This is a genomic window from Sphaerisporangium sp. NPDC049003, from assembly GCF_043197795.1.
GTDB lineage: Bacteria > Actinomycetota > Actinomycetes > Streptosporangiales > Streptosporangiaceae > Sphaerisporangium.
On the sequence record NZ_JBICTU010000046.1, the window covers coordinates 1 to 43,247 of the forward strand.

General features: G+C 69.2%; 43 protein-coding genes and 1 tRNA gene. 26 read left to right on the top strand and 18 right to left on the bottom strand.

All coding sequences use genetic code 11. From position 1 onward, the window contains the following. Window positions 1-170: 170 nt before the first annotated feature. The 3 genes from ACGFIV_RS33420 to pdhA are packed head-to-tail and all read right to left on the bottom strand — an operon-like array spanning window position 171 to window position 3,714. Window positions 171-1,637, bottom strand: coding sequence for a dihydrolipoamide acetyltransferase family protein (locus ACGFIV_RS33420; protein WP_358550426.1), 1,467 nt, complete (start codon window positions 1,635-1,637; stop codon window positions 171-173). Window positions 1,638-1,645: 8 nt separating this feature from the next. Next, entirely contained in the window at window positions 1,646-2,617 is a 972-nt protein-coding gene (locus ACGFIV_RS33425; protein WP_358550428.1) for an alpha-ketoacid dehydrogenase subunit beta, read from the bottom strand. Beyond that, window positions 2,614-3,714: a pyruvate dehydrogenase (acetyl-transferring) E1 component subunit alpha gene (pdhA, locus tag ACGFIV_RS33430; RefSeq protein ID WP_358550430.1), complete on the bottom strand. Its 1,101-nt coding sequence runs from the start codon at window positions 3,712-3,714 to the stop codon at window positions 2,614-2,616. Before pdhA ends, ACGFIV_RS33425 begins: the two co-directional genes overlap by 4 nt. Window positions 3,715-4,028: 314 nt before the next feature. Between pdhA and purS the strand changes: the two genes are divergently transcribed. From purS to ACGFIV_RS33455, 5 genes are all read left to right on the top strand, one after another. Next, complete coding sequence (gene purS, locus ACGFIV_RS33435; RefSeq protein ID WP_358550432.1) at window positions 4,029-4,277, top strand: phosphoribosylformylglycinamidine synthase subunit PurS; 249 nt, start codon at window positions 4,029-4,031, stop codon at window positions 4,275-4,277. A 171-nt stretch (window positions 4,278-4,448) separates the two neighbouring features. Then, on the top strand, window positions 4,449-4,889 hold the full coding sequence (locus tag ACGFIV_RS33440; RefSeq protein WP_358550434.1) for an ATP-binding protein: 441 nt from the start codon (window positions 4,449-4,451) through the stop codon (window positions 4,887-4,889). Window positions 4,890-5,105: 216 nt separating this feature from the next. After that, the gene (gene purQ, locus ACGFIV_RS33445) at window positions 5,106-5,789 is read left to right on the top strand and encodes a phosphoribosylformylglycinamidine synthase subunit PurQ (RefSeq protein ID WP_358550436.1); all 684 of its coding nucleotides are present in this window, start codon (window positions 5,106-5,108) and stop codon (window positions 5,787-5,789) included. A gap of 32 nt (window positions 5,790-5,821) precedes the next feature. After that, on the top strand, window positions 5,822-8,077 hold the full coding sequence (gene purL / locus ACGFIV_RS33450; RefSeq protein ID WP_358550438.1) for a phosphoribosylformylglycinamidine synthase subunit PurL: 2,256 nt from the start codon (window positions 5,822-5,824) through the stop codon (window positions 8,075-8,077). 266 nt (window positions 8,078-8,343) lie between these two features. Next, window positions 8,344-9,828 carry an MFS transporter gene (locus tag ACGFIV_RS33455; RefSeq protein WP_392838996.1) on the top strand — a complete coding sequence of 495 codons (1,485 nt, stop codon included), beginning with the start codon at window positions 8,344-8,346 and terminating at the stop codon, window positions 9,826-9,828. Window positions 9,829-10,029: 201 nt separating this feature from the next. Here the strand turns inward: ACGFIV_RS33455 and ACGFIV_RS33460 are convergent, their stop codons facing one another. Next, on the bottom strand, window positions 10,030-10,188 hold the full coding sequence (locus ACGFIV_RS33460; RefSeq protein ID WP_358550442.1) for a hypothetical protein: 159 nt from the start codon (window positions 10,186-10,188) through the stop codon (window positions 10,030-10,032). A gap of 76 nt (window positions 10,189-10,264) precedes the next feature. Here ACGFIV_RS33460 and ACGFIV_RS33465 point away from each other — a divergent pair, with 76 nt between their 5' ends. Together ACGFIV_RS33465 and ACGFIV_RS33470 are read left to right on the top strand one after the other, a co-directional pair. Further along, complete coding sequence (locus ACGFIV_RS33465; protein WP_358550444.1) at window positions 10,265-11,128, top strand: L,D-transpeptidase; 864 nt, start codon at window positions 10,265-10,267, stop codon at window positions 11,126-11,128. Window positions 11,129-11,207: 79 nt separating this feature from the next. After that, window positions 11,208-11,369 (top strand): hypothetical protein, encoded by a 162-nt coding sequence (locus ACGFIV_RS33470; RefSeq protein ID WP_358550446.1) that lies wholly within the window; start codon window positions 11,208-11,210, stop codon window positions 11,367-11,369. Between the two features lie 51 nt (window positions 11,370-11,420). On the opposite strand, the gene ACGFIV_RS33475 is transcribed toward ACGFIV_RS33470, so the two are convergent. Then, window positions 11,421-12,038 carry a hypothetical protein gene (locus ACGFIV_RS33475; protein WP_358550448.1) on the bottom strand — a complete coding sequence of 206 codons (618 nt, stop codon included), beginning with the start codon at window positions 12,036-12,038 and terminating at the stop codon, window positions 11,421-11,423. Window positions 12,039-12,229: 191 nt separating this feature from the next. Here ACGFIV_RS33475 and ACGFIV_RS33480 point away from each other — a divergent pair, with 191 nt between their 5' ends. Both ACGFIV_RS33480 and ACGFIV_RS33485 read left to right on the top strand, forming a co-directional pair. Continuing rightward, window positions 12,230-12,856, top strand: a complete 627-nt coding sequence (locus ACGFIV_RS33480; protein WP_358550450.1) for a DUF5753 domain-containing protein — start codon at window positions 12,230-12,232, stop codon at window positions 12,854-12,856. A 7-nt stretch (window positions 12,857-12,863) separates the two neighbouring features. Next, entirely contained in the window at window positions 12,864-13,064 is a 201-nt protein-coding gene (locus ACGFIV_RS33485) for a DUF397 domain-containing protein (protein WP_358550452.1), read from the top strand. Window positions 13,065-13,265: 201 nt separating this feature from the next. On the opposite strand, the gene ACGFIV_RS33490 is transcribed toward ACGFIV_RS33485, so the two are convergent. After that, a complete protein-coding gene (locus ACGFIV_RS33490) occupies window positions 13,266-15,344 on the bottom strand; it encodes a PhoX family protein (protein WP_392839000.1) in 2,079 nt (692 codons plus the stop codon). Between the two features lie 86 nt (window positions 15,345-15,430). Between ACGFIV_RS33490 and ACGFIV_RS33495 the strand changes: the two genes are divergently transcribed. Next, window positions 15,431-15,916: a sterol carrier family protein gene (locus tag ACGFIV_RS33495; RefSeq protein ID WP_392839002.1), complete on the top strand. Its 486-nt coding sequence runs from the start codon at window positions 15,431-15,433 to the stop codon at window positions 15,914-15,916. A 5-nt stretch (window positions 15,917-15,921) separates the two neighbouring features. Here ACGFIV_RS33495 and ACGFIV_RS33500 read toward each other — a convergent pair whose 3' ends face one another. Next, window positions 15,922-16,545 carry a DUF4190 domain-containing protein gene (locus ACGFIV_RS33500; RefSeq protein WP_358550458.1) on the bottom strand — a complete coding sequence of 208 codons (624 nt, stop codon included), beginning with the start codon at window positions 16,543-16,545 and terminating at the stop codon, window positions 15,922-15,924. Between the two features lie 200 nt (window positions 16,546-16,745). Here ACGFIV_RS33500 and purF point away from each other — a divergent pair, with 200 nt between their 5' ends. Next, a complete protein-coding gene (purF, locus tag ACGFIV_RS33505) occupies window positions 16,746-18,182 on the top strand; it encodes an amidophosphoribosyltransferase (RefSeq protein WP_358550460.1) in 1,437 nt (478 codons plus the stop codon). 52 nt (window positions 18,183-18,234) lie between these two features. Next, complete coding sequence (gene purM, locus ACGFIV_RS33510) at window positions 18,235-19,263, top strand: phosphoribosylformylglycinamidine cyclo-ligase (protein WP_358550462.1); 1,029 nt, start codon at window positions 18,235-18,237, stop codon at window positions 19,261-19,263. A gap of 305 nt (window positions 19,264-19,568) precedes the next feature. On the opposite strand, the gene ACGFIV_RS33515 is transcribed toward purM, so the two are convergent. Both ACGFIV_RS33515 and ACGFIV_RS33520 read right to left on the bottom strand, forming a co-directional pair. Continuing rightward, a complete protein-coding gene (locus tag ACGFIV_RS33515; protein WP_392839006.1) occupies window positions 19,569-19,796 on the bottom strand; it encodes a DUF3073 domain-containing protein in 228 nt (75 codons plus the stop codon). A gap of 150 nt (window positions 19,797-19,946) precedes the next feature. Continuing rightward, window positions 19,947-21,050, bottom strand: a complete 1,104-nt coding sequence (locus ACGFIV_RS33520; RefSeq protein WP_358550466.1) for a Glu/Leu/Phe/Val dehydrogenase dimerization domain-containing protein — start codon at window positions 21,048-21,050, stop codon at window positions 19,947-19,949. 181 nt (window positions 21,051-21,231) lie between these two features. Between ACGFIV_RS33520 and ACGFIV_RS33525 the strand changes: the two genes are divergently transcribed. Both ACGFIV_RS33525 and bldC read left to right on the top strand, forming a co-directional pair. Next, entirely contained in the window at window positions 21,232-22,110 is an 879-nt protein-coding gene (locus ACGFIV_RS33525; protein ID WP_358550468.1) for a hypothetical protein, read from the top strand. Window positions 22,111-22,430: 320 nt separating this feature from the next. Further along, window positions 22,431-22,634 carry a developmental transcriptional regulator BldC gene (bldC, locus tag ACGFIV_RS33530; protein WP_013133571.1) on the top strand — a complete coding sequence of 68 codons (204 nt, stop codon included), beginning with the start codon at window positions 22,431-22,433 and terminating at the stop codon, window positions 22,632-22,634. A 291-nt stretch (window positions 22,635-22,925) separates the two neighbouring features. Here the strand turns inward: bldC and ACGFIV_RS33535 are convergent, their stop codons facing one another. Beyond that, window positions 22,926-23,519 (bottom strand): TetR/AcrR family transcriptional regulator, encoded by a 594-nt coding sequence (locus ACGFIV_RS33535; RefSeq protein ID WP_358550470.1) that lies wholly within the window; start codon window positions 23,517-23,519, stop codon window positions 22,926-22,928. A 260-nt stretch (window positions 23,520-23,779) separates the two neighbouring features. On the opposite strand from ACGFIV_RS33535, the gene ACGFIV_RS33540 reads away from it, so the two are divergent. The 4 genes from ACGFIV_RS33540 to ACGFIV_RS33555 all read left to right on the top strand — a co-directional run bounded on the left by ACGFIV_RS33540 (window position 23,780) and on the right by ACGFIV_RS33555 (window position 28,024). Further along, on the top strand, window positions 23,780-24,868 hold the full coding sequence (locus ACGFIV_RS33540) for a LacI family DNA-binding transcriptional regulator (protein ID WP_392839014.1): 1,089 nt from the start codon (window positions 23,780-23,782) through the stop codon (window positions 24,866-24,868). Window positions 24,869-25,040: 172 nt separating this feature from the next. Continuing rightward, window positions 25,041-25,289, top strand: coding sequence for a hypothetical protein (locus tag ACGFIV_RS33545; protein ID WP_358550474.1), 249 nt, complete (start codon window positions 25,041-25,043; stop codon window positions 25,287-25,289). A gap of 92 nt (window positions 25,290-25,381) precedes the next feature. Continuing rightward, window positions 25,382-26,227 carry an N-acetylmuramoyl-L-alanine amidase gene (locus ACGFIV_RS33550; protein ID WP_392839016.1) on the top strand — a complete coding sequence of 282 codons (846 nt, stop codon included), beginning with the start codon at window positions 25,382-25,384 and terminating at the stop codon, window positions 26,225-26,227. A 54-nt stretch (window positions 26,228-26,281) separates the two neighbouring features. Further along, a complete protein-coding gene (locus tag ACGFIV_RS33555) occupies window positions 26,282-28,024 on the top strand; it encodes a beta-N-acetylhexosaminidase (protein WP_392839018.1) in 1,743 nt (580 codons plus the stop codon). Here ACGFIV_RS33555 and ACGFIV_RS33560 read toward each other — a convergent pair. From ACGFIV_RS33560 to ACGFIV_RS33575, 4 genes are read right to left on the bottom strand one after another with little or no spacing between them, the layout of a single operon-like run. Continuing rightward, complete coding sequence (locus tag ACGFIV_RS33560) at window positions 28,021-28,224, bottom strand: heavy-metal-associated domain-containing protein (protein WP_358550480.1); 204 nt, start codon at window positions 28,222-28,224, stop codon at window positions 28,021-28,023. The genes ACGFIV_RS33555 and ACGFIV_RS33560 overlap by 4 nt on opposite strands. A 51-nt stretch (window positions 28,225-28,275) precedes the next feature. Next, window positions 28,276-29,349, bottom strand: coding sequence for a quinone-dependent dihydroorotate dehydrogenase (locus ACGFIV_RS33565; protein ID WP_392839020.1), 1,074 nt, complete (start codon window positions 29,347-29,349; stop codon window positions 28,276-28,278). A gap of 21 nt (window positions 29,350-29,370) precedes the next feature. After that, the gene (locus tag ACGFIV_RS33570) at window positions 29,371-29,769 is read right to left on the bottom strand and encodes an STAS domain-containing protein (protein ID WP_358550484.1); all 399 of its coding nucleotides are present in this window, start codon (window positions 29,767-29,769) and stop codon (window positions 29,371-29,373) included. Window positions 29,770-29,789: 20 nt separating this feature from the next. Further along, on the bottom strand, window positions 29,790-30,494 hold the full coding sequence (locus tag ACGFIV_RS33575) for an ANTAR domain-containing protein (RefSeq protein ID WP_392839022.1): 705 nt from the start codon (window positions 30,492-30,494) through the stop codon (window positions 29,790-29,792). Window positions 30,495-31,230: 736 nt separating this feature from the next. On the opposite strand from ACGFIV_RS33575, the gene ACGFIV_RS33580 reads away from it, so the two are divergent. Continuing rightward, on the top strand, window positions 31,231-32,220 hold the full coding sequence (locus tag ACGFIV_RS33580) for a glutathione S-transferase family protein (RefSeq protein ID WP_358550488.1): 990 nt from the start codon (window positions 31,231-31,233) through the stop codon (window positions 32,218-32,220). On the opposite strand, the gene ACGFIV_RS33585 is transcribed toward ACGFIV_RS33580, so the two are convergent. Beyond that, window positions 32,141-34,273 (bottom strand): MMPL family transporter, encoded by a 2,133-nt coding sequence (locus ACGFIV_RS33585; protein ID WP_392839024.1) that lies wholly within the window; start codon window positions 34,271-34,273, stop codon window positions 32,141-32,143. The genes ACGFIV_RS33580 and ACGFIV_RS33585 overlap by 80 nt on opposite strands. 252 nt (window positions 34,274-34,525) lie before the next feature. Between ACGFIV_RS33585 and ACGFIV_RS33590 the strand changes: the two genes are divergently transcribed. From ACGFIV_RS33590 to ACGFIV_RS33600, 3 genes are all read left to right on the top strand, one after another. Next, window positions 34,526-34,996: a MarR family winged helix-turn-helix transcriptional regulator gene (locus tag ACGFIV_RS33590; RefSeq protein ID WP_392839026.1), complete on the top strand. Its 471-nt coding sequence runs from the start codon at window positions 34,526-34,528 to the stop codon at window positions 34,994-34,996. An 83-nt stretch (window positions 34,997-35,079) separates the two neighbouring features. Further along, window positions 35,080-35,583 carry a hypothetical protein gene (locus ACGFIV_RS33595; RefSeq protein ID WP_358550494.1) on the top strand — a complete coding sequence of 168 codons (504 nt, stop codon included), beginning with the start codon at window positions 35,080-35,082 and terminating at the stop codon, window positions 35,581-35,583. A 218-nt stretch (window positions 35,584-35,801) separates the two neighbouring features. Further along, window positions 35,802-37,670, top strand: a complete 1,869-nt coding sequence (locus tag ACGFIV_RS33600; protein WP_392839028.1) for a sigma-70 family RNA polymerase sigma factor — start codon at window positions 35,802-35,804, stop codon at window positions 37,668-37,670. A 265-nt stretch (window positions 37,671-37,935) separates the two neighbouring features. Here the strand turns inward: ACGFIV_RS33600 and ACGFIV_RS33605 are convergent, their stop codons facing one another. Continuing rightward, window positions 37,936-38,937 carry a hypothetical protein gene (locus ACGFIV_RS33605; protein ID WP_392839030.1) on the bottom strand — a complete coding sequence of 334 codons (1,002 nt, stop codon included), beginning with the start codon at window positions 38,935-38,937 and terminating at the stop codon, window positions 37,936-37,938. A gap of 236 nt (window positions 38,938-39,173) precedes the next feature. On the opposite strand from ACGFIV_RS33605, the gene ACGFIV_RS33610 reads away from it, so the two are divergent. After that, window positions 39,174-39,698: a hemerythrin domain-containing protein gene (locus ACGFIV_RS33610; protein ID WP_392839032.1), complete on the top strand. Its 525-nt coding sequence runs from the start codon at window positions 39,174-39,176 to the stop codon at window positions 39,696-39,698. On the opposite strand, the gene ACGFIV_RS33615 is transcribed toward ACGFIV_RS33610, so the two are convergent. Continuing rightward, window positions 39,695-41,230: an MDR family MFS transporter gene (locus ACGFIV_RS33615; protein WP_392839040.1), complete on the bottom strand. Its 1,536-nt coding sequence runs from the start codon at window positions 41,228-41,230 to the stop codon at window positions 39,695-39,697. The genes ACGFIV_RS33610 and ACGFIV_RS33615 overlap by 4 nt on opposite strands. Between ACGFIV_RS33615 and ACGFIV_RS33620 the strand changes: the two genes are divergently transcribed. From ACGFIV_RS33620 to ACGFIV_RS33630, 3 genes are all read left to right on the top strand, one after another. Continuing rightward, complete coding sequence (locus ACGFIV_RS33620; RefSeq protein WP_392839034.1) at window positions 41,205-41,387, top strand: hypothetical protein; 183 nt, start codon at window positions 41,205-41,207, stop codon at window positions 41,385-41,387. The genes ACGFIV_RS33615 and ACGFIV_RS33620 overlap by 26 nt on opposite strands. 402 nt (window positions 41,388-41,789) lie before the next feature. After that, entirely contained in the window at window positions 41,790-41,957 is a 168-nt protein-coding gene (locus tag ACGFIV_RS33625; RefSeq protein WP_392839036.1) for a tyrosine-type recombinase/integrase, read from the top strand. Window positions 41,958-42,109: 152 nt separating this feature from the next. Next, window positions 42,110-42,556, top strand: a complete 447-nt coding sequence (locus ACGFIV_RS33630; RefSeq protein WP_392839038.1) for a hypothetical protein — start codon at window positions 42,110-42,112, stop codon at window positions 42,554-42,556. Window positions 42,557-42,668: 112 nt separating this feature from the next. Here ACGFIV_RS33630 and ACGFIV_RS33635 read toward each other — a convergent pair. After that, window positions 42,669-42,736, bottom strand: a tRNA-Phe gene (locus ACGFIV_RS33635). Between the last annotated feature and the right edge of the window lie 511 nt (window positions 42,737-43,247).

Genomic DNA, 43,247 nt, shown 5'->3' on the forward strand with positions numbered 1-43,247 from the left:
GGGCGCGACTAGTTGCACCCCCGTGGCGGGTTTTTGGTTGGCCCCTGGTTCGGGCCTGTCACCGGGGGGGGGGGGGGGGGGGGGGGCCCCCCCCGGGGGGGGGGGGGGGCGGGCCCCGCCCCCCCCCCCGCCACGGGTACTACGACGGTGACACGAAGATCTCCCGCGTGTCAGCTCCAGGCGAGCATGCGCAGCGGGTCCTGGAGCATCGCGCCCACGTCCCGCAGCACGTACGAGCCGATCTCTCCGTCCACGACCCTGTGGTCGAACGACAGCGCCAGCGTGGTCACCTTGCGCGGGACGATCTGGCCGTCCACGACCCACGGGAGGTCGCGGATCTGGCCGAACGCGAGGATCGCCGTCTCACCCGGGTTGAGGATCGGGGTGCCCGCGTCGATCCCGAACACGCCCACGTTGGTGATCGTGATCGTGCCTCCGGTCAGGTCGGCGGGCTGGGACCGCCCGGACCGCGCCTTCTCGGTCAGCTCGGCCAGCGCCCTGGCGAGGTCGGGCAGCGACAGCGCCTGCGCCTCCTTGATGTTCGGCACGATGAGACCGCGCTGCGTGGCCGCGGCGATGCCGAGGTTCACGTAACGCTTGACCACGATCTCATCGCCGGCCCACGTGGAGTTGATCAGCGGGTACCGCCGGGCGGCCGTGAGCAGCGCCTTGGCCACCAGCAGCAGCGGCGACACCTTGACCTCGGCGAAGTCGGGCAGCCCGCGGAGCCGCCGTACCGCCTCCATCGTCTCGGTTACGTCGACCTGGAGGAACTCGGTCACGTGCGGCGCGGTGAAGGCGGAGGCGACCATGGCGGACGCCGTGGCCTTGCGCACCCCCTTGACCAGGATGCGCTCTTCCCGCTCGGCTCCGGCGAGCCCGGCGTACCCCGGCGAAGGAGTGATCGTGGGCTCGGCCGCACCGGTCGCCATCTCGGCGGCGGCGTGTACGTCCTCACGCGTGATCGAGCCGTTCGGCCCGGTCCCGGTGAGCCCGCCGAGGTCGACGCCGAGGTCCTTCGCCAGCTTCCGTACCGGCGGCTTGGCCAGCACGGACACCCGGCCGCCCGGCGCCGGGGCGACGGCGGGCGGGGAGGGCGCGACGGCGGGAGCCGTACCCGATGGCGAGGGTACGACGGCGGCGGCCGTACCGGAGGAGGACGGCGCGGCGGCCGTACCGGTGGACGGGGACGCGGCGGCCGGGGCCGGGCTCTTGCGGGGACGGCGGGTGGTGGAGCTCAGCTTGACGCCGTATCCCACCAGCACCGGCGTGCGCTCGGGCTTCTTCGCCCCGACGGTCTCGGCGCCCTCCGGGGGAGGCGAGGGGACCATGTCGTCGGCGAGCGCCGACGCCCTGGTCGCGGGCGCGCCTCCGCCTGTGGCGGCCGAGGCGTCGTCCTCGCCGGTGTCCACGGAGATGATCGGCTTGCCGACGTCGACCGTCTCGCCCTCGTCGGCCATGAGCGAGCTGACCACGCCCTCGAAGGGGCAGGGAAGCTCGACGACGGCCTTGGCGGTCTCGATCTCGACGATCGTCTGGTTGATCACCACGTTGTCGCCGGCCGAGACGTGCCACTTGATGATCTCGGCCTCGGTCAGCCCTTCACCGACGTCGGGGAGCTTGAACTCTCGAAGCACAGCCCCTCCTAGAAGGCGAACGTACGGTCGACGGCGTCCAGGACCCTGTCCAGATCGGGCAGGTAGTGGTCCTCAAGCCGGGACGGGGGATACGGGGTGGAGAAGCCGCCGACCCGGAGCACCGGCGCCTCCAGGTTGTAGAAGCACGCCTCGGTGATCCTGGCGGCGATCTCGGCGCCGAGCCCTGAGTAGACGGGGGCCTCGTGGGCGATCACGCACCGGCCGGTTCTCCTGACCGACTGGTAGATCAGCTCGGTGTCCAGGGGGTTGAGCGAACGCAGGTCGACGACCTCGATCGAACGCTCGTCGCCCACGGCCGCCGCGGCCTCCAGGCAGGTCTTCACCATCGGGCCGTACGCGAGCACGGTCACGTCGGTACCCGGGCGGACGACCTGGCCACGGTCGAAGGGCATCGGGGTGGCGCCCTTCTCGACCTCGGCCTTCTCCCAATAGCGTCGCTTGGGCTCGAAGAAGATCACCGGGTCGTCGCAGCGGATCGCCTGCTGGATCATGTGGAAGCCGTCCACCGGGTTCGAGCAGGCGACCACGCGCAGGCCGGAGGTGTGGGTGAAGTACGCCTCGGGGGACTCGCTGTGGTGCTCGACCGCTCCGATGCCGCCGCCGAAGGGGATGCGCACCACGACGGGAAGCCTGAGCTTGCCGAGCGAGCGCAGCGGCATCTTGGCGAGCTGAGTGATGATCTGATCGACGGCGGGGAACACGAACCCGTCGAACTGGATCTCACAGACCGGGCGGTACCCGCGCAGGGCCAGCCCGATGGCGGTGCCGATGATGCCGGACTCGGCGAGCGGGGTGTCGATGACGCGGCTCTCGCCGAAGTCCTTCTGCAGCCCGTCGGTGACGCGGAAGACCCCGCCGAGCTTGCCGACGTCCTCTCCCATGATGAGGACCTTGGAGTCGTCCTCCATTGCGGTCCGCAGGCCCTCGTTGATGGCCTTGGCGAGGGTCAGCGTGGTCATCGGTCGCCTCCCTCGAAGCTCGCGAGGTAGGCGGCGTACTGCTCCCGCTCCTCGGCGAGCAGGGCGTGGGGCTCGGTGTACACGTGGTCGAAGATCTCCAGGGGATGGGGATCCGGCAGCTCCAGGCAGCGTTTGCGCACATCCCTGCCCAGGTCGTCGGCCTCGACCTCGATGGCGTCGAAGAACTCCTGGTCGGCGATCTGGTTCTTGAACATGTACGCCTTGACGCGCTCGATCGGGTCCTTGAGCTTCCACGCCTCCAACTCGCCGGCCACGCGGTAGCGCGTCGGGTCGTCGGAGGTGGTGTGCGCGCCCATGCGGTAGGTGAACGCCTCGATCAGCGTCGGGCCCTGCCCCTCGCGGGCGTTCTTGAGCGCCTGTCGGGTCACGGCGAGGCAGGCGAAGACGTCGTTGCCGTCCACGCGGATGCCGGGGAAGCCGAACCCGCTGGCACGCCGGTAGAGGGGGATCCTCGACTGCTTCTCCAGGGGCTCGGAGATGGCCCACTGGTTGTTCTGACAGAAGAACACCACGGGCGCGTTGAAGACCGAGGCCCAGATGAAGGCCTCGTTGACGTCGCCCTGGGAGGTCGCCCCGTCGCCGAAGTAGACGATCGTCGCGGCGTCGGCACCGTCGCGCTGGACGCCCATCGCGTAGCCCACGGCATGCAGGGTCTGGCTGCCGATGACGATCGTGTAGAGGTGGAAGTTGTGCTCCGCGGGGTCCCAGCCTCCGTGGTTGACGCCGCGGAAGAGACCGAGGAGGTTGACCGGGTCGACGTCGCGGCACCAGGCCACGCCGTGCTCACGGTAGGTCGGGAAAGCCATGTCCGCGTCGGTCAGGGCGCGCCCTGATCCGATCTGGGCGGCCTCCTGCCCAAGCAGGGATGCCCAGATGCCGAGTTCGCCCTGCCTCTGGAGGGCAACGGCCTCCATGTCGACCCTCCGCACCAGGACCAGGTCGCGGTAGAGCCCGCGCACCTCTTCCGGGGTGAGGTCGATGTCATAGGCGGGATGCTCCACGCGCTCACCCTCGGGGGTCAGCAGCTGTACGAGCTCCGGAGGTGCCTCGGCACCATGAGAGGCGTCGGTTGTCACGTGCCGCTCCTGTGCGTTCGGGGCCGTGCTGATGGGATCGCCATCTACGTTCGGCCGGTTACACGCATTCGTACCTGATGGTGGTGATACGTCCGCGTTTGGGGACATCGTGGCAGAAGTCACAGGCCAGTGCGCAAGGCCGAACACCCTGTTGTCCACACTTCTCCCGTTCCCGATGCGTCTCACCGCACACCCATCCGGAAGGCGGGGCCCGCCGAGCGGGCCGGGGACCACGGGACCGGGCGCCACCGTTAGGCTGGTCCCGCCGGACCAGGCCGGTCGGGCGACCGGTGGCACGAACAGTGGAGGAACACGTGGCACGCGTCATCGTCGACGTCACGCTCAAGCCGGAGATCCTTGATCCGCAGGGGCAGGCGATCGCCCGGGCGCTCCCCCGGCTCGGCTTCTCGGGCGTCACCGAGGTGCGGCAGGGCAAGAGGTTCGAGGTCGAGATCGACGGTCCCGCCGACGATGCCGCGCTCGCGGACGTCCGCAAGATGGCCGAAACCCTCTTGGCCAACACGGTGATCGAGGATTATTCTGTCCGCGTCGAGGGCTCGTAGGGCGCGTACCGGCGCGGCCAAGACTACGTAAATCACCGCAAAGTGATCTTGGGTCGGACCAGAAAGCAAGCGTCTGACCAACACTAAATAACAACAGCGTGATTTTGCGGTTAGCCCTGATTCTTTCGGGAAACCTCCCCATCGTGACTTTCGGCACCACGGAGGGGTCCGGTGGATATTGAGTTCTCGTTGGCCTTGCCACGGGATGCGCTGGGCATCCCGATGGTCCGCCGAGTGCTGGGGGACACCCTGCGCTGCATCGGCGTCACCGAGGACTGCGTATCCGACATGCTCCTCGCCACCTCCGAAGCCTGCGCGAACGCCGTGCGGCACGGCGGCCCCTCCAAGCGCTACGAGGTGATGGCGGCCATCGGCGAAGGCCGCTGTGAGCTGCGGGTCGTCGACGGCGGCCTCGGGCTCGGGGCGATCCCCAAGCAGTACCCGGCAGGCGACGCCGAGCACGGGCGCGGCATCCTGATCATGCAGTCGGTCGTCGACGAGATCTCCTTCGACATCACCCCCGGCAGCGGCACCACCGTCTTCCTCCGCAAGGAGCTCGACTGGGACGAGGAGTTCCTCGCCCACCACGACCGCGTCCTCGCCGCCGTCTGACCTGCGGCGCTTCGCCCGTCACCGGCTTCCCCTCCACCACACCAGGTCCCGGACCGAAAACCGCCCCTCCTGACGGTCCGCAACCCGCGCCCGCCCCTGGGGCCCGCAGGCCCGGCCGCGCCCGGCCAGCAGGTAGCCTGAGGTGTACCGCCGCAGACCGCCGTCCGATGAGTGAGACGTCGGCGCGGCTCTCGCGTGTGGAGGGATACGAGAGCCATGGGTGCTGCCCGTGTGGGCGTGGTCACTTTTCCCGGAACTCTTGACGATCAGGATGCTGCCAGGGCCGTCAGGCACGCGGGTGGAGAAGCGGTTCCACTCTGGCACGCCGACCGCGACCTCAAGGCGGTCGACGCGGTCTTCCTGCCCGGCGGGTTCTCCTACGGCGACTACCTCAGGTGCGGGGCCATCTCCCGCTTCGCGCCGCTGATGGAGGAGCTGATCCCGGCGGCGCGTGCCGGGCTTCCCGTGCTCGGCACCTGCAACGGCTTCCAGATCCTGTGCGAGGCCCACCTGCTGCCGGGCGCGCTGACCCGCAACCAGGGTCTTCACTACGTCTGCCGCGACCAGCGCGTCCTCGTCGAGAACGCCGCCACGGCCTGGACCGGTGACTACACCACCGGCCAGGAGCTCCTGCTGCCGGTGAAGCACGGCGAGGGCCGTTACGTGGCCGACGGGGCGACGATCGACGCGCTGGAGAGCGGCGGCCAGATCGTCTTCCGGTACGTCGGCGGCAACCCGAACGGCTCGATCAACGACATCGCGGGCATCAGCAACGAGGCCGGCAACGTCGTCGGCCTCATGCCCCACCCCGAGCACGCCGTCGAGGACCTGACCGGCGCCCCCAGCGTGGACGGCCGTGGTTTCTTCACCTCCATCCTGAAGAGGTTCGTGAACCTGTGACAGAAGCAGTGGGCAGGGCGCGAGGAGAGCAGATGACCGACTCAGTCAAGCGAGCCGCCGAGACGCCGGACGAGCCCCAGCCGTACGCCGAGCTGGGCATGAAGGCCGACGAGTACGAGCGGGTGCGCTCGATCCTGGGCCGCAGGCCCACGTCGTCCGAGCTCGCCATCTACTCGGTCATGTGGAGCGAGCACTGCTCGTACAAGTCCTCCAAGGTGCATCTGCGCCAGTTCGGTACCAAGGCCCCCAAGTCCGAAGCCCTGCTGGTCGGCATGGGCGAGAACGCCGGGGTCGTCGACATCGGCGACGGCTGGGCGGCCACGTTCAAGATCGAGTCGCACAACCACCCGTCGTACGTCGAGCCCCACCAGGGCGCGGCCACCGGCGTCGGCGGCATCGTCCGCGACATCATGTCGATGGGCGCCCGTCCGGTCGCGGTGATGGACGCCCTCCGCTTCGGCGCCCTGGACGCTCCCGACACGCGGCGGGTGCTCCCCGGCGTCGTCGAGGGCATCAGCAAGTACGGCAACTGCCTCGGCCTGCCCAACATCGGCGGCGAGCTGGTGTTCGACCCCTGCTACATCGGCAACCCGCTCGTCAACGCGCTGTGCGTCGGGCTCCTGCGCAAGGACCAGATCAAGCTCGCCACCGCGCCGGGCCCGGGGAACAAGGTCGTGCTGTTCGGCGCGCGCACCGGCCCCGACGGCATCGGCGGCGCCTCCGTGCTCGCCTCCGCGACATTCGAGGACGAGTCGCACGCCAAGCGTCCCGCCGTACAGGTGGGCGACCCGTTCATGGAGAAACTCCTCATCGAGTGCTGCCTGGAGCTCTTCGAGGCCGACGTGGTCGTCGGCATCCAGGACCTCGGCGCGGCCGGGGTGTCCTGCGCGACGACCGAGCTGGCGGCCAAGGGTACGGGCGGCATGCGCGTCGACCTCGGCCTCGTCCCGCTCCGCGACCCCTCGCTCCTCCCCGAGGAGATCCTCATGAGCGAGTCGCAGGAGCGCATGATGGCCGTCGTCACCCCCGAGGACATCGACGCCTTCATGGCGATCTGCTCCCGGTGGGACGTCCCGGCCACGGTGATCGGCGAGGTCACCGACACCGGGCGGCTGGTGATGACCTGGCGCGACGAGGTCATCGTCGACATCCCGCCGGGCACCGCGGCCGACGACGGCCCGGTCTACGAGCGTCCTCTGCACGAGCCCGCGGGCCAGGCCGCGCTGAACGCCGACGATCCCGTACGGCTCCCGCGTCCCGCCGACCTGCGCGCGACCCTGCTGGAGTTGCTCGCCTCGTCGAACCTCGCCTCCAAGGAGTGGGTCACCTCCCAGTACGACCGCTACGTCCGGGGCAACACCGTGCTCGCGATGCCGGCCGACGCCGGGGTGCTGCGCATCGGCGAGGTGATGCCCGGCGCCGAGGAGACCGACCGCGGCATCGCCCTGGCCACCGACGGCAACGGCCGCTACGCCAGGCTCGACCCCTACGCGGGGGCGCAGCTCGCCCTAGCGGAGGCCTACCGCAACGTGGCCGTCACCGGGGCGCGCCCGCTGGCCGTGACGAACTGCCTCAACTTCGGCTCCCCGGAGGACCCGGAGGTCATGTGGCAGTTCTCCGAGGCCGTGCGCGGCCTCGCGGACGCCTGCAAGACCCTCGGCGTGCCGGTCACCGGCGGCAACGTGTCGTTCTACAACCAGACAGGGTCGACGCCGATCCACCCGACCCCGGTCGTCGGCGTGCTCGGCGTGCTCGACGACGTCCGCAAGCGCGTGCGGCACGGTTTCACGGCGCCCGGCCTCAAGGTGATCCTGCTCGGCGACACCGGCGAGGAGTTCGGCGGCTCAGAGTGGGCGCACGTCGTCCACGGCCACCTGGGCGGCCTGCCCCCGCACGCTGACCTGCCGGCCGAGCGCTCCCTGGCCACCGTCCTGGTGGAGGCCGCCGAGCGCGGCCTGGTCGAGGGCTCCCACGACGTGTCCGACGGCGGGCTCGCCATCGCCCTCGCCGAGGCCACCCTGGCCCAGGGCGTGGGCGCCACGGTGCAACTGCCCGGCGTGGACCCGTTCGTCGGCCTGTTCAGCGAGTCGGCGGCCCGGGCCCTGGTCACCGTACGGCCGGAGTGCTTCGACGCCTTCGCCGAGCTGTGCGCGCGGCACGAGGTGCCCTGCTACGGCCTCGGCACGACCGGGGGCTCGACGCTGCGGGTCGAGGACGTCCTGGAGGTCCCGGTGGACGAGCTCCGCGCCACCCACCAGGCGACGCTGCCCCTCACCTTCGGCTCCTGACCCGTACCGCTTCCGAGTGATATCGCTAAGGCGGTGGATCCCCCCACAGATCCACCGCCTCTGTGGCCTGAACCGGCCACCCAGTAATAGGGCTTATAGGGCCAGGCATCGACAAAATAACGGATATTTCGGTCATTCGGTAATTTGACGTCGACTGCACTGCCACTTGGGCAGCCTCTCGGTTCGTGTGGGCGTGTCCCCCTATGGCCGAGTACGTAATCGATGGTGGTACAAAATGGACGTACGCCGTACGTCAGACTGGGGGCATGGTCGCCCTCCCCCACGAGACCGCCGTCGTCCTGCCCGGCACCCCCGAATACGCGAAGAAGCTCCGCTACGCCTGGCGCGTCTGCTCGGTGACCAGCCTCGGACTCGTCCTCATCGGCATCAACGCGAGCACGCTGAACGTGGCGTTACCGGCGGTGGTCCGGCACTTCCATGCCGACGCGTTCGCGGCCTCCTGGATCCTGCTGTCGTACCTGCTGATCAACACGGCCACGCTGGTGTTCTTCGGGCGGGTGGCCGATCTGCTGGGACGGCGTGAGGTCTACCTGGTCGGATTCGCGATCTTCACCGTGTGCTCGCTACTGGCGGGGATGTCCCCCGGAGTCGGCTTCCTGATCGCCATGCGGGCGCTCCAGGCGCTGGGGGCGGCGATGATCCTGGCCAACGGCACCGTCATCATCACCGACGCGTTCCCGCCGGATCGCCTCAGCCAGGGCATGGGCGTGTACATCGGGACGCTTTCTGTCGCGCAGCTCGCCGGGCCGACCCTCGGCGGCCTCATCGCCGAGGCGGCGGGCTGGCAGTGGGTCTTCTGGGTGAACGTCCCCGCGGGGGTGATCGGGCTCGTCTGGGGATGGGCGACGCTGCGCCGGGTTCAGGCCGGGCCGCGCACGCCCGTCGACGCGGCGGGCAACCTCATCGTGTTCGCCGCGCTCTCGGCCGTGCTCATCGCCCTTTCTGAGGCGGGTTCACGCGGCCTGTCCAGCCCGGTCGTGGTCACCGGAGGGCTGATCTTCCTGATCCTGATCCCGGTGCTCGTCGTCGTCGAGCGGCGGGCCTCCCATCCGGTGCTGGACCTGCGGCTCTTCGGCGAGCGCATGCTGGCGTTCGCCAACCTGGCGTCCTTCTGCACCGCCCTGTCGCGGTCGGCGCTGGTCCTGCTGGTCGCGCTGTACTTCCAGGCCGCGCGCGGCCTCGACGCCTTCACGGCGGCGCTCGGCGTGCTGCCCGTGCCCATCGGGATGGCGCTCGCCTCGCCGGTCGCGGGCGCCCTCGGCCGCCGGATCCCCCCGTACGCCCTATCGGTCGGCGGCTGCCTGCTCAACTTCAGTGGCCTGCTGTGCCTGTTGCTGTCGATCGGCACGACCACGCCGTACTGGGTCATCGGGGTGGGACTGTTCCTCGCGGGGTGCGGCAACGGCGCGTTCCTCACGGGCAACACGACGCAGGTCATGAGCGCGCTCCCGCCGGGGAGCCTCGGCGTGATGAACGGCTTCCGGCTCATGATCATGAACGTCGGGATCGTGCTGAGCGTCGCGACGACCCTCAGCGTCCTGACCAGCGCGCTCTCGCCCGCGCTGCGCGGTCTGGTTTACGCCGGCACGCTCTCGCGGCTCTCGCCCGTGGCCGTCGAGCAGCTCATGTCGGGCTTCCAGCGGACGTACCTCGTGCTCGCGACGGTCGCACTCGCGGGCGCCGTCACCGCCGCCTGCGCCCGCCCCCGCCGCGCGCGCGAGCTTCGCTAGCTTCCCGCCGGGGCCCGGCCACGGGGGCATCGCGTCGATGGAGACCCCAGGGTTCCCGAGCCCGTTTCCTGAACCCCGTCCACAACAATCGCAACGAACGTCGTTATTGCATCGTTATGGCATGAGTCTGCACTTATCGCGCTGCTCAGCTGTCTGACATAGAGAACGCGCCGGGGCAAAACCCGGCGCGAAGCGCGTATATCAGGAGTAGACCGTGAACCCCCTCAAGCGGACGGCCGGCTTTTCGCTGGCCTTCCTCGCCGTCGCCACCATGACCGCATGCTCGTCCGAACCCATCCGGGCGGCGGGGTCCGCGACCGGCCAAGCCTCGGAGCAGGTCTTACCGTCGGCCAGGACCACGGCGAAGGCTCCCCCGGCAGCCGGCGAGACTCCCTCATCGGCCAGGGCCGCCAGCGTAGGGGCGAAGGTCGTCGGTGTGAAGGCGGCGAAGGCACCGCTCCGCATCGCCGACATCACCCCGATGGGCGAGAAGAGCGAGACCATCGGCGTCGGGTCGCCGATCATCGTCACCTTCGCCAGTGCGGTCCCCAACCGGGCGGCGGCCGAGGCCGTGCTCCAGGTCCAGGCAGAGAAGCCGGTCGACGGCGCCTGGCGCTGGGTCTCCGACCGGAAGGTGGTCTACCGCACCAAGACCTACTGGCAGCCGCACCAGAAGGTCACCTTCACCGGCCGCCTGAGCCAGATCCCCGGCAACGAGGACGCCAAGGACGTCAGCCGCCGCTTCGCGATCGGCGCGTCGAACATCGCCGTGGTGGACACCAGGAAGCACGTGATGAAGGTCCGCCGCGACGGCAGGCTCGTCAAGTCCATCCCGATCAGCGCGGGGCGCGGCGGCCTGGTCAAGAACGGCGTGGACGTCTACCTCACCACCAGCGGCATCCACCTCGCCATGGGCAAGAAGGAGGTCGAGACCATGACCTCAGGGTGGCTCGGGATCACCGACCCCAAGGACCCGCTGTACTACAAGCTGGAGATCCCCTGGGCGGTGCGCATCTCCGACAGCGGCGAGTACGTCCACCAGAGCGCGGGCGACTACCAGTTCCTCGGCAAGTCCAACCAGAGCCACGGCTGCGTGCGGGCCACCCCCGCCGGCGCCAAGTGGTTCTACGGCATCGCCCAGCGCGGCGACGTCGTCCAGATCACCGGCACCAAGCGAAAGCTGGACTGGCGCAACGGCTGGAGCTTCTGGCAGCTCAACTGGACCCAGTGGAAGAAGGGCAGCGCCCTCCCCACGACGCCTCCCACCACACCTCCCGCCGAGGACCCCCTCCAGAGCTGACCTACCGGACTGCCATCGCCCCCGGCACCGAACGCCAACCGGGCCCGTCCGCCGCAGCGGCACGGGCCCGGACCACGTCTTGCCGGGCGGCCTGGCCTTCACACCCGACGCGCTGCGCTGGATCTTCTCCGACCTCGCCGAGGTCGAGGTGCGCCGCATGGAAGAACACCCGCCCGACGCGCCGCTCTTCGGCGTCCCCTTCCTCCTGACCGCCCTGTTCCGACGCCCGGCCGGCGCTTGACGGCCGTACCAGCCGCGTGCCGGACGCTCTGGTCCGGCACGCGGCTGACGGTCAGCTCCAGGTGGCGCGATTGAGCACGTTCGAGAGCCCCGGGGTGTTCCAGACGTCCACCACCAGGATCTTCGACGTCGGCAGGAACCACTCCCGCTGGGTGAAGCTCGCCGTCTGCCGGCCACTGTTGTTGGTCACGCACTGATTGGGCCAGGCGGTGTACTTCGCCTTGTGGCCGGGCCCGACCTGGCGCAGACCTGTCGATGTGGCCCTGTCACCGGGGAACCAACTGGTCTTGGCGTTGAACGGGCAGGACACCACGCCGCTGAAGGGATAGAACTGCTCCTTGCCCGTGTAGGTGAGGTAACCGCCCCCGACCGGGACGTTGGTGATCGCCTTCGGGCCGAACACCCAGAACGACTGGCACCCCGGAGCGAAGGGCTCCGGCCTCTTGCACTTTCCGGTCACCACCACGACGCGGTCCCCGTTGCGGTACACGTTCCAGTAGGCGGGGATCTTCAGGTTCATACCCCGGAAGGAGAAGGTCTTGGTCGCCGAGGCCGACGAGCCGGAGGACACCCCCGCCGCCGAAACCCCCGACGCGGCCGAGGCTGCTGCGGGAGCGGCGAGTACGGCGGCGGAAGCCAGGACGGCGAGCACAGAAGATCGTTTTCTCATGCCGCGAAGCTACTTGTCCCCACTTGAACATGTCTGCGATCTCACTTGCACCGCCTCGTCGCCCTCAGGCCATCCTGACCCCTAGCCCCGCCGAAGAAGAGCACCGCCGCCCCCACCACTCAGGACCCCTCCAGGCTGACCATGTGGAGTGCCACCCGTTGTGTGCCCTGTGTGGCGTCACAGATGCGGCATTGGTCGAAGCCATGGTGGCGCTTGCCCGCGACGCGCGTAAACGGGGCTGGTGGAGCGCGTACAAAGATGTTCTGCCCGGCTCCTACGTGGGACTCGAAGCCGAGGCCTCCTCAATCCAGACCTTCCAGCCACTCGTTATACCGGGCCTACTCCAGACGGCCGAGTACACGGCGGCCATCTGCCGAGCGGCCATGGTCAGGGATCCTGTCGAGATCGACCGGCGAGTGGAAGCCCGGTTGGCACGCCAGCAGATTCTCCTGCGGAGTGATCCGCCTCGCCTGTGGGCAGTCATTGACGAGGCGGCACTACTGCGGCTCACTCCCGAGGTACGAGAGGGGCAACTCAAGAAACTGGTCGAAACCACCCCTCTGGAACATGTAAAGGTGCAGGTATTGCCGGTGTCGGCAGGTCCGCATGCAGGCCTGGCCGGTCCGTTCGTGATCCTCGAATTTCCGGACCCTACCGACCGGAGCGTCATCTATCTGGAGACGGCCACCGATGACCTGTATCTAGAGGAGACCCACCAAGTCAGTCGATATACGCTGCTATTTCAGCATGTATGCGCTTCCGCGCTGAGTATCGACGCATCGGTCGCGCACCTGTCCACCATGCTCAACGAGCTGTGAGGCGATCATGGACCTATCCCATGCAGAGTGGCGGAAAAGCTCCCTAAGTCAGGGCAACGGCGATGAATGCGTCGAGGTCGCGACTAACCTGGCTCGCGTCATCGCAGTACGGGACTCCAAGAATTCTCACGGCCCGAAGCTGATCTTCCCGCGACCGGAGTGGCACGCCTTCGTCTGCGGCGTCAAAGGACGCGACTTCGATCTTTAGCCAAGGTCGAGGGCGGAGGGGGTCGACGGGGCGGAGCCCCCTGGGAAACACAGCCCGAGCCGGAGCGCGCCCAGCGCGCGGAGGCGAGGCCCATTCACCGAGCCGACCAGGATCCATTCACCGAGCCGGCCGGGATCCACTCGCAGAGCCGGCCGGGATCCACGGCCCTGGGAGGCCGTGGATCCGGTCGGGGGCGTTCGGTCAGGAGCCGATCTTCTTGCCCTGTCTGTGCCAGGCGACGGCTACTGAGGGGCGGGGCTGGCTGGTGCCGCCGTCGGGCCAGTGGCTCGCGGGGTTGTCCGGCGTGGCGCCGGTGATCTCGCCGGGGTGCTGGATGGCGACGAAGACGCTGAGCTGGTCCTCGGTGACGAGGGGCCCGCAGGTCTCGGCGCCGTAGGGCACCGTCAGGAACTGCCGCACGTGGCCGCGCTCGGGCCCGGCCAGCGGCATCGCGAACAGGCCGTCGTTCTTGCCCAGCGCGTTCCCGTCCGTGGCGATCCACAGGTTGCCCTCGGCGTCGAAGGTGACGTTGTCCGGGCAGGAGATCGGCGACACCTTGGTCTTGTCGTACCCGCCGAAGTAGGTCGAGGGGTCGGCGGGGTCTCCGCAGACGAGCGGGAGCGCCCACTTGAACGACGTGGCTCCCGCGTCGTTCCTCTCCTCGACGATCTCCAGGATGTGGCCGTGCTTGTTGGAGATCCGGGGGTTGGCCTCGTCCACCTGGGCGGCGACCCGGTTGGTGTTGTTGGTCAGCGCGGCGTAGATGGCGCCGTTGACCGGGTTGCGCTCGATGTCCTCCGGGCGGTCCATCTTCGTCGCGCCGGCCTTGTCAGCCGCCACTCGGGTGTAGACCAGAACCTCCTCGGCGGTCATGCCCTCGACGAAGGACCGCTTGCCGCTGACCAGAGGGATCCACTTGCCGGAACCGTCGAACGCGCCGTCGGCCGGGAGCTTGCCCGTGCCGTCGATCTCGGCCGCCGGGCTGTCACCGGTGAACTTCGCCACGTACAGCGTGCCCTCGTCGAGCAGCTCGCGGTTGTGCCGGTCGAAGCCCCTGATGTAGCGGTCCTTGGAGACGAACTTGTAGATGTACTCGAACCGGCCGTCGTCGCCCATGTAGACCGCGACGCGCCCGTCCCGGGTGAGCGAGGTGGTGGCGGCCTCGTGCGCGAACCGGCCGAGGGCGGTGCGCTTGATCGGCGTGCCCTCGGGGTCGAACGGGTCGATCTCGACGACCCAGCCGAAGCGGTTGACCTCCTGCGGGTGCCTGGCCAGGTCGAAGCGCTCCTCGACCCGGTCGAAACGCCGGTTTCCGCTGGGGATGGCCGTGGTCGTGTTCACGCCGTACCGGGTGAGGTAGGTCTTCTGCGCCTCCGGCACCCCGTTGCCGCCGACGAAGTACTGGTTCCAGTTCTCCTCGCCGGTCAGGACCGTGTTCCAGGGCGTGGTGCCGCCCGAGCAGTTGTTGAGCGTGCCGTACACGGTGGTGCCGCGGGGGTCGGCCGCGGTCTTCAGCAGGGCCGAGCCCGCCGCCGGACCGGAGAAGCGCATCCGGGTCTGCGCGGTGATCCGCCGGTTGTACCTGCGGCGCCCACGCGTCACGAGCTTCCACTGACCGGTACGGCCTGCCCGCTCGATCTCCACGACGGATCCGCCGTGCGCCGCGAGGCCGATCTTGATCTGCTCCAGCGGGACGTTGTCACCGCTGGTCCAGCCGCGGAACATGAGGTTCTCGTCGGTGTACTCGTGGTTCACCCACAGCAGGCCGCGGTCGGACCCCAGCGGGAAGAAGGTCACGTAGTCGCAGTTGTAGCCGAACTGCTTGGCCTGCGCCTCCGCCGTCTGGTTGTCGAAGTCGAACGCGGGGGCGTCGGGAAGCACCGGGTCGCCCCAGCGGACCACGACCGCCGAAATGTACCCGTCCGCGACGGTCAGCGCGTCCTCGGAGTTCGGCGCGACGGAGGCGAACCGCAGGCCGCCCTTGGGGCCGCCGCCATGCCCGAAGGCCTCCACACGCGGGTCCGCGGCGGCGGGGACGGCCGCCGTCGCGCCCGCGACGCCCACGGTCGCCACCAGCGTCCCGAGTGCCCCCGCCCGGATCGCGCCGCGTCGCGAGAGCGTGCTCGTCAGCAGGTCGTTGAAGTAGGGGTTGTCGCTGGTGTTGGAGACTTCATGCGCGCAGGCGTTGCCACAGCGGAACTGGCATGTCATGGCGTCACGGCCACCCCCACGGGGCGTGGAGAGCAACGTGAGCATCCTGCGGGGCGACGGGTTCGCCACAGGTCCTCCAAGGTGGTGCGAGATGTGCGTTGCCGGGACCGTATGGGCGCGACGACAACACCAGGTGAACCGCGTCTGCCTGCCAGATGAATGGTTACGGGGAAGGCACCGGGCAGGATGGACCCGTGTCCACTCGCAAGCTTGATGCCGAAAAGGTTCGTGCCGCGCTGGATTCCCAGCTCGCGGATCTGGGCGAGCACCCGTACGACGGCCCGGCGCCGCAGGCCCCCGACGCCGCCGTGCAGGTGGTGCTCCGACTCTACGAGCAAGGGGTACGTCCCGAGCGGGACCTCGCCCGCTTCGCCGTACGCCATCTGCTCGACCGCCTGGCCGAGAGCGCCCCGGGACGGACGGTCGAGGTGCGCGTGCCGCCGTACGCCGCGGTGCAGTGCGTGGCGGGTCCCCGGCACACCCGCGGCACGCCGCCCAACGTCGTCGAGACCGATCCCCGCACCTGGCTGGAGCTCGCCACCGGCCGCGTCACCTGGGACGACGCGATGGAAGCCGGGAAGATCAGCGCCAGCGGCGCCCGCGCGGACCTCTCCGAGCACCTCCCCCTGCGCAGTTCTTGATCGGATCATGGGGAAGGCGTCTGGACGTTCACACCGAGCTTCCGTTCCACGCACTGCTGCGCCTCGGCCTGCGTGGGCAGGGTGAAGCACTCCTGGAAGTTGTTCACGAACCACGTGAAACCGATGATGCCCAGGATCAGCGTGAGCGCGCTGAGCACGATGCCGACGATCGCGCGGCCCTTGTTGGAGTTCCTGATCACGGCCATGATGCCGACGATCAGGCCGGCGATCGCGGTCAGCACCCCGACGCCGCAGATGAGCAGCAGGAACAGGCTGACGATGCCGAGGACCAGGGCCGCCGTGCCGAGCCCGCCCCCTCGGCGGCCCCCGGCGGGCCAGCCGCCCGGCGGTGGCTGCCCGTACGGAGGCGGACCACCGTAGGGCGGCGTGCCGTACGGCGGCTGCCCTCCCGGCGGCTCCCCATACGGGGGCTGCCCATACGGGGGCTGCCCACCCGGCGGGTACCCTCCCGGTGGATATCCGCCCGGAGGCTCACCGCCGTGGGGAGGCTGTCCACCCAGCGGGTACCCTCCCGGAGGCTCACCGTAGGGCGGCTGGCTGGACGCATGACGGCCCCGAGGGTCGTCACCCCACGGGTGAGGGTTGTTCGGATCGCCAGGTGTCGTCACGGTCCGCTCTTTCGACCTGTATGGGCATGCCTGAAGCATCACTCTCCCCCGGCATCCCCCTGCGCACCGAGCCGACACGGCAAAAACCTGGGGATCTTTGCCCCATGACCGTCAGGGACCGCATCGGCCGCGGACGCCACGTCTCACCCGATCGGACCCGGATTACCAGGCAGCGAGACGCCCAACTTAGACTGAAGCACGTGCTAAAGGGCGACGGCAGGCTAGGCCATGACCTTGACCCCCGTGACCGAGCGCCGCAGGACGCCTGTGGCGTCTTCGGCGTTTGGGCACCGGGCGAGGACGTCTCCAAACTCACCTACTACGGGTTGTACGCGCTGCAGCATCGCGGGCAGGAGTCCGCGGGCATCGCGGTGAGCGAAGGCAGCCGAATCCTTGTCTACAAGGACATGGGCCTGGTGGCCCAGGTCTTCGACGAATCGGTTCTCGGCACGCTCCGTGGCCACCTCGCCATCGGGCACTGCCGGTACTCCACGACGGGCTCCAGCGTCTGGGAGAACGCCCAGCCGACCCTCAGCTCCACCGAGGGGGGCGGCCTCGCTCTCGCCCACAACGGCAACCTGATCAACACCCCGGAGCTCGCCGATCGGCTCCCGGCCGGCTCGATCAGGGCGACCACCGACACCGAGGTGCTGACCTCCCTGCTCGCGCAGGACCGCGACAGGTCCATCGAGGACGCCGCCGCCGACCTCCTCCCGCAGGTCAAGGGCGCCTACTCCCTGGTCTTCATGGACGAGAAGACCCTGTACGCCGCTCGTGACCCGCAGGGCATCCGCCCGATGGTCCTCGGCCGCCTGGAGCGCGGCTGGGTGGTGGCCTCCGAGACGGCCGCGCTCGACATCGTGGGCGCCGCGTTCGTCCGCGAGATCGAGCCGGGCGAGCTGCTCACGATCGACGAGCGCGGCGTGCGCTCGCGGCGTTTCGCCCTGGCCGAGCCCAAGGGCTGCCTGTTCGAGTACGTCTACCTCGCCCGCCCCGACACCACCATCGCGGGACGCGGCGTCCAGGCCACGCGGGTCGAAGTGGGCCGCAGGCTGGCCCGCGAGCACCCGGTCGAGGCCGACCTCGTGATCCCGACCCCCGAGTCGGGGACGCCCGCGGCCATCGGATACGCCGAGGAGAGCGGCATCCCGTACGGCCAGGGCCTGGTCAAGAACTCCTACGTCGGCCGCACCTTCATCCAGCCGTCGCAGACGATCCGCCAGCTCGGCATCCGGCTCAAGCTGAACCCCCTGCGGGAGGTCATCGCGGGCAAGCGCCTGGTGGTGGTCGACGACTCGATCGTCCGGGGCAACACGCAGCGGGCGATCGTCAAGATGCTCCGCGAGGCCGGCGCCGTCGAGGTCCACGTACGCATCTCCTCGCCGCCGGTGTCCTGGCCGTGCTTCTACGGCATCGACTTCGCCACCAAGGCCGAGCTGATCGCCGGGCACCGCACCGTGGACGAGATCTGCGACTCCATCGGGGCCGACTCCCTGGGATTCATCTCCCTGGAGGGCCTGACCGAGTCGACCACGATCCCCGCCGAGCGGCTCTGCCGGGCCTGCTTCGACGGCAGCTACCCGATCCCGATCGACAGCGACAACGTCGGCAAGTTCGTCCTTGAGGCCAAGGCGTGATCTGTCGCAGCGAGGTCGGCACCCTGACGCAGGGGCCGACGAAGGAGGCTTCATGACCAGCTACGCCGCCGCCGGCGTCGACATCGAGGCCGGTGACCGGGCGGTCGAGCTGATGAAGTCGCGGGTCGCGCGATCGCGGCGTCCCGAGGTGGTCGACGACGCCAGCGGCTTCGCCGGGCTCTTCGACGTGTCGGCGCTGCTGCGCTTCAAGCGGCCCCTGCTGGCGACCTCGACCGACGGCGTGGGCACCAAGGTCATGCTGGCCCAGGCGCTGGACAAGCACGACACGATCGGCATCGACCTGGTCGGCATGGTGGTCGACGACCTGGTGGTGTGCGGGGCCGAGCCGCTGTTCATGACCGACTACATCGCCTGCGGCAAGGTGGTCCCCGAGCGCATCGCCGACATCGTGGGCGGGGTCGCCGAGGGCTGCCGCCTGGCCGGCTGCGCCCTCGTGGGCGGCGAGACCGCGGAGCACCCGGGGGCCATGGGGCCGGACGAGTACGATCTCGCCGGCGCGGGCACCGGGGTGGTCGAGGCCGCAGAGCTGCTCGGGCCCGAGCGCGTACGTCCGGGCGACGTGGTCCTCGGGCTCGCCTCGTCCGGCGTCCACTCCAACGGCTACTCCCTGGTCCGGCACGTCCTTCGTACGGCCGGCCTGGCGCTTGAGTCGTCGCTTCCCGAGCTGGGCCGTACGCTAGGCGAGGAACTGCTGGAGCCGACGCGCATCTACTCACTCGGCTGCCTCGGCCTCACGAGGGCCGTGGAGGTCCACGCGTTCGCCCACATCACGGGCGGCGGCCTGGCGGCCAACCTCGCCCGTTCGCTGCCCGGCTCCGTGGACGCGGTCCTCGACCGCTCGTCGTGGACGCCTCAGCCGATCTTCGAGGTCATCGCCGGGCACGGCAGGGTGCCCCAGGAGGAGATGGACCGCACGTTCAACCTCGGCGTCGGCATGTGCGCGATCGTGCCGGAGGAGGCCGTCGAGACCGCCCTGAACACTCTGCGTGAGCACGACCAGCACGCGTGGGTCCTCGGTGAGATCGTCCCGGGTACGGGCGAGGCCCGCTTCCGGGCCTGACCCGGCCGCGCCGGAGACGGGTGGCCGACGGTGGTGAGACATCGTTGGCCACAAGCGGACAGGTCTGCCGGAACCGGCCGGTGGCCGTCCGGGCGACGTGACTGGACGCGCTCCGCGCGGACGCGCCGGGCGGGAAAGTGATCTCGGTCACGGCAGTGGCGGTGCTGACAGCGATGTGGAGCTCCACGAACACGACGAAAGGCTCCTCGCCATGCGGCATGGCAAGGAGCCTTCGAGCGCGCGAAGGAGGCACTCGGCGAGCCTTTGCTCACCGGGTGCCCTACCTGCGTCAACCCGAAAATCGCCTACCGGCGACGGGACCTGTCGTCCTCGTCATCGTCGTCGACCTCGCCGGCGTAATCGGCGTACCGATCGGCCAGCTCGTCGTCGACGACGTCATCATCATCGTTTTGGTTGGAGTCGTGATTGACTCCGAGCTCCTCGCGAAGACGGTCAAGATCGGTGCCGCCGCTGTTGTACTTGAGCTGGCGTGCAACCTTCACCTGCTTGGCCTTGGCTCGGCCGCGCCCCATCGGCTCGACCCCCTCATGCGGGGTCGTGCCCGACCCCTCGTCGCTAACGCACCACGCGCTGACGCCGCCTGACTTCCGGCGTCAGCTCTCGTTCGACTACAACCGTACCTGTTTTGCGCGCCGCTCGGTACGCCGTATGGGCGTCCGTAGTCAGCGGCCCAGCCAAATACCCCTAAGCCGTCCGACTTCCGACATTCTGCGCTCCGCCAGCCTATCGGCCGCCGCAGCCGGCGGGACCCCTTCCTCGTCAGCGATAGAAAAGATCTTCAACGACGTGTCGAAGATCTGGGTCGCCTTTACTCTGGCGCGGTCCATGTTGAAGCCGTGGATCTCGTCGGCGACCTGGATGACGCCTCCGGAGTTCACGACGTAGTCCGGAGCGTAAAGGATTCCTCGCTCCGCGAGCTGCTTCTCCACGCCGGGATGGGCCAGTTGGTTGTTGGCCCCTCCGCACACGATTTTCGCCCGGAGTCCCGCGACCGTCTCGTCGTCGAGCGCGCCGCCCAGCGCGCACGGAGAGTAGACGTCGATGTCGGCGGCCTTCATCGCCGCGGCGTCCGCCACGACCTGGACCTCGGGGTGGGCCCTGCTGACCCGCTCGACCGCCTGCTCGCTCACGTCGCAGATCACGACCTCGGCGCCGTCCTCCAGCAGGTGCTCCACCAGCCGGTGGCCGACCTTGCCGACGCCCTCGACGCCCACCCGCCTGCCGCGCAGGGTGGAGGAGCCGTAGGTGTACGCGGTGGCGGCACGCATCCCCTGGAACACGCCGAAGGCCGTGAGGATCGAGGAGTCGCCCGCGCCGCCGTTGGGCACCGTGCGCCCGGTGACGAACTGGGACTCCCGCGCGACGATGTCCATGTCCTCGCTGTAGGTGCCCACGTCGCACGCGGTGAAGTAGCGCCCGCCGAGCGACTGGATGAAGCGGCCGTAGGCCCGCAGCAACGCCTCGCTCTTGTCCTTGGCCGGATCGCCGATGATCACGGCCTTGCCTCCGCCGAGGTCGAGCCCCGCCAGGGCGTTCTTGTACGCCATGGCACGCGAGAGGTTGAGAACGTCCTCCAGCGCCGCCTGCTCGGTCTCGTACGGGTAGAAGCGCGTGCCTCCGAGCGCGGGGCCGAGTGCGGTGTTGTAGATCGCGATGATCGCGTGGAGGCCGCTGCGGTCGTCCGAGCAGAAGACGACCTGCTCGTGTCTTGCCTGTCCGATCGATGGGCTCACGTCCTTGTGGGACAGCCCGAAGACGTCGGTCACGATGGTGACTCCCGGTCAATCTCGTCCGCCGCCTCGTCGCGGCGGATCCCGGAACCACCCTATCTAGCTGCTTCTGCCCTCACCATGATCGGCCAGATCCCGACACACCGGGCGCGCCGCGCGTGGCGCCGCCCGCCCGCTCGCTCGCGTCGGCTCGCCGCTCCGTGGCACCATTCGAGATGTGCTGCCCTACGCCGCCTATCTCCGCGTCTACGAGCCGTTGTCCGCGTTCACCGAGCGCGAGCGCGCCTTCTGGGCGACGTACGCCGACTCCAAGGACCGGCCGCGCCGTGCGTTCGCCCTGGAGGCCGAGCACTCGGAGGCCGTCCGCCGGCTTCTCGGCGTGTCGGCCATGCCGGCGCCCGGCGGCGAGAGCGCCAACGCCTATCTGCGGCGCATCGAGGACACCCTGTACGTCTGCCCCTGGCAGAGCAGGCTCCGGTCGTGGCTGGCCTTCGCCCGCTTCCGCGGCGCCACGCCCATCAAGCTGGCCGACCGGTTCGTCCCCCGGGCCATCGCCGAGCAGACGGCAGACGACTTCGACCGGTTCAAGCAGAAGGGGAACTCGTCGGCGCTGCGCACGCACATCCGTACCAGCACCTGGCACATCCCGACTCCCTGGTTCGTGCCCTTCGACTCCGCCGAGCGCTGGCTCGTCCTCGGCCGGCCGGAGGAGCCGACCACCGAGCCCACCGCCCCGACCACCACGGCCCCGGCGAGGAATCTGCTGTACGTCACCTCGATGGCGCAGGCCCGGCGCAGGGTCGCGCGCGCCCTGGTGGTCATCCGCCGCCACGTCGGCGATGTGACCACCCTCTCCGACGTGGAGGAGGTGGGGCGCTGGCTTGAGGAGTTCCACCCGCATTCCCTGGTCGAGCTCGACTACGGCGGCCTCGTCCACCTGATGGACGACGCGACACTCCAGGGCGACCAGTCCGCCGCGGAGCTCGCCGCGGCCCTCACAGGGTTGGACACGGGTCAAGAAGAACTGGCCTTCGCCATGTATCAGCGAGTGATCGTGCGGTGGAAGTCAATACAAGCCCTCGAATCGGCGAACTGAACCGCAAATCCTCGACGTGACCTGCAAAAGTAGGTAACGGGAGTCACCAGCTCGCTTCTGCGAACTGAGTAGTTTGCCGTTTTCACTGCGATACCACGAAACGTGTCGCTAGAATCACCGAGCGTGACATCAACCCGTGGACAAGGCGTTGTACTTAGAGGGCTCGCCAATCGCTCTACGTGGCTGTATGGTCACATCGGGTGATACCGCATATGGTCCAGAAAATCCGTATGAATTGGATCATTGTGGGACATCCGTGACAAGCGCCAACACAAGTCGCAGGATCGCTGTCGCCGGTCCACGGAGGAGAGGCCGCACAAATGTCAGCTCGTACACCCGAGGCCGAGCCACTGCTCACCCCGGCGGAGGTCGCCACCATGTTCCGCGTCGACCCCAAGACCGTTACTCGGTGGGCGAAGGCGGGCAAGTTGACGTCCATCCGCACCCTTGGCGGTCACCGGCGTTACCGGGAGACCGAGGTCCGTGCGCTGCTCGCGGGTATCCCGCAGCAGCGGTCGGAGTGAGGCGGGGACCGTCACGGACCTAGGGGGGAGAACCGGCGCGCTCGCGTCACGTATGTGAGCGCGTCCAACCACACACCCATGACCGCGTGAGGCGGACCCGGGCCACCGGGGGCCATACAGCCCCCACTGCGCGCCCGAGTGACCGTGACCGAGGCCATGGGCCAGGTGTGGGAGGCGCCGCCCGCCCGGCGCCACCTCACCAGGCCCGTGCGGGTGCGTCCCGGTGGGTAACGGATCTAGGGCCTCCACCGCACGGAAGCCCTATCCACCGGTCATCGTTGTGAGAAGGACCTAACCCCGCTCGCCGGGCTCGCGCCCGAGCTCCGGGAGCGACCCGCCGGCCGGGCCGTCGTGCCGGGCGGCGACCCCGAGAAGAGCCACCATCTGGTCGACGAGCAGGCGTTCGAGAGCCTGACGATCGATGTCGCGGTTCTCCAGCCAGTCGAGCCCCGCCGTCTCCACAGAGGCGATCCAGGACCTGAGCGTCGTGCGCAACACCGGGGTCGGCTCGCTCACCTGCATCTGATTCATGATCATCTTGAAGAGGCGCCTGCGCACGCCCTCGACGATCTCCCCCACGTCGCCCGCGCGGTTCGCGGGCCCTCCACGGAGAAGCGCCGCGAAACCGGCCGCGTGGTCCTCCACGAAATCGAAGTAGCGTGTGAGCCCCGCGGCCAGCCCCTCGATCGCGGTGGCGCCGTTCACGGGGCGGAGCATCTCTTCCAGCTCCTGGGCCGCGCTGCGCAACGCGGCGACGTACAGCTCCTGCTTTCCGCCGAAATAGTGATAGACCAGCGCCCGCGAGGCCCCCGCGGCCGTAGCCACGTCGTCTATGGACACATCTTCGGCATCGTGCTTGCTGAAAAGCTCCAGTGCCGCCGCCATCAGCTCTTCCCGGCGGCGGTCAACGCTCAGCCTTCGTCGTACCGGACGCACGTCCCCGGTGCCGGAGCTCTCTCGCTCACCTGGGGCCCTTGATGTCGCACCCACAATGCGCACACTATCGGAGGCGGTGCCCAATAAGCGCAGCCCCGATGACCATCTGCCGAGGCGCACAAGTCACCCGTACCCTCAACGCGACTCGATCGTTTGGTCTGACAGGTGCACATCCACTCAGCGTGGGGAGAACCATGTCAGGACCGTCCATGCAGACGACCGCTCGGTACCCTTCCGATCTCGGCGCGGCCGAGGCCGGGCTGGGCGACGCCCACGGGCCCCGCCCCCGCCCGACGATCCGGAACGTCGCAGAACGCGCGGGCGTCTCCAAGTCGCTGGTCTCCCTGGTGCTGAGGGGGTCCCCGCACGTCAGCGAACACCGCCGTGAGGCGGTGCTCCAGGCGGCCAGGGAGCTCGGCTACCGGCCGAACGCGGTGGCGCGCAGCCTCGTCGAAGGGCGCACCCACCTGGTCGGCGCCCTCGTGGCCGACCTCCACAACCCGTTCTACGCCGAATTCCTCGACGGGTTGCAGGAGAGCCTCCACGGTGACGGCCTCCGGCTGCTGATCGGAAGCGGCCGCTGGGACCCCGCCTTCGAGGAGGAGGCCGTCGAGGCCTTCCTGGAGCTCCGGGTGGACGGCCTCGTGCTGCTCGGGGTCGCCCCGTCCAGCGAGACCCTGGCCGAGGCCGCGGCGTACACGCCCACGGTCGTCGTGGGCGAGCGGGACGTCGAGCTCGACAGCGTGGACATCGTCGTGGACGACGACCAGCTCGGCGCCCGCCTCGCGGTCGACCACCTGGTGGAGCTCGGCCACCGCCGCATCGCGCACATCGAGGGCACGCCGTCGTCGTCGGCGCGCTTCCGCTGCGAGGGCTACCTCGTCGCGATGCGCAGGCACGCGCTCGCCCCGCACATCATGGTCGAGCACGGCGACTTCACCGAGGAGGGCGGGCGGCGGGCGGCAAGGGCGCTGCTGGAGCGCGACCCGCGCCCCACCGCGATCTTCGCCGCCAACGACGTCGTCGCCCTCGGAGTGCTGGTCGCGGCGAGCGAGCTCGGGCTGCGCGTCCCCGAGGACCTGTCGGTCGTGGGGTACGACAACACGCACCTGGCCGCCGTGCACCACATCTCGCTGACCACCCTGGACCAGCCGCGCCGGGCGATGGGCAGGTCGGCAGCCGCCCTGCTGAGCGACCGCATCACCGACCCGGGCAAGCTGGCACGCCTGCGCCAGGTCACGCCCCGCCTGGTGGTACGGCACAGCACCGGCCCGGCTCCAAGTGATGCCCAAGGGTAGGTCAACATCCACGGGATCGGCGCCCTCCCCGTGTTGACTCAGAGCAGGCGCCGGCCCCCCGGCGTGCCGGACCGGTCCGAAAAGGACTGGAACGCTCGCTTGTCGTGGGGGCAGCGGGTGGGCAGGCAGTGCCCGCCGGGCCAGGCGGCCGGCGTCTGACCGGGGGGTAGACATGCGTGATCCGGAACTGGTCTCGTGCGCCCAGCGCGCGGCGGCCGAGCTAGAGCGTGCGTGGGCGCACTGGCGGGCCACCCGGGGCAAGGACGACGAGGGCTCGACCGAGTCGGTGGCCAGCTACGTCGCCCACTCCATCGACCATCCGTGGGGCCGCCCGCGCGTCGTCCTCGGCCTGGACGCCGAGGACGCCAGGGAGCTCGCCGCGCTGCTCCAGAAGCAGAACCTCGGCGAGCCCGCCTGGTAGCCCCGCTCGTCCCCGTTTCGCATAACGGCCGGTCCACCACGCGGGTACGCGTAGGTTGGACTGCGGACAGGTCGTCTTCGAAGGGGATCATCGTGACCAGTCGAGCACTGGCCGTAACGTTCCTGGCCCTGTGTGGGCTGGGCGCCTCGGCCTGCGGCGGAGCGGCGAGCAGCAGCGCCGCCGACACCGCGCCCCGGAGGGCCGAGACGCGAAGCGTGGCGGCGCGGCCCGCGTCCTCCTCGGCACGCGTCGCGACGGCCGGCACACCGTCCCCCGCCAAGCCGCTGTCCGGCAAGGTCATCGTGATCGACCCCGGGCACAACGGCGGGAACTACCGGCACCCCGACGTCGTCAACAAGAAGGTCAACGTCCTCACCCAGTGGAAGCCCTGCGACACCACCGGCACCTCCACAAACGACGGCTACTCCGAGGCCGCCTTCACGTGGGACGTCGCCAACCGCATGGTCAAGCTGCTGAGGGCCAAGGGCGCCACCGTCAAGCTCACCCGCGACAGCAACTCGGGCGTCGGCCCGTGCATCACCCAGCGCGCGGCCATCGGCAACAGGGCCCACGCGAACGCCGCCGTCTCGATCCACGCCGACGGCGCCCCCGCCTCGGGCCGGGGCTTCCACATCATCATGCCGAAGAAGATCAACGGCCCGGTCGACCCCGTGGTGGGGAGTTCCAAGAAGCTCGGCCTCGCGCTGCGCGAGGCTTACAAGTCGGGCACGGGCATGCCGTACTCCACGTATCTCGGCAAGGACGCGCTCGACTTCCGGAGCGACCTCGGCGGGCTGAACCTCTCCACGGTGCCGAAGGTCTTCATCGAGACCGGCAACATGCGCAACCCGACCGACGCCGCCAAGCTCAAGGACCCGGCGTTCCGTCAGCGCATCGCGGTGTCCCTGACCGAAGGCCTGCAGAAGTACCTCGGCTGACCGTCCTCACCCCACGACGGGTGACGGCACCCGCTCTTTGGCATGATCTGGGGCATGGCTGACCTGATCCCGCGTCCGAAGGTCCTCGACCTCGCGCCAGGCTCGTACGAGTTCACCCCTCGCGACGCGGTGTCCGGTCCGGCCGATCTGGTCGACGCCGTACGGCTGGCGCTGCCCGTACTGGACCTCGGCCGCGACGAGACGGGCCCCGGGCAGAGCGACACGGGCCTGACACGGGGCGCCGCGGGCCTGACACGGGGTGCCGCGGGCCTCGCGGGGGGCGGCACGGCCCCCGGCGGGGCTCAGACGGGGCGCCAGGCGACGATCAGCGTCGAGCCTGATCCGAGTCTCGGCCCGGAGTCCTACGCCGTGAGCGTGGCCCCTGAGGCCGTACGGATCACCGCCGGGGGCGCGGCGGGCGCGCTGTACGCGGGCCAGACGCTCCGCCAGCTTCTGCCGGCCGACGCCTTCCGGTCGGCGCCCCTGCCCGGCGCCCGCTGGACGGTCCCGTGCGGGCGGGTCGAGGACGCGCCGCGCTTCTCGTGGCGAGGCGCCCACCTCGACGTTTCCCGACATTTCATGCCGAAGCGTGAAGTGCTCCGCCTGATCGACCTGCTGGCGGTCCACAAGCTGAACCGCCTCCACCTCCACCTGGTGGACGACCAGGGCTGGCGGGTGGAGAGCCGGGCCTATCCGCTGCTCCACGAGATCGGATCGCACCGGGCGCGGACCACCACCAAGCACTTCCACGGCGAGACCGAGCACGACGACACCCCGCACGGCGGTTTCTACACCCTGGCGGACCTGTCGGAGATGGCCGCCTACGCCCGCGCGCGGGCCGTGACGATCGTGCCGGAGATCGACGTCCCTGGCCACGCGTCCGCGATCCTCGCGGCGTACCCGCACCTCGGCGCCGACCCGGCGAGGCGTCACGGCGTGCTGGACCGCTGGGGGATCTCCCCGGCGATCCTGTCCCCGCTCCCCGGCACGACCGACTTCCTGGCGACGGTCTTCGCCGAGATCATCGAGGCGCTCGGCCCGGTGCCGTACTTCCACATCGGCGGCGACGAGTGCGTGCTCGACGCGTGGGCGGCATCGGCCGGGATCGAGGCCCACCGGGAGTCACTCGGGCTCGCGACCCCCGGCGACCTGCACGCGTGGTTCCTGCGCGGGCTCGCCGACGTGCTGGCGGGCCTCGGCTCCCGGGCCGTGGTGTGGGACGAGGCGTTCGTGAGCGGGATGCTCCGCGAGGACACGATCGTCATGCCGTGGCGGGGCGTGGAGGTCGGGCGGCGGGCCGCCGCCGCCGGGCACGACATCGTGGCGACCTCGGTGTTCCCCCTGTACTTCGACTACGCCGAGGCCGCGTCGCCCGAGGAGCCCGTGGCCATCGGCGACACGATCACCGTCGAGGACGTGGCGGCCTTCGAGCCCGTGCCGGCGTCCTGGACCCCCGAGGAGGCGGGCCGGGTGCTGGGCGCGCAGTTCCAGCTCTGGACCGAGCGCATCCCCGACGGGCGGACCCTCGACTACCGGGCCTGGCCGCGCGGGTGCGCCCTGGCCCAGCTCACGTGGTCGGGTGGCTCCGAGGGGTTCGCCGGCGCGCTGCCCGCGCATCTCGCCCGGCTGGACGCCTACGGAGTGGAGTACCGGCCGCCGGCGGGGCCTCGTCCGTGGCAGCGCGGCGGGACGGGCGCCCGGCGGCACCGGCCGGGGGCGGTGCCGGTGGCCGAGGTGATGCGCCGTCTGGAGGAGCTCACCCACGCGGCCGACTCCACCCGCCCGAGCCTGGGCTAGGAGACCTGGTAGCCGGCTTCCACGATCGCCGCGCGGATGGCTGCGTCGTCGAGGGGGCCGCCTCCGGTCACCTCGACGCGCCCGCTCCCGAGGTCGACCTCGACACCGGTGACACCCGGCACCTCGCCGACCTCCTCCTTGACGGAGCTGACGCAGTGGCCGCAGGTCATGCCGGTGACGGTATATGTGCTGGTGGTCATGGGTACGCCCCTCCTCGCAGATGTACCCAGCCAGGGTATGGCACGGCGGCGCTAGCCGCCCACCCGGCACACCACCTCGCGGACCGACGAATAACCGTGGCGGCGCAGCCTGCGCGAAAGGCCCCGGTTGATCCGCCAGGCCCAGAGCGGGCCCTCGTAGATCATCGCCGTGTAGCCCTGGACCAGGGTGGCCCCGGCCAGCAGGCGCTCCCACACGTCGTCGACGTCCTCGACGCCTCCGACCGAGACCAGGACGACGCGGTCGCCCACCCGCGCGCGCAGCCTTCTCAGCACCTCCAGGGAGCGCGCCTTGAGCGGACGTCCGGACAGCCCTCCGGTCTCGGCGGCCCCGGCCGCCTCGGCCGGGGACAGTCCTTCCCTGCCGATGGTGGTGTTGGTGGCGATGACGCCCGCGAGACCCAGCTCGACCGCGAGGTCGGCGACGGCGTCGATGTCCTCGTCCGCCAGGTCAGGGGCGATCTTGACGAGCAGCGGCGTACGGCCGGCGGCCTGCCGTACTTCCTTCAGCAGCGGCCGCAGCAGCTCGACGGCCTGGAGGTTCCGCAGGCCGGGGGTGTTCGGGGAGCTGACGTTCACGACGAGGTAGTCGGCGAGCGGGGCGAGCTTCCTGGCGCTTGCGACGTAGTCGCGCACGGCCAGCTCCTCGGGGATGACCTTGGTCTTGCCGATGTTCACCCCGACCACCACGGGCAGGCTACGCGGCCTTCGCAGGCGCCGCGCGGCCTGCTGGGCGCCGCGGTTGTTGAAGCCCATGCGGTTGACGATCGCGTGGTCGGAGGCCAGCCGGAACAGCCTCGGGCGGGGGTTGCCGGGCTGGGCGTGGGCGGTGATCGTGCCCACCTCCACATGCCCGAAGCCGAGGGCCGCCAGGGCCTCCACGCAGCTCGCGTCCTTGTCGAAGCCCGCCGCGAGCCCGAAGGGGCTCGGGAAATGGACCCCGAATGCCTGGACGCGGAGCGCCTCGTCGCGTGGCGCCAGCCTGTTGTAGAGCCGGCGCTTCACGACGGGGGCGAGCGAGAGGACCCGGAGCGCGCGAATGGTCAGGTGGTGCACCGTCTCGGCGTCGAACCGCCGGAGCACCTGCGCGAAGAGCAGTCGATACATCACCGATCAGGGTAGCCGGGATCAGTTGAGGCTCGGGTCGTGGTCCATGCGCGGCGTGGTGAGGCTGATGGTCCGCCAGCTCTCCGGTGGAACGATTTCATGCCGGTCCTCCTGGCTGATCCACAGCCGGTGGTCGAAGCGCAGGAGCCTGAGCAGGCGAAGGACCCGCCGCGAGGGCCGGACGATCGTGAGCGTGCCACCGTGCTCCCGCATGTACCGGTCCAGCCAATTCAGCACGCGGACCCCCGCGCAGTCGAGGAACATCACCTGGGCCAGGTCGAGGTTCACGTGAAGCGGCTGGTGGCGGACGAGCAGTACCGGAAGGCGGAGGCGCAACTCCGCGGCGCCCTCAAGGTCGAGGTCGCCGTGCAGAGCCATCACCAGCGCCGTGCGCGGCGGAGGGTCATGCGGTGTGATCACTATCACGATCGGCCGGCCCTTCAGGCTGGGGGCGCCTGTTCGCCCAGGATCTCCGCGGCCAGGTCGGCGACCCGGCGCCGGCTGTCACGCGCCCGCTTGCGCAGGCCGGTGAAGGCCTGGGCGGCGGTCAGATCGTGCTTGCCCATCAGGTATCCGATCGCGCGCTCGATCACGATGCGGTAGTCGAGGGCGTACTGGAGCTGGTCGGCCAGCGCGCTCTTCTCCTCCGCCTTCACCGCCGCCGCGAGCACCTCCTCGATGACGTGCGCGTAGGCGAGGAGGGCCTGGGTGTCGGACTCCTCCCAGTCGTGGGGTTCGGCCTGGTAGACGTTCAGGGTGCCCACCGGCCCGTCTCCCAGGCGTACGGGGACCCCTGCCACCGCCCGCACGCTCGGATGCAGCAGCTCGGCCAGGTCGGGCCATCGCTCGTCGGACTGGACGTCACGCGTGGTCACCGCGGCGTTGTTGAAGAACGCCGACACGCACGGCCCCCGGCCGATCGCCGCCTGCGCGTGCTCCAGGCTGCGTCCGGCCTCGTCGGTCGTCACCAGGTAGCGCAGCGCCTTGCCCTCGTCGGCGAACATCAGACCCGCGCCCGCATAGCCGAACAGCCGGTCCACAACGCGCACGATGCGTTCCAGGTGGTGCACGACCCCAGTGGCCTCCGAGGTCTTCTGCACGCCTCTGAGGCTCGCGACCAAGGACTCCGGATCAATACGTGTCATTTCCCATCCTCTTGAGAACCTCATCCCTGCGCCGGCTCAATGGAGAGGCATGCCTTTTCGCATTGCATCTGCCCGAAATCGGGCACAACAGTCCCGCTTTCGCGAGCGCCGGGGAGTGACAACCCGAACAACCCGGATCGCCTGGGGATCCGGGGGGCGAAAGCAGGAACGCCGATGACACCGTCCGTCGGACGGAGTGAATCGACGAGCGCGGCCGGCGATCTGCGGAGCCACAGCGCGCTTGACATGGTCAACGCCCGTGCCAATGGCGGTGCCACCTCCATTTGAGGAAGCTCCGCGGACACAGGGCGGAATGATCTGCGACAAAGCGTAGTGCGGCACGATGACTCTGGCCAAGTGGTTGACTCACCTGGTCGAAAATCAGGGTGTCGAACGGCGTCGGCCTCGCTCGTACGGCTTCCGCGGCCCCGTCCGGGCGATGTGGCACGGCGAGGCGCGTGGCCGCAGATGAGCGATCAGGTTCGCTCCGCGACTACTGGATGCAATTAGATGCGCGCGGCTTCGCACGCGTGTGCGGTGCCGCAAGCACGATTAGATCACATGTTCGATGATTATGTGACATTTCTACTACGGGTCCCTGTCAGCCTATGCGCTGCCCGGTGGTCGTGGCGCCCGCGCGGGGCCCGCGGCCCCCACGGCCGTACCGCGGCACAGGAAACCGCAGGTAAGAGCTCTAATGAGGAATACTTCCCCCTGCACAGGAAGGACCACGTCGGTGACCAACATCTCCGCTGTCGCGAGCCCGGTGGACTTCTCCGCTCATGGTGACTACGGGCTGAAGTCCTCCACCGGGGCGAAGGGCGCCTTCACCCGGCCGCCGTACAGCTTCAGGGACCGGGTGACCGCCGACGGCTCCAGCGGCTACCCGGCCGAACCCGGCCGCTACCACCTGTACGTGTCGTCGGCCTGCCCCTGGGCTCATCGGTCGATCATCGTGAGGGCACTGAAGAAGCTGGAGGACGTGGTCTCGCTGTCGGTCGTGGACCCGATCCGCGACGGCCGGGGCTGGGCGTTCCGCGAGGGCCCCGGGCACACCGCCGATCCCGTCAACGGCTTCACGCTGCTGCGCGAGGCGTACGAGGCGAGCGACCCCGGATACGACGGCCACGTGTCCGTGCCGGTGCTCTGGGACCGCGAGACGGGCCGCATCGTCAGCAACAACTTCCCCGACATCACGATCGACCTGGGAACGCAGTTCGAGCGGTGGGCCGGCACCGGCGTCGACCTCTACCCCGCCGACCTCAGGCCGGAGATCGACACGCTGAACGACCGGGTCTACGCCACCGTCAACAACGGGGTCTACCGCTGCGGCTTCGCGGCGAGCCAGGAGGCCTACGACGAGGCCGTCACGGCGCTCTTCGCGACACTGGACGACCTCGAACAGCGCCTCGGCGCGGGCCGCTACCTCTTCGGCGACCGGCTCACCGAGGCCGACGTACGGCTGTGGGTGACGCTCGCCCGCTTCGACGCGGTCTACGCCACCCACTTCAAGGCCAACCTGCGCCGCCTGGTGGACTACCCCAACCTGTGGGCGTACGCCAGGGATCTGTACCAGCGTCCCGCTTTCGGCGGGACCACGGACTTCGACCACATCAAGCGGCACTATTACGGGACGCACCCGCGGATCAACCCGGCCCGGATCGTGCCGGCCGGTCCCCTGCTCGACTGGAACGCCCCTCACGGCCGGGAGCGGCTGTCGTCCTGAGGCCGGGGTCCTGCGGGGAGCCGGGCCACCAGAAGCGGTCGCCGAGCAGCGTGACCAGGGCGGGGACGAGCACGCTCCGCACGAGGAGGGTGTCGAGCAGCACCCCGAAGCCGACGATGACCCCGATCTGGGTGAGCGTGATGAGCGGGAGCACCCCGAGCACGGCGAACACCGCCGCGAGCAGGATGCCCGCGCTGGTGATGACGCCGCCGGTGACCGCCAGCGCCGCGACGATGCCCTCGCGGGTGCCGGCCTCGGGCGTCTCCTCCCTGGCACGCGTGGTCAGGAAGATGTTGTAGTCGACCCCCAGAGCCACCAGGAACAGGAAACTCAGCAGGGGAACGCTGAGGTCCAGTGCGGGAAAGCCGAAGACGTGGGTGAAGGCGAACCACCCCGCGCCGAAGCTCGCGGCGAAGCTGGCGACCACGGTGAGCACCAGCGTGACGGCCGCCACGACCGACCGCAGCAGGAGCAGCAGCACGAGGAGCACGACGGCCAGCACCAGAGGGATGATCAGCTTCTGGTCGCGGACGGCCGCGTCCCGCTCGTCGAGGTCGGCGGCCTCGGGCCCGCCCACGACCGCCGAGGCGCCGGGTACGGCGTGTACGGCCTCACGCAGCTTCCCGATCGCGGCGAAGCTCGCCTCGCTGCCCGGCTCGGCGTTCAGCACCACGTCGGCACGGGTGTACTCGGGGGTCTTCTCCCCGATGGTGACGCGCGGGTTCCCCGGGATGGCGGAGGCCGCCGCCCGTACCGCCTCGGCCGCCGAGGTGCGGGAGACGACCACCACGGGCTGGGCGCTTCCGGCAGGGAAGGCCCGGCTCAGCGTCTCCTGGCCGGCGATGGCCTCCACCCGGTCGCGGAACTGCTCGGTCTGCGACAGGCCGCTCCGCACGCCGATGATCCCTGATGCCAGCGCGGCCAGGACTCCCAGGCTGACCACGGTCATGACGACGGGCCTGCGCGACACCGCGCGCCCCACCCGCGACCACGGCCCCGTGCGCGTCGGGTCGGCCTGGCCGACCTTGGGGGCGAAGGGCCAGAACAGGCCCCTGCCGAAGAGCACCATCGCGGCGGGAAGGACCAGCAGCGCGTACGCCACGGCGGTGACGATGCCGATGGCGCCTGCCATGCCGATGCTCCGGTTGAACGGCGAGAGCGCGAAGACCAGCGTCCCGAGCGCGAGGGTCACGGTGGCGGAGCTCGCGAGGATGGCCGGCGCGGCCGAGCGGACCGCCCCGCTCATCGCCACGTGGCGGTCGTCGTGGAGGCGAAGCTGCTCGCGGTAGCGGGCGATGAGCAGCAGGGCGTAGTTCGTCCCCGCGCCGAAGACCAGCACGGAGGTGATCCCCAGGGTGGAGTCGTCCACGGTCAGGCCGGTCGTGCGGGTCAGGAAGGCGACGACCTTGGACGCGACCTGGTCGGCGACCCCGATGACGCTCAGGGGCACCAGCCACAGCCAGGGGCTGCGGTACGTCAGCAGCAGGAGGAGCGCGACCACTCCGGCGGTGACGGCGAGCAGGGTGATGTCGGCGCCCTCGAAGACCGAGGCGAGGTCGACCTTGAAGCCCGCGCCGCCGGTCACCTCGACACGCGCCCCCGGGGGCAGCCCCCGCCGGCTCTCGGCCCTGATCTCGCCGACCGCCTCGGCCAGCTCCGCGTTGGAGAGCGACCCCGCGAGCGGTACGGAGACCAGCGCCACGTCGCCCTTGGGCGAGAAGACCGGAGGCGGGACCCGGCCCCCCACGGCCAGGGCGGCCATCCGCCCGGCGCCGGACTCGATCGCGGCCTTGTCCTGGGCGGTCAGCGATCCGTCACGGCTGTACACGACCAGGGCGGGAAGGAGCTGGCCGCTCGGCATCCGCTGCTGGAGCCGCACGACCTCCGCCGACTCCGCGCCCTTGGGAAGGGAGGCGGCCGGATCGCTGCCGATCTTCGAGGCCCCGCCGAACGCGAGCGCGAGGCAGGAAAGGATCAGTGCCACGGCGACCGTGACCCACTTGCCGCGTGCCCCCCAAAGCCCGGCCCACCTAATATGCTCTGCTCGCGCCATAGCAGTTTCTTTCATCCATGGAATATTTCTATGGCGGAAGATTAAGCGCACCCAGGCGCCGGCGGCAACACGAAACCGACAACACGAAGCCGGCGACCGAAGCCGGCGACATGAAGTCGACGACACGAAGTCGACGACACGAAGTCGACGACACGAAGGAGGACGGCCGTGTCGGCAGACACGCCAGGCAGAGCAGACTCGCCAGGCAGAGCAGACACGCCAGGCAGAGACGCCGGCAGCCCATTCGAGCTGATGACGCTGATGCGGCGTCTCAACGTCGAGCTCGACCGGTTCGCCGAGCGGTTCGCCGCGGACCACCGCCTGCACCGCACCGACGTCAACGCCGTCGTCGTGATCATGGACGCGGCCCGCGAGGGCCGGCCGCTCAGCCCCGGAACCCTCGGCGCCGCCCTCAACCTCAGCCCCCCGGCCACCACGGCCCTTCTCAACAGGCTGGAGCAGGCGGGGCACGTCGAACGGCGCAGGAGCGCGACCGATCGCCGCAAGGTCGAGCTGGCCCTGCACGAGCAGGCCGTCACCCTGGGCGGCCAGTTCTTCTCCCCCCTCGCCCGCCACCTGTCGGCCGCCTTCAGCGAGTTCACCGACCAGGAGCGGCAGGTGATCGAGCGCTTCCTCACGGGGAGCATCGACGCGACGATCAGCGCGCGCCACGAGTCGGCGGCAGGCCACGGCGGCGATAGCCGTCCGATCGACGGTGCTTGATACCCGTTTGCAGCGACCGGGCAAGGCGATTGCAAGCGGCCGATCACATACTGCGGTCATCACGAACAGAGAGGACCGCTCCGATGACGATCACCCGCACCCTCACCGGCCTGGCCGTGGCCGCCGCCGCCCTCGTCGCGATCGCCCCCGCCGCCGCACAGGCGTCCACCGGCGCATCGGACGCGGTCACCACCGCCTCGTCCTCCTCCTTCTCCGGGTGGGGCACGTACTACGCCCCCGGCCGCCGGGCCAAGGCCGCCGGCTCCCTGTCGGCCACGGGTGAGGACCACGAGGTCATCCCCACCGCCGACACAGTGAAGATCTCCGGCAAGGTCACCGACCTCACGCGTGGCTCGTCCTGCGGCCTCGCGGTCTTCCGCATCACCTACCTGGACGACACCGGCAACCTGCCCTTCAAGCACCACACCGTCCGCGACTGCACGTACGGCTCGCCGAAGTCCTTCTCGTTCAAGTACCCGGACGTGTACGAGGTCGAGCTGAAGATCTGCTCCGAGGCCAAGTCCTCCAAGCCGTCGCTGAACTGCCTCTACGCGGGCACCTGGAAGGTCATCTACCTGTCCAAGTAACCCCCGTGACCAGGTCCCGGCCCGCCCCGGGCCGGGACCAGCGTCTTCAGGGACAAAAGACCCGAATTTTCGTTGTCCCCTGTGGGCTCGGCGGGTCTCCTCTCAGGGAGGGACTCGCCGGATCTCCTCTTGTGGAGAGGTTTGTCCATTTATGGTGAGCGTTGCCCGGCCCAGCGCCCGCGGGCGACGCGGGGACGACTGACAGGGAGCGGAGCGCGATGCCCGGAACCGGTAGGGGCGGACCCGACACGGCCATGGTGTCGGCCGCCCGTGACGGAGACCAGCAGGCGCTGGACGATCTGGTGGCCGATTCGCTCCCGCTCGTCTACAACATCGTCGGCCGGGCCCTGAACGGGCACGACGACGTCGACGACGTGGTCCAGGAGACCCTGCTCCGGGTGGTCCGCGCCCTGCCCGACCTGCGTGACCCCAAGGCGTACCGGTCGTGGCTGGTGGCGATCGCCATCCGCCAGGTACGCGACCACGAGCAGGACCGCCGGACCACGCAGCACCGCCGGGCCGACCTGGACACCGCCACCGAGGTGCCCGACCCCGAGTCCGACTTCGCCGCCCTGACCGTCCTCCGGCTCGGGCTCACCGACCAGCGCCGCGAGGTCGCCGAGGCCACCCGGTGGCTGGACGACGACGACCGGTCGCTTCTCGCCCTGTGGTGGCTGGAGGAGACCGGCGAACTCGGCCGCGCGGACCTGGCCGGCGCGCTCGGCCTGTCCGGCCGCCACACCGCCGTACGCGTCCAGCGCATGAAGGAGCAGGTCCAGACGGCTCGTACGGTCGTGCGGGCGTTACGGGCCGGCTCCGGGTGCTCCGAGCTGCGCACGCTCACTTCGAACTGGGATGGCGCGCCGAGCCCGCTGTGGCGCAAGCGCCTCGCCCGGCACGTTCGCGGCTGCGCGATCTGCGGGCGCCGCGCCGCCGGGCTGCTGCCCATCGACCTGCTGCTCAGCGGGCTTCCGCTGCTGCCCGTCCCCGCCGGTTTCCTGCTGGACCACATCCAGGTCATACCTCCGGCCACGGACGCGATCCGGCACGTCGCGTCGCACTTCTTCGCGGGGCGGGGCGCGCACCGGGCATCCCACGCCATGGGCTCACGGGGGCCGCGCGAGCTGCTGTCGTCGGTGCCCCACGGTCCGGCGGCGGCCGGGGTGGCCGCCGTCGTCGCGGCCGCAGTGGTCGCCGGGCACCTCGTCACCACACCCGCGCCGGTGGCCGGACCCGTCGTGAAGCCCAGGACCAGCAAGATGGCGCCGACGCCGACGCCGACCCTCACACCCCGGCCCTCCCCAGCTGCGAGCCGGCCCAAAGCGTCTCGCGCGCCGGTTTCCGTGGCCGTCTCGGCCAAGAAGGGGGTGGGCGTGTGGAAGATGCCAGGGCTCAGCGCGGCGCTCGCCAAGTCGGGCGCGAGCTGGTACTACACGTGGGACACCCACCATGACGGCGTCAGCACGTCCAAGTCGGTCGAGTTCGTCCCGATGGTGTGGGGGCCAGGCAGCGTCACGCCCGCGAAACTCGCCCAGGCGAAGCGCGCCGGGCCGTACCTGCTCGGATTCAACGAGCCGGACCTGTCCGCCCAGGCCAACATGACCGTGGAGAAGGCGCTGTCCCTGTGGCCCAAGCTCATGGCCGCCGGTCGTGTGCTCGGCAGCCCCTCCGTGGCGTTCGGCGGGGACACTCCCGGGGGCTGGCTCGACCGCTTCATGTCGGGAGCGGCAGCCCGCGGCTACCGCGTCGACTTCGTCGCGGTGCACTGGTACGGCGCCGACTTCCGCACCGCGCAGGCGGTCACCCAGCTCAGGACCTACCTGCGGGCGGTCTACCAGCGCTATCGCAAGCCGATCTGGCTGACCGAGTACGCCCTGGTCGACTTCTCGAACGGCACCCGCTACCCCTCGGACGCGCGGCAGGCCGCCTTCCTCACCGCCTCCGCCAAGATGCTTGCCTCACTGCCGTACGTGCGGCGCTGGGGGTGGTTCGGCCTGCCCTCCTCCGGCACCGGGCCGAACAGCGGGCTGTTCCGCGGCAACGGAGTCCCGACCCTGACAGGCCGCGCCTTCCAGTCGGCCCGCTGACCACTTCGACCCGTCTCAGGTCGCTTGACCCGGCTCAGGTAGGGGGACGTCGCTCGCCGATCACAGGCGGCGGCCCGCCAGCTCTCGTCGTCGGGCTCGTAACTCCTGCGCACGTTCGAGCTTCCATACGGTGTCGCGGGATCCTTCGTAAACCCTGTTGAACTCCTCCTGGTATTCGGCGACGGGAAGAACCTCTCCAATGGCTGCCCGTAGGCGGGGGAACGGTCCAACGCTCCTGCGATTCAGCGATCGCCGTAATGCCTTCTCACACCTTGTCCTCTTCACGCTCTTCAGGGACTTCACGGACTTCACGGCCCTCTTCACGGCCCTCTTCACGCGCGGGGCCATCGAGGTAGTGGAACGCCTCGCGGGCGGAGCGCACACTGTCGTTCAAAGCCTGTTCCAGGCGATCGGCGTCCTCGGCGAGTATCGCGATATCGGGCACGGCCAGCCTGTCGGAACCGGCTTCCGCGAGCAGTTCCTCATAACGGGGAAGCCGTTCGCGCAACGCCTCGATCTGGGTGCGCGCGTGATAGGCGCGCTCGGCCTGCGCGATATGACGGGAATATCGCTCCAGTGCCTCGACCCGGGCGGTGACCGCGGCCTCGCTCGCCGCGAGCGCCCGTTCAAGCGGGCTCACGACCGCCGACACCTCGTGGGACACGTCCACACCGACGATCTCGGCGTGTTCGGAACGCAACGCGGAAAGCTTGGCCAGCAAGCGTGCGATCTCCCACTCGTGGGCGGGAAGGATCACCGCGTTGCCGATGCCGTCCATCAGGCCCTCCCGATTCACCCGGGACCGCAGGACCGAATCGACCGCCCTCCTGGAACGGGCGAGGAGTTCCCTGCTCGCCGCGTCGAAATCCTCGGGAAGGAGATAACGGCCCGCGTACCGGCGGGCGTGCCCGTACACGATGCGCTCCGGTGTCTCGTCTTCCTCGTACGCGTTCGAACCGCCACCCATGAGCAGATAGGACACCAGTACGAGCCCCACGAGAAGCCCGAACACCGCCGTGCCGATCATGCGGCTGAACAGCATGAGCACGATGGCGAATGAGGCCAGGCACGCGCTCATGACGCGAATGGAACGCGGAAATCGCGGGACGCCGAAGTCCACCTGGTGCTCGGGGATCCATCCGGCGCGGATGCGGGAAAGAAGCCGCTCGTTACCGCGCAACAAGTTGGCGACATCCCATGGCACTTCAGGATCCACAATCGTGCCGATCCGTCGTTCTCCGGGCGGGCCACCACGGGTTACGACCACGCGAGTCCCCCTCCTCGGCCTGCCGTGATCATACGCCTTACTGTTCCCCCGAATCAGGTGGCACACGACCTCGGAACCCGACGTAATGAAAAGGCACTGGAAAAAATCACCCTTTGCTCGATGACATGCCCTGCTTGACTACGCGCTCAAAGGATGATGAAATCCCACGTCAGCGTCGCGGTGCACCCGGCATACAGACCGCCGAGGGCATGGAGGCGCCGAATCATGGGATGACCATGGAACACTCTGGCCGCCTCGCGGCATTCGGCAATCAGCTGATCGAAGTACACCTCTGGCTCCGCGAGGAGCTGGCCCGGCTCCGTGAGGACGTCGATTCCCATCTCGACGGCCACGGCGAGCGGCCACGCGAACTCCGGGCACACTGCCTGACATTCTGCTCGGCGCTCAGCCGGCATCACACCGGCGAGGACGACGGCGTCTTCCCCGTTCTCGCGGAGCGATTCCCCGCGCTGCGCCCCGTGCTCGACGAGCTGAAACGGGACCACCACCTCGTGAGCGACATCCTGCTGCGGCTGGAGGAACTGCTCGGCGGCATCCAGCCGGATCCGGGCCCGTCCGAGGCGCGGCGGGTGCGGGCCGAACTGGACGGCCTCACCGCCCTGCTGGAATCGCACTTCGTCTACGAGGAGAAGCGCATCGTGACGACCCTCAACTCGCTGAACGCGCCAGGCTGGGACGCGGCGACACCCGACTTCCTCCTGACCACCGACCCCCGGCAGCCAGGCACGTCCCGGGTCTAGCTCTCCGCCCGGGCCGGTAGGAGCAGGGCGGTCACGACCACAGCCACGGACAGCACCGCGCCGATGATGAAGGCCAGCCGCATGCCACCGAGGGTGGCGAGCGCCTCAGTGACTCCCTCGGCCTTCAGGGCATCGGCTCGGGCGCTCATCACGGTGATCACGAGCGCGGTGCCGACGGCTGCGGCTACCTGCTGGAGTGTGCTCAGGATCGAGCTGCCGTGGGAGTAGAGGTGGGAGGGAACCGCTCCGAGTCCGAGGGTGAACACCGGGGTGAAGGTCGCGGCCAGACTCACCATCAGAAGCGCGTGCAAACCGAGGAGCTGCCAGTACGGCATGGTCATCGTGACCTGGGTGAAGCCGGCGAGCGCGACCGTGATCCCGATCGCCCCGGGGACGACCAGAATCCGGCCGCCGAACCTGTCGAAAAGGCGGCCGACGGTCGGACCGAGCAGACCCATCGCGAGGCCGCCCGGCATCACGAGCAATCCGGTCTGCAGGGCGCTGAGTTCTCGGACGTTCTGCAGATAGAGCGGCAGAAGGATCATTGAGCCGAGCATCGCCATGAAGGCCACCGACATCAGGGTCAGCGCGACCGTGTAGGTGCGGTGCCGAAGGGTCCGCAGATCCATCAGCGGCACGCCGCGCTTCTGCAACGACAGCTGGCGAACGATGAAGACGACGATGGTGACCAGGCCGGCCGCCACGATTCCAGCGGCACTGCCGACGTTGCCGCTGCCGAACCGGCTGAGCCCGTAGACCAGGCCGCCGAAGCCCGCCGCGGCGGTTGTCACGCTGAACCAGTCGATGGTGCTGAACTGGCGCTCGCCAATGTTCTTGAGCTGCCGCAGGCCACCCCAAGTGATCACCACGGCGATGGGGAGCACCACGGCGAAGAGCAGGCGCCAAGACCCGAACTGAAGGATCACCCCCGAGATCGCTGGGCCCATCGCGGGCGCGACCGAGATGGCCAGGCTGACGGTGCCCATCACCCGGCCCCGGTCTTTCTCGGGCACCACCTGCATCAGCGTCGTCATCAGCAACGGCATCATCACAGCTGTCCCGGACGCTTGGATGATCCGGGCGCCCAGCAGCACCTCGAACGACGGCGCGACGGCGGCCAACACCGTACCGAGGAGGAACAGACCCATCGCCGTGGCGTACGCGTGGCGCGTGGACACCCGCTGCAGGAACCACCCGGTGATCGGGATGACCGCGGCCATGGTCAGCATGAAGGCGGTCGAGAGCCACTGCGCGGTCTGCTCGGTGATGTGCAGCGCCCCCATCAACTGCGGGATCGCATTGATCATGATCGTCTCATTGAGGATGACCACGAATGTGGCGAGCACCAGCAGTCGGATCACGGCCGGGGTGCGACCTGAAACGGTGGCCGCGGATGTGGCTGGTGAGGCGAGCTGTGGACTGGACACGGGACCTCGTTCGGGGTTGTCGGGCACACCGTGGTCATGGCTGGCGTCGCAGCCTTCGGTCTTACGCGTGGTCGTGGTCATGCGGCAAATTCTGTCCGCCGCCACCGACAAACTCATCGGCCCGGCCAGCCTTGCGGCAAGCAATGCAACGCGTCATCTGGTTTTCGCCGACAGCACCATCCGTGAAGAGCTGATCACCGGCCGACCCGAGGAGACACGATCTTCAAGCGCCGCCTCCATCCCAGGTCAGACCTACTCGTGAACGCCGCCCTTGGTCACTGCTTGCATGGCACGCCATTGGCGCGGCGATCGCACTCACGAGCTGTTGTTCAGTTGGTGTGGTCAGGAGCAGGGTCGAACCGCCGACCTTCCTTTCCAGGCCTCGGGTGCCGGAGAGCGTGATCAGAGGGTGGTGGAAGGTCGCCGGTGTGGGTTTGAGGTGACAGACGTTGTCGCCAGAGGTTGTCGCGTGGCCGGCACAACCGGTTGACTTCGTAGAGTCGGTCATGGGTTCGCCAGACTGTCGAGGATGAGTCCGGTCTCGGCTGGACTCTCCCACTGTGGAAGGTCTCATGCCACTCCCAGCGTCCCCAGTGGTTGATCATGAAGGCGTCGGGGGATGGGACATGACCGTTTCGCCGAGCCGGCATGAGGAGCGACGCCCATGGAGCCGGACAACCTCCGGCGGAGTTGGGGAGCGATCCGCACGGCGGCCGGCCTCGGGGACATGCGCTTTCACGATCTGCGGCACACCTGCGCAACGCTGCTCCTCAACCTTGGCGTACCGCCTCAGGTCGTCCGGGACATCGTCGGCCACAGCGAATCGAGGTGACCAGGACCATCTACGCCCACGTCTCCCTCGACGACAAACTCAACGCTCTCGGCAAGCTCGGGGAAGCGCTCGTGTAGCTCTCTCCATAGTGGCAGCGCCTCGACTCATCAGGTGAGTCGAGGCGCTGATCTTTATGCTCCACACTCAACGCCATGAACTGGGACGAAGTGCAGCCTCCTGCATCCCCGCCGAGCGAGGAAGACAAACCACTTCCCCCTGAGGATCAAACGAAGCGACCAATACGAGCCCGGAGACGGACCACCCAGCCCGCCGTGCAGTCAAGCAAAATCGGCGATGACACGAACCACCGGCTCACTGTCTACTGCGCCATTACCAAATGCGGCGTGAAGGACGCGGTCGTTGCGGCCGCCTCCTTCTATCTCGGCTTGGTCCCCGCCCCTCAGCCTCTGCCGCTAGACGGTTTTCCACAGCTCCCTGACGAAGTAACTCATCAGCTACGGGTCATTTCCGTCAGGATCGAGCCGTCGCTCAAGAAGCAGATCGCTGACGCCGCAGACGAGTTGTCTCTCACATCCTCTGCTTGGGTGGATCAAGCGCTCACCGAGTTTTCGACAAGCTGGGTCTACCGTCACGCCTAGAGACTTAGCAAAGAGGCAGAGCTGGCGACGTTGCTGTCAGTTTTGCTGTCATTGGAGATCAAAAACGCCCCATAGCCAGGTGGCTCGGGGCGTTTTGGCTGTTCATGTGGTGTGGTCAGGGGCGGGGTCGAACCGCCGACCTTCCGCTTTTCAGGCGGAACGATCAGCCTGCTCAGCTACCGGATACCGTGGTCAGAACGCTGTGGACGGTCGCCGCTGAACGGGTGTGGTTGGCGATGTTGTCGTCACCGCTGTCGTCAAGCTCCGCACAACCCTGTTGGCCACTGACCTGCTGTTTACAAGCCGGAAGAAGATCGTCTACCAACATCTCTGGGCGCCTCTTCACCCCTGATGAGAGCGCCTAGCCACCTGATCAACTTCTCCTAGTGTCCAGGGCTATTCAGGCACGCTGTTAGCACGCACGTTAGCAAGATCGGCCCCCACCAACCGATAGCCCGGTTCTAGCTACCGCCTTGCGTGCAGGATTTCCATCGCATCAAGCACGTCGGCCACTACGTGATCGGCGCCATGTTCATGACCCGGCCAGGAACCTCGATCGATCCAGACTGTACGAAGCCCAGCGGCTTGCCCCCCGGCCCTCTCTGTCAGACTCTTGTGAGACATAGGACGAATGAGTCCTCATGATGTGAAACAGAGCTAGACAGGACGATCGAGACAGTGACGATGACCC

Coding starts and splice junctions, on each gene's coding strand:
- ACGFIV_RS33425 (WP_358550428.1), bottom strand. CDS start 2,617: ATGACCACGCTGACCCTCGCCAAGGCCATCAACGAGGGCCTGCGGACC.
- purQ (WP_358550436.1), top strand. CDS start 5,106: ATGGGTGCTGCCCGTGTGGGCGTGGTCACTTTTCCCGGAACTCTTGAC.
- purL (WP_358550438.1), top strand. CDS start 5,822: ATGACCGACTCAGTCAAGCGAGCCGCCGAGACGCCGGACGAGCCCCAG.
- ACGFIV_RS33455 (WP_392838996.1), top strand. CDS start 8,344: ATGGTCGCCCTCCCCCACGAGACCGCCGTCGTCCTGCCCGGCACCCCC.
- ACGFIV_RS33475 (WP_358550448.1), bottom strand. CDS start 12,038: ATGAGAAAACGATCTTCTGTGCTCGCCGTCCTGGCTTCCGCCGCCGTA.
- ACGFIV_RS33485 (WP_358550452.1), top strand. CDS start 12,864: ATGGACCTATCCCATGCAGAGTGGCGGAAAAGCTCCCTAAGTCAGGGC.
- ACGFIV_RS33495 (WP_392839002.1), top strand. CDS start 15,431: ATGAATGGTTACGGGGAAGGCACCGGGCAGGATGGACCCGTGTCCACT.
- purM (WP_358550462.1), top strand. CDS start 18,235: ATGACCAGCTACGCCGCCGCCGGCGTCGACATCGAGGCCGGTGACCGG.
- ACGFIV_RS33515 (WP_392839006.1), bottom strand. CDS start 19,796: ATGGGGCGCGGCCGAGCCAAGGCCAAGCAGGTGAAGGTTGCACGCCAG.
- bldC (WP_013133571.1), top strand. CDS start 22,431: ATGTCAGCTCGTACACCCGAGGCCGAGCCACTGCTCACCCCGGCGGAG.
- ACGFIV_RS33535 (WP_358550470.1), bottom strand. CDS start 23,519: ATGGCGGCGGCACTGGAGCTTTTCAGCAAGCACGATGCCGAAGATGTG.
- ACGFIV_RS33540 (WP_392839014.1), top strand. CDS start 23,780: ATGCAGACGACCGCTCGGTACCCTTCCGATCTCGGCGCGGCCGAGGCC.
- ACGFIV_RS33545 (WP_358550474.1), top strand. CDS start 25,041: ATGCGTGATCCGGAACTGGTCTCGTGCGCCCAGCGCGCGGCGGCCGAG.
- ACGFIV_RS33555 (WP_392839018.1), top strand. CDS start 26,282: ATGGCTGACCTGATCCCGCGTCCGAAGGTCCTCGACCTCGCGCCAGGC.
- ACGFIV_RS33560 (WP_358550480.1), bottom strand. CDS start 28,224: ATGACCACCAGCACATATACCGTCACCGGCATGACCTGCGGCCACTGC.
- ACGFIV_RS33565 (WP_392839020.1), bottom strand. CDS start 29,349: ATGTATCGACTGCTCTTCGCGCAGGTGCTCCGGCGGTTCGACGCCGAG.
- ACGFIV_RS33575 (WP_392839022.1), bottom strand. CDS start 30,494: ATGACACGTATTGATCCGGAGTCCTTGGTCGCGAGCCTCAGAGGCGTG.
- ACGFIV_RS33585 (WP_392839024.1), bottom strand. CDS start 34,273: ATGGCGCGAGCAGAGCATATTAGGTGGGCCGGGCTTTGGGGGGCACGC.
- ACGFIV_RS33590 (WP_392839026.1), top strand. CDS start 34,526: ATGACGCTGATGCGGCGTCTCAACGTCGAGCTCGACCGGTTCGCCGAG.
- ACGFIV_RS33595 (WP_358550494.1), top strand. CDS start 35,080: ATGACGATCACCCGCACCCTCACCGGCCTGGCCGTGGCCGCCGCCGCC.
- ACGFIV_RS33600 (WP_392839028.1), top strand. CDS start 35,802: ATGCCCGGAACCGGTAGGGGCGGACCCGACACGGCCATGGTGTCGGCC.
- ACGFIV_RS33610 (WP_392839032.1), top strand. CDS start 39,174: ATGGAACACTCTGGCCGCCTCGCGGCATTCGGCAATCAGCTGATCGAA.
- ACGFIV_RS33620 (WP_392839034.1), top strand. CDS start 41,205: ATGCGGCAAATTCTGTCCGCCGCCACCGACAAACTCATCGGCCCGGCC.
- ACGFIV_RS33625 (WP_392839036.1), top strand. CDS start 41,790: ATGGAGCCGGACAACCTCCGGCGGAGTTGGGGAGCGATCCGCACGGCG.
- ACGFIV_RS33630 (WP_392839038.1), top strand. CDS start 42,110: ATGAACTGGGACGAAGTGCAGCCTCCTGCATCCCCGCCGAGCGAGGAA.